The organism is Mesorhizobium tianshanense (assembly GCF_007830515.1).
GTDB lineage: Bacteria > Pseudomonadota > Alphaproteobacteria > Rhizobiales > Rhizobiaceae > Mesorhizobium > Mesorhizobium tianshanense.
Map to the genome: position 1 here is coordinate 1 of NZ_VLKT01000046.1, position 57,671 is coordinate 57,671.

At 57.6% G+C, this 57,671-nt stretch carries 40 protein-coding genes and 10 pseudogenes (1 of these 50 running past the window's edge); 42 read left to right on the forward strand and 8 right to left on the reverse strand.

Annotated elements, in window-relative coordinates:
• Positions 1-280: 280 nt before the first annotated feature.
• The 6 genes from IQ26_RS28800 to IQ26_RS28825 all read left to right on the forward strand — a co-directional run bounded on the left by IQ26_RS28800 (position 281) and on the right by IQ26_RS28825 (position 8,175).
• The gene (locus tag IQ26_RS28800; RefSeq protein WP_240547280.1) at positions 281-1,864 is read left to right on the forward strand and encodes an ABC transporter substrate-binding protein; all 1,584 of its coding nucleotides are present in this window, start codon (positions 281-283) and stop codon (positions 1,862-1,864) included.
• A gap of 319 nt (positions 1,865-2,183) precedes the next feature.
• Positions 2,184-2,816, forward strand: a complete 633-nt coding sequence (locus IQ26_RS28805; protein ID WP_145721744.1) for an NUDIX hydrolase — start codon at positions 2,184-2,186, stop codon at positions 2,814-2,816.
• A 630-nt stretch (positions 2,817-3,446) separates the two neighbouring features.
• Entirely contained in the window at positions 3,447-4,613 is a 1,167-nt protein-coding gene (locus tag IQ26_RS28810; RefSeq protein ID WP_145721745.1) for a mandelate racemase/muconate lactonizing enzyme family protein, read from the forward strand.
• 570 nt (positions 4,614-5,183) lie between these two features.
• On the forward strand, positions 5,184-6,107 hold the full coding sequence (locus IQ26_RS28815) for a beta-keto acid cleavage family enzyme (RefSeq protein ID WP_145721746.1): 924 nt from the start codon (positions 5,184-5,186) through the stop codon (positions 6,105-6,107).
• Between the two features lie 214 nt (positions 6,108-6,321).
• On the forward strand, positions 6,322-7,092 hold the full coding sequence (locus tag IQ26_RS28820) for an SDR family oxidoreductase (RefSeq protein WP_240547281.1): 771 nt from the start codon (positions 6,322-6,324) through the stop codon (positions 7,090-7,092).
• Between the two features lie 87 nt (positions 7,093-7,179).
• Positions 7,180-8,175 carry a 3-hydroxyacyl-CoA dehydrogenase NAD-binding domain-containing protein gene (locus IQ26_RS28825; protein ID WP_145721747.1) on the forward strand — a complete coding sequence of 332 codons (996 nt, stop codon included), beginning with the start codon at positions 7,180-7,182 and terminating at the stop codon, positions 8,173-8,175.
• 90 nt (positions 8,176-8,265) lie between these two features.
• Here IQ26_RS28825 and IQ26_RS28830 read toward each other — a convergent pair whose 3' ends face one another.
• On the reverse strand, positions 8,266-9,225 hold the full coding sequence (locus tag IQ26_RS28830) for a LysR substrate-binding domain-containing protein (RefSeq protein ID WP_145721748.1): 960 nt from the start codon (positions 9,223-9,225) through the stop codon (positions 8,266-8,268).
• A gap of 156 nt (positions 9,226-9,381) precedes the next feature.
• Here IQ26_RS28830 and IQ26_RS28835 point away from each other — a divergent pair, with 156 nt between their 5' ends.
• The 9 genes and pseudogenes from IQ26_RS28835 to panB all read left to right on the forward strand — a co-directional run bounded on the left by IQ26_RS28835 (position 9,382) and on the right by panB (position 20,967).
• Complete coding sequence (locus IQ26_RS28835) at positions 9,382-10,941, forward strand: ABC transporter substrate-binding protein (RefSeq protein ID WP_145721749.1); 1,560 nt, start codon at positions 9,382-9,384, stop codon at positions 10,939-10,941.
• A 50-nt stretch (positions 10,942-10,991) separates the two neighbouring features.
• Positions 10,992-13,091: an acetate--CoA ligase family protein gene (locus IQ26_RS28840; protein WP_162458101.1), complete on the forward strand. Its 2,100-nt coding sequence runs from the start codon at positions 10,992-10,994 to the stop codon at positions 13,089-13,091.
• On the forward strand, positions 13,084-13,896 hold the full coding sequence (locus tag IQ26_RS28845) for an enoyl-CoA hydratase-related protein (protein WP_145721751.1): 813 nt from the start codon (positions 13,084-13,086) through the stop codon (positions 13,894-13,896). Before IQ26_RS28840 ends, IQ26_RS28845 begins: the two co-directional genes overlap by 8 nt.
• 592 nt (positions 13,897-14,488) lie before the next feature.
• A complete protein-coding gene (locus IQ26_RS28850) occupies positions 14,489-15,172 on the forward strand; it encodes a CoA transferase subunit A (RefSeq protein WP_208760236.1) in 684 nt (227 codons plus the stop codon).
• Positions 15,173-15,186: 14 nt separating this feature from the next.
• Positions 15,187-15,816, forward strand: a complete 630-nt coding sequence (locus tag IQ26_RS28855) for a 3-oxoacid CoA-transferase subunit B (RefSeq protein WP_145721753.1) — start codon at positions 15,187-15,189, stop codon at positions 15,814-15,816.
• A 49-nt stretch (positions 15,817-15,865) separates the two neighbouring features.
• Positions 15,866-17,053, forward strand: coding sequence for an acetyl-CoA C-acetyltransferase (locus IQ26_RS28860; protein WP_145721754.1), 1,188 nt, complete (start codon positions 15,866-15,868; stop codon positions 17,051-17,053).
• Positions 17,054-17,243: 190 nt separating this feature from the next.
• A pseudogene (locus IQ26_RS28865) lies at positions 17,244-18,028 on the forward strand (IS5 family transposase).
• A 147-nt stretch (positions 18,029-18,175) separates the two neighbouring features.
• Positions 18,176-19,447 (forward strand): IS256 family transposase, encoded by a 1,272-nt coding sequence (locus IQ26_RS28870; RefSeq protein WP_145721756.1) that lies wholly within the window; start codon positions 18,176-18,178, stop codon positions 19,445-19,447.
• A gap of 674 nt (positions 19,448-20,121) precedes the next feature.
• Positions 20,122-20,967 (forward strand): 3-methyl-2-oxobutanoate hydroxymethyltransferase, encoded by an 846-nt coding sequence (gene panB / locus IQ26_RS28875; protein WP_145721757.1) that lies wholly within the window; start codon positions 20,122-20,124, stop codon positions 20,965-20,967.
• A gap of 66 nt (positions 20,968-21,033) precedes the next feature.
• On the opposite strand, the pseudogene IQ26_RS28880 reads toward panB, so the two are convergent.
• Together IQ26_RS28880 and IQ26_RS40635 are read right to left on the reverse strand one after the other, a co-directional pair.
• A pseudogene (locus IQ26_RS28880) lies at positions 21,034-21,475 on the reverse strand (phasin family protein).
• 36 nt (positions 21,476-21,511) lie between these two features.
• Positions 21,512-21,760: pseudogene (locus IQ26_RS40635) on the reverse strand (Mu transposase domain-containing protein); the annotation flags it as partial.
• On the opposite strand from IQ26_RS40635, the pseudogene scpB reads away from it, so the two are divergent.
• The 6 genes and pseudogenes from scpB to IQ26_RS28910 all read left to right on the forward strand — a co-directional run bounded on the left by scpB (position 21,707) and on the right by IQ26_RS28910 (position 28,196).
• Positions 21,707-22,328, forward strand: a pseudogene (gene scpB / locus IQ26_RS41630) (SMC-Scp complex subunit ScpB). The pseudogenes IQ26_RS40635 and scpB sit on opposite strands and share 54 nt — an antisense overlap.
• 305 nt (positions 22,329-22,633) lie before the next feature.
• Complete coding sequence (locus IQ26_RS40645) at positions 22,634-22,768, forward strand: trimethylamine methyltransferase family protein (RefSeq protein ID WP_240547283.1); 135 nt, start codon at positions 22,634-22,636, stop codon at positions 22,766-22,768.
• 47 nt (positions 22,769-22,815) lie between these two features.
• Positions 22,816-23,721, forward strand: a complete 906-nt coding sequence (locus IQ26_RS28895) for a beta-keto acid cleavage family enzyme (RefSeq protein WP_145721758.1) — start codon at positions 22,816-22,818, stop codon at positions 23,719-23,721.
• 448 nt (positions 23,722-24,169) lie between these two features.
• Positions 24,170-26,608, forward strand: coding sequence for a GcvT family protein (locus tag IQ26_RS28900; RefSeq protein WP_145721759.1), 2,439 nt, complete (start codon positions 24,170-24,172; stop codon positions 26,606-26,608).
• Between the two features lie 123 nt (positions 26,609-26,731).
• Positions 26,732-27,312: pseudogene (locus tag IQ26_RS41635) on the forward strand (dimethylsulfonioproprionate lyase family protein).
• Between the two features lie 67 nt (positions 27,313-27,379).
• Positions 27,380-28,196: pseudogene (locus IQ26_RS28910) on the forward strand (GlxA family transcriptional regulator).
• A 342-nt stretch (positions 28,197-28,538) separates the two neighbouring features.
• Here the strand turns inward: IQ26_RS28910 and IQ26_RS28920 are convergent.
• Positions 28,539-28,697, reverse strand: a pseudogene (locus tag IQ26_RS28920) (IS66 family transposase zinc-finger binding domain-containing protein); the annotation flags it as partial.
• A 161-nt stretch (positions 28,698-28,858) separates the two neighbouring features.
• Complete coding sequence (locus IQ26_RS28925; RefSeq protein ID WP_208760233.1) at positions 28,859-29,929, reverse strand: GlxA family transcriptional regulator; 1,071 nt, start codon at positions 29,927-29,929, stop codon at positions 28,859-28,861.
• A 98-nt stretch (positions 29,930-30,027) separates the two neighbouring features.
• Between IQ26_RS28925 and IQ26_RS28930 the strand changes: the two genes are divergently transcribed.
• The gene (locus tag IQ26_RS28930) at positions 30,028-31,050 is read left to right on the forward strand and encodes a GlxA family transcriptional regulator (RefSeq protein WP_162458102.1); all 1,023 of its coding nucleotides are present in this window, start codon (positions 30,028-30,030) and stop codon (positions 31,048-31,050) included.
• Positions 31,051-31,421: 371 nt separating this feature from the next.
• On the opposite strand, the gene IQ26_RS40650 is transcribed toward IQ26_RS28930, so the two are convergent.
• Complete coding sequence (locus IQ26_RS40650) at positions 31,422-31,541, reverse strand: ABC transporter substrate-binding protein (RefSeq protein WP_240547284.1); 120 nt, start codon at positions 31,539-31,541, stop codon at positions 31,422-31,424.
• 194 nt (positions 31,542-31,735) lie between these two features.
• Between IQ26_RS40650 and IQ26_RS28940 the strand changes: the two genes are divergently transcribed.
• The 7 genes and pseudogenes from IQ26_RS28940 to IQ26_RS41640 form a co-directional block, all read left to right on the forward strand.
• Positions 31,736-32,452: a GntR family transcriptional regulator gene (locus IQ26_RS28940; RefSeq protein ID WP_145721761.1), complete on the forward strand. Its 717-nt coding sequence runs from the start codon at positions 31,736-31,738 to the stop codon at positions 32,450-32,452.
• A 1,082-nt stretch (positions 32,453-33,534) separates the two neighbouring features.
• Positions 33,535-35,586, forward strand: a complete 2,052-nt coding sequence (locus tag IQ26_RS28950; RefSeq protein ID WP_145721762.1) for an acetate--CoA ligase family protein — start codon at positions 33,535-33,537, stop codon at positions 35,584-35,586.
• 2 nt (positions 35,587-35,588) lie between these two features.
• Positions 35,589-36,365, forward strand: coding sequence for an enoyl-CoA hydratase-related protein (locus tag IQ26_RS28955; RefSeq protein ID WP_145721763.1), 777 nt, complete (start codon positions 35,589-35,591; stop codon positions 36,363-36,365).
• 304 nt (positions 36,366-36,669) lie between these two features.
• Complete coding sequence (locus IQ26_RS28960; protein WP_145721764.1) at positions 36,670-37,833, forward strand: acyl-CoA dehydrogenase family protein; 1,164 nt, start codon at positions 36,670-36,672, stop codon at positions 37,831-37,833.
• Positions 37,834-38,338: 505 nt separating this feature from the next.
• A complete protein-coding gene (locus tag IQ26_RS28965; protein ID WP_145721765.1) occupies positions 38,339-39,331 on the forward strand; it encodes a 3-hydroxyacyl-CoA dehydrogenase NAD-binding domain-containing protein in 993 nt (330 codons plus the stop codon).
• A 601-nt stretch (positions 39,332-39,932) separates the two neighbouring features.
• A pseudogene (locus IQ26_RS40015) lies at positions 39,933-40,771 on the forward strand (tyrosine-type recombinase/integrase); the annotation flags it as partial.
• A pseudogene (locus tag IQ26_RS41640) lies at positions 40,759-41,045 on the forward strand (transposase); the annotation flags it as partial. The pseudogenes IQ26_RS40015 and IQ26_RS41640, both read left to right, overlap by 13 nt.
• 645 nt (positions 41,046-41,690) lie before the next feature.
• Here IQ26_RS41640 and IQ26_RS40020 read toward each other — a convergent pair.
• Positions 41,691-41,849 carry a hypothetical protein gene (locus IQ26_RS40020; RefSeq protein WP_208760234.1) on the reverse strand — a complete coding sequence of 53 codons (159 nt, stop codon included), beginning with the start codon at positions 41,847-41,849 and terminating at the stop codon, positions 41,691-41,693.
• A 23-nt stretch (positions 41,850-41,872) separates the two neighbouring features.
• Here IQ26_RS40020 and IQ26_RS41645 point away from each other — a divergent pair, with 23 nt between their 5' ends.
• The 5 genes from IQ26_RS41645 (at position 41,873) to IQ26_RS41650 (ending at position 45,243) form a co-directional block, all read left to right on the forward strand.
• Complete coding sequence (locus IQ26_RS41645) at positions 41,873-42,259, forward strand: hypothetical protein (RefSeq protein ID WP_208760235.1); 387 nt, start codon at positions 41,873-41,875, stop codon at positions 42,257-42,259.
• Positions 42,260-42,506: 247 nt separating this feature from the next.
• Positions 42,507-43,133 carry a TetR/AcrR family transcriptional regulator gene (locus tag IQ26_RS28995; protein ID WP_145721767.1) on the forward strand — a complete coding sequence of 209 codons (627 nt, stop codon included), beginning with the start codon at positions 42,507-42,509 and terminating at the stop codon, positions 43,131-43,133.
• Positions 43,134-43,372: 239 nt separating this feature from the next.
• Positions 43,373-44,044, forward strand: a complete 672-nt coding sequence (locus tag IQ26_RS29000) for a TetR family transcriptional regulator (protein WP_145721768.1) — start codon at positions 43,373-43,375, stop codon at positions 44,042-44,044.
• A 206-nt stretch (positions 44,045-44,250) separates the two neighbouring features.
• A protein-coding gene (locus tag IQ26_RS29005) for an IS5 family transposase (protein ID WP_240547285.1) occupies positions 44,251-45,076 on the forward strand; the annotation gives its coding sequence in 2 pieces (ribosomal slippage) (positions 44,251-44,718 and positions 44,720-45,076; 825 coding nt in all).
• Positions 45,077-45,129: 53 nt separating this feature from the next.
• Positions 45,130-45,243: a transposase gene (locus IQ26_RS41650; RefSeq protein ID WP_322791167.1), complete on the forward strand. Its 114-nt coding sequence runs from the start codon at positions 45,130-45,132 to the stop codon at positions 45,241-45,243.
• Here IQ26_RS41650 and IQ26_RS40670 read toward each other — a convergent pair.
• On the reverse strand, positions 45,233-45,625 hold the full coding sequence (locus IQ26_RS40670; RefSeq protein ID WP_240547286.1) for a hypothetical protein: 393 nt from the start codon (positions 45,623-45,625) through the stop codon (positions 45,233-45,235). The two genes, IQ26_RS41650 and IQ26_RS40670, sit on opposite strands and share 11 nt — an antisense overlap.
• A gap of 1,810 nt (positions 45,626-47,435) precedes the next feature.
• Between IQ26_RS40670 and IQ26_RS29015 the strand changes: the two genes are divergently transcribed.
• The 8 genes and pseudogenes from IQ26_RS29015 to IQ26_RS29050 form a co-directional block, all read left to right on the forward strand.
• On the forward strand, positions 47,436-48,200 hold the full coding sequence (locus IQ26_RS29015; RefSeq protein ID WP_145721769.1) for a class II aldolase/adducin family protein: 765 nt from the start codon (positions 47,436-47,438) through the stop codon (positions 48,198-48,200).
• Positions 48,201-48,483: 283 nt separating this feature from the next.
• Positions 48,484-49,455 carry a D-2-hydroxyacid dehydrogenase gene (locus IQ26_RS29020; RefSeq protein ID WP_240547287.1) on the forward strand — a complete coding sequence of 324 codons (972 nt, stop codon included), beginning with the start codon at positions 48,484-48,486 and terminating at the stop codon, positions 49,453-49,455.
• A 106-nt stretch (positions 49,456-49,561) separates the two neighbouring features.
• Positions 49,562-51,145 carry an ABC transporter substrate-binding protein gene (locus IQ26_RS29025; RefSeq protein ID WP_145721771.1) on the forward strand — a complete coding sequence of 528 codons (1,584 nt, stop codon included), beginning with the start codon at positions 49,562-49,564 and terminating at the stop codon, positions 51,143-51,145.
• 11 nt (positions 51,146-51,156) lie between these two features.
• Entirely contained in the window at positions 51,157-52,116 is a 960-nt protein-coding gene (locus IQ26_RS29030) for an ABC transporter permease (protein WP_145721772.1), read from the forward strand.
• 10 nt (positions 52,117-52,126) lie between these two features.
• A complete protein-coding gene (locus IQ26_RS29035) occupies positions 52,127-52,957 on the forward strand; it encodes an ABC transporter permease (RefSeq protein WP_145721773.1) in 831 nt (276 codons plus the stop codon).
• A pseudogene (locus tag IQ26_RS29040) lies at positions 52,950-54,586 on the forward strand (ABC transporter ATP-binding protein). Before IQ26_RS29035 ends, IQ26_RS29040 begins: the two are co-directional and overlap by 8 nt.
• A gap of 872 nt (positions 54,587-55,458) precedes the next feature.
• Positions 55,459-56,358: a 3-dehydrocarnitine:acetyl-CoA trimethylamine transferase BcoG gene (gene bcoG / locus IQ26_RS29045; protein ID WP_145721774.1), complete on the forward strand. Its 900-nt coding sequence runs from the start codon at positions 55,459-55,461 to the stop codon at positions 56,356-56,358.
• An 80-nt stretch (positions 56,359-56,438) separates the two neighbouring features.
• Positions 56,439-57,671 carry the 5' portion of a carnitine 3-dehydrogenase gene (locus IQ26_RS29050; protein WP_145721775.1) on the forward strand. Its footprint extends 255 nt past the window's final position, so the window shows 1,233 of its 1,488 coding nt (coding positions 1-1,233); the start codon lies at positions 56,439-56,441; its stop codon lies beyond the right edge, outside the window.

A 57,671-nucleotide genomic window follows, 5' to 3' on the forward strand; every position in this document is an offset into this window, starting at 1 on the left:
AGGGTTGGCTTAGACAACCGAATCCTACGCCAAATCAATCGCTTAGGCTACATCCGCCGCCTCTCAGACGGGTCGTCGTGCATAAGACGGGCTAGCGCCTGCGGTTCTCTAAGTTTCAGTTGGCATCGCGGCACAATGACGTGCGCCGCCGTCCTGGATCTCACATTGCAGACGTTTACTTCATTGACAAGGCCGACGGTATATTGTGATCTGAGATCACGACTGTGCTGGGCGGCATCGGAGTGGGAGCTGGAAAAATGGCACGACTGGGAGGTTCGCTTTGAAGGACAATCGTCACCATTCTGGCATTGCCGCAGGTTCTGAGGTCAACCGACGCGACTTCATGGTCCGCGCGGTAGCACTCGGCGCCGTTGCGTCAACGTCATTGCTTGCGGCAACCGGGCAGGCATCTGCGGTGCAGACGCCTCAGAGAGGCGGCATTTTGAAAGCCGGCCTGCAAGGCGGCTCTGCAACCGACAGCCTTGATCCAGCTACATTCGCGAGCCAGGTCGACAATTTCTTCGGGCGGCAATGGGGTGAACAACTCGTGCAACTGACGGGGTCGGGCGAACTACAACCCGCCCTTGCGGAAGAATGGGGGGCATCCAAGGACGCCAAGGTCTGGACTTTCAAGATTCGAAAAGGGGTGGAGTTTCACAACGGGAAGACACTCACGCCGGCAGATGTAGTGGCTACATACGAACGTCACTCTGACAAGAATTCGAAATCAGGCGCTCTCGGACTTTTGAAGGGGCTCGGGTCCGTCAAGCAGGACGGCGATACTGTCGTACTGACAATGACGGAGCCGAATGCAGATCTTCCGTTCCTTCTCGACGACTTTCACCTGATGATCCAGCCGAATGGAGGAAAGGATCGTCCTACCGAAGGAATCGGTACCGGCCCCTACCGCGTGACTATCAACGAGCCTGGCATTCGTCATGGAGGCGAACGCTTCCCCAATTATTGGCGGAACGATCGCGGCTTTGCCGATCAAATCGAGATTATCGTGATCAACGATGCGTCTGCGAGAACTGCGGCCCTTCAGTCCGGGCAGGTTGATATGATAAACCGTGTCGAGCCCAAAGTTGTCGAGCTTCTCAAGAAAGTTCCCGGCGTGACGGTTCAGAATGCGCCGGGAAAAGGACATTACGTCTTTACGATGCAATGCATCACATCACCGTTCGACAGCAAAGACGTTCGGCTTGCACTGAAATACGCTATTGATCGGGAGGAGATGGTCAAGACGATATTGGCCGGCTACGGGTCTGTTGGAAACGATACACCTATCAACTCGGTATACGCCAACTTTACTGATTCGCCTCAACGCGCCTACGATCCTGATAAAGCGGCCTTTCATTACAGGAAGTCGGGACATTCCGGTCCGATCCTGCTGCGCACGTCAGACGTGGCGTTTCCTGGGGCTGTTGACGCCGCCCAGTTGTATCAGCAGAGCGCCGCAAAAGTCGGCATTTCGCTAAATATCAAGCGTGAACCAGGAGATGGTTATTGGTCGAGCGTTTGGAACGTGGCCCCATTCTTTGCGGGCTATTGGAATGGACGCGCGACGCAAGATCAGATGTTCTCAACCGCCTACTACTCGAAGGCGGACTGGAACGATTCTCGTTTCTTCAACGCGCGGTTTGATCAGCTTTTGCTCCAGGCCCGTGGCGAAACTGATCCCGCCAAGCGTAAGAATCTTTACGCTGACATGAATGCCATCTTGCGAGAGGAGGGTGGCATGATCGTGCCCATGTTCAATGACTTCATCGACGCTCATTCCGCCAAAGTGCTTGGGTGGGCAAAGAATGGAAATCAAGAGCTGATGGGAGGATACGCTTTATCCAAGTGCTGGGTCCAAGCGTAGTCCTTTCTGAGGTCGGCAACGAGCGGCCGATCAGACTCTCTGTCGAGCCGCTCGTTCACTCATCCACCGCCTGACCGAGAAGCTGCGGTTCCTCCGGACTAAGCCGTTCAAATCAACCGGTAGCTTGCCTTTCTCGGGCGCGGCTGTCGAAGCTTCAAACGCGATCGCGTGTAGGAGAGGGGCAGTTTGCTAAGCCGCGTTGGGCCCTGAAAACCTGGCGTACCGGGAACGACAGAAGCTGTAATCCTAACGTGGCGAGAACTCAGTGGCAGGTCAGACCCAATTTTGAGAAAAATCCAATTAGTGAGGCCTGGAGACTATGCCGGCATATCCATTCTCGTCGTCTCTCATTGAACATATCCGGTCCATGTTCTTGGGGTTTGCGCCGCGTAAGAATCCGCCGCAAGAGAACTTGAAGAGAGCAGCGGTTGGAATCATTCTAGTTGCGGCGGACGATGGCTCGGGCGAGACTGCTTTTTTGCTCACCTTGCGCAGCGCTAAGATGCGTTCACATGCAGGCCAATACGCATTGCCGGGAGGACGAGCCGATCAGGGCGAAGACGCAATCGATACAGTCATTAGGGAATGCTTGGAAGAACTCTCTCTAGACCTTTCGGCTGGTGGGGTCTTGGGTACTTTGGACATCTATGCTACCCAATCTGGCTATGCGATCACACCCGTCGTTTTCACAACTACAACAGAGCCCGATCTCTGTCTCAATCCAAATGAAGTAGATCAAGTTTTCCGGATCAAGCTCTCTGACCTCTCTGGTGAGCGGTCAGCACAGTTTTTCAGTCAAGAAGAAGGCGGCCGGCGTCTTATCCGCTTTCCAATCTTTGATCATCACCTATATGCTCCGACGGCGGCGATTATCTACCAATTCATCGAAATGGTAGGAGGTCGATACCACCGTGTTGACAACCTCGCAGCTCCGGACTTTGCAACACGATAATACGCGCCATTCCAATTAAAAAGGTGGCTGCGGAGGGTTAGTCAAGAAGTTCGGTTGGCTGGTTCATAAATGTTCTCGACTGCGCATGGCTTCTATTGGTTATCCCTGCGGCGATCTCCGCCAGGTGATTTGGAGAGAATTTGCGCCCTACAACGTGTGAGGCGATACTTCCGTTGACAACTGCTACATTTCACATCGTGGTTCACCGAGGCTTCGTCATGCTCCGAGCAATATTTCGAGTATGGTGCGATTTGGGTATCGAGATTGCCGCATCCCAGGCACATTCGTCTTCATGTGGTTTCGTACTTGTAAGCAATCATCGACTTGATCGAGACAGCACGGAGATGATCCTGGAGGTTGAGGCTGAACAGCCTTCAAGCCGCCAAGGCCGGAGCTAAGCAAGAATTTGAGTGATGTGGCTCATCATGCGGCGCTCTGCGGCTTCGCGCTCATGTTGCAGACGGCATCCGAGGAAGAACAAGCTTATCTTATGCGTTCATTACAAAAATCGCGATTTACCCAAAGCGAAAGCCGTTTGAGTGTGTGGCCTGTCGCCAACGGGCCCGGCTTCAGCGGGCTTTTGACCGCCGGAGGGCCCCTCTTGGAAGCAACTGAAATCGGGAGACTGGTGTGAAAATCACGCGGATTAGGGCGACTCCAGTAAACATACCTCTTGAAGCACCCATATGGTGGAGTGGAGGGCACTATCCAGGGACGTCGAAGATTGTCGTCGAGGTCGAAACTGATCAAGGAATTGTCGGTCTAGGTGAGGCGCCGTCCGTTGAAGTTCTGCCGACGATAATGGCCATGGGAGATCGCCTGCGCGGATTCGATCCACTCGACATCGCTGGATGCGAAGTAGCCTGTGTTCCACCATGGCAGATAGTGCAGAACACAGATGACTCTTCTACAGTTAAGGCATTTGGTGCTATCGAAATTGCCCTTTGGGATATTCGGGGAAAAGTCTGGAATGTCCCGCTATACACGCTGCTCGGTGGAAAAGTACGAGACGAAATCCAGTTCACGGAGTACTTCGGCTTCAGACCAGGGCGCGAAATGTCTCCTTCCGCCATCGTCGACTATTGCCTCTCGATGCGAGAAAAGCATGGCAGCACCGCATTTGAAGGCAAGCTGATACTAGGTCGTCCGAGCTTGGAAGTCGAAACAGTCAAGCTGCTACGGGACGCGCTTGGACCCGACGCAACGATCCGACTTGATTCTAATATGCAATGGTCCCTCGCTACTGCGAGGCGCATTCTCGATCAGTTGCGTGAGTACAATGTACGCAACTATGAAGATCCTGTCGGCACATTCGAGGAGATGGCCGCACTCCGGCGGCACTCCACAATTCCCTTCTCGACCCACGTGCCTGATCTACGCCGTGCGGTGGCTTTGGGCACACCGGACAGCTTCGTCACGAATTTCGCAGTTCTAGGTGGGATTGGTCGGTCGATCAGATTCATCGGAGCATGCGAAGCGATGGGCGTTGGCTTTTGGTGTTACTCGGGGGACGCCGGAATCTGCACGGCCGCCTATTTGCACGTGTCAGCGGCGACCCAGTGGATTCAAGAACCGAGCCAATCGCTGTTCCGCTGGCAAGTAGGAGACGTAATTGAAGGGGGCCCGTTTCGGCAGATCAACAATGTGGTTCCTGTCCCCCAGGGACCTGGTCTCGGAGTGACACTCGATCGTAAGGCTCTAGATCATTGGCACAAGCACTTCACGGACAATGGCCCGCTTGACCACTTCCACGATCCTTTAAGGCCCGGAAAATACCGGAGGCTACCTTTGCATTGAAATGGTCGATCGCCGTCTTCAACAATGATTGATGATCAGGTCTATCAGGCGCCCACGTCGAACTGGGGGCCAGTCGTAGCCACCCTCGCGGGCCATTTCTGGGGGTTAAGCCCGTTAGGTCGGCAGAGGGCAGTTGAGCCTCTTGGCGTCCGGGACCAGGCTTGCGTCTAGATGATGTTAAGCGCTCGTGGGCATCAACTCGCCAGTGCACTTCTTGGACTCCACGCCGTTTGGGCCCGGGAGGTGTGATCGAGCTCACGGCTACGTCCGCAGGGTACCCCGAGCGCCACCTGTTCTCATTTATAAGAGCAGGCGGAAAGGCAAAAGGTCTGGCCGCAATAAACTCTCTCGGTCATACCGCATGGACCGCGAGCAGCCGCTCACGCCAAGCTACTTGTCGCATTACCGGAAGTTATCACAGTCCTAGTATTTTGAATCTTCACGTAGGTCGATCCAACATGCAAACCTTACAGGCGTGGTGGGCACTTGCAGCTTTGTAGGCAACAACCGCTGCGGCAAATCGCAGCGTAAATGTTCTAAACGTGTTTTCAATTTTGGGAGTTCTCAAGCATGCCTCTTCAGGTCAATCGTGAGGTGTTTATCACCTGTGCAGTTACGGGCTCGGGTGGAACCCAGGACCGTAGCCCACATGTTCCTCGCTCGCCCAAGCAGATCGCGGAGTCTGCCATCGAAGCAGCCAGGGCCGGCGCGGCTATTGTCCACTGTCATGTTCGGGACCCCGAGACCGGTAAGCCCTGTCGCGACCTGCTTTTGTATCGGGAGGTGACGGAACGTATCCGCGATTCAGAAACGGACGTTGCTATCAATCTGACCGCCGGAATGGGTGGAGATCTGGTTTTCGGTGATGTTGAGCATCCCTTGCCTCTAAACCAGGAGCGTACGGACATGGGTGGCGCTTCAAATCGCATGGAACATATACGCCAATGTCTGCCAGAACTCTGCACGCTCGACTGTGGAACCATGAACTTCGCCGAGGCGGACTACGTGGCGACCAACACGCCCGGCATGCTCCGCGCCATGGGTTCGATGATGACTGCGTTGGGCGTCAAGCCCGAGATCGAGGTATTTGAAGCTGGGCATCTCTGGTTCGCCAAGCAATTGGTGACGGAAGGTGTCTTGAGTCCGCAGGCGCTTGTGCAGCTGTGCATGGGTGTTCCGTGGGGTGCGCCCAACGATATGACTACGTTCATGGCACTGGTGAACAATATTCCGTCTGACTGGACTTGGTCCGCCTTTTCGCTCGGGCGCGATGAGATGCCGTATGTCGCTGCGGCGGTTGTTGCCGGAGGTAATGTTCGGGTTGGTTTGGAGGACAACCTCTGGCTCGACAAGGGTGTGCTTGCAACGAATGCTGCGCTGGTGGAGCGTGCGGTCACAATCATTGAGAAATTAGGTTGCCGTGTAGTTGGTCCAGCCGAAGCTCGCGAAAAGCTCAAACTAACAAAGCAAGCGCCGCTCTCAATCCAAGGATGACCCCGCGTGGACTTGTCTGAAAGGAAGTGCTTTCGGTTAAGTAATGTATGATCAGGTTTGTTTAGCGGCTACACGCGAGTCCGATGGTGTCGGTATTTGGCACCATCGTTAACTTGCGGATCTACATCTTAGGCACCACGTTCGACACATAGGCAAGCTCCGAGTCGGCATAGGCGAAACGAGAAGAAAAGAACAATAGTCTGCGGAGTACAACATGAATCAGCGTGTCATGATCACCGCCGGTGGGTCTGGGATAGGCTTGGTTATCGCCAAGTCCTTCATTGGTAATGGAGCCAAGGTGCATATCTGCGATGTGAGCGAGCGGGCGCTCGCTGACGTCGCGGCGAATTATCCCCAGATTGCCGCCACGCATTTGAACGTCACCGATGAAAAAGCAGTCCGCCGCTGGTTTGATGACGCCATGAGTGATCTCAATGGTCTCGATGTTTTGATCAACAATGCCGGTACCAAAGGCCCGACTGGCTATGTCGAAGATCTTAAACTCGATGAGTGGAATGCATGCCTGAGTGTCTGTCTCGATGCGCAGTTTCTTTGTGCCAGAAGTGCTGCGCCGATTATGAAGAGTCAGCGGTCAGGCAGCATTATTAACATGTCGTCGAATGCTGGCCTGTACGGTTATGGTCTCCGCACACCTTATGCAGCAGCAAAATGGGCGGTAATTGGATTCACAAAATCGCTCGCCGTAGAACTCGGCCCCTATGACGTGCGTGCGAATGCGATTTGCCCGGGCTCCGTCGAAGGCGCGCGCGTGGAAGAAGTGGCAAGGGCAGAGGCCGCGAGTAGAGGTATCTCGATCGAAGCCGTTCACCACGAGTATCTCCAAGGGCAATCGATTAAGCGCTTCGTGCAACCACAAGAAGTTGCTGACATGTGCCTCTTTCTCGCTTCGCCGGCATCCAAAATGGTGACTGGTCAAGCTATCGCCGTCGATGGCCACACCGAAACTTTCCACATAGGAAACTGAACTTTGATAGCAACCTACTCCGAACTGTGGGGACGGAGGAGGGGTAATCGCAGAACAGTTTTCGTTTAATGGGAGATTAGCTGAATCATGCGGCAGGTACTTACGTTAGGGCTTCTTGGGACCGGAGTAATCGGGGGCGGATGGGCCGCGCGAGCCTTGCATTGCGGCGTGGATGTTATTGCAGCAGACATACAGCCAGAAATGGAGAACTCGATTCACGAGGCAGTTGCTCGCGCAATCCCGTCACTCGAGGCGCTGACCGCCGGGATACCAATGCCGCCCCGCGGAAAGCTCACCTTCACCACAGAACCGGAAGTGATGGCGGCTGCGGCGGATTTCATCCAAGAGAACGTACCGGAAAACATTGAGACCAAGAGGAAAGCGTTAGGTGCGATTGCTAGGGCCACTGGGCCGGACGTGATCATCTCGTCTAGTACCTCAGGGTTCATGCCGAGTGAAATCCAAGAAGGTCTTTGGCACCCGGAACGTTTCGTCGTGGGGCATCCCTTCAACCCGGTCTACCTGTGTCCACTCGTTGAGGTGGTTGGTGGGGAGCGAACAAGCCAAGCCGCGAAAGATTCGGCAGCTGAATTTTATCGCTCAATCGGTATGCATGCACTTCTCGTCAGACGCGAGGTGCCGGGTCATATCGCGGACCGACTACAGGAAGCGATGTGGCGCGAAATACTACATGCGTTGAACGACGATATCGCGACCACAAGCGAATTAGACGAGAGCATTGTGTATGGTTTCGGTTTGCGTCTGCCGATTATGGGAATGAATCAGATATGCATGATGGCGGGAGGAGAGGGGGGCGCTCGCCACTATCTAAAGCAGTTTGCCCCCTCTCTTGATTGGCCGTGGTCACACCTTAAGGCGCCAGCTTTAACAGATGAGATAATTGACAGATTCGTCCAAGGCACGGCTGACCAGGCTGCCGGAAGGTCTATCAGAGAACTGGAAAACATCAGGGACGAATGTCTCGTTGCAATTCAACGCGTACTCGCCAAGCATGACGTCGGCGCAGGCCGAACGCTGAATGCCTTTGAGAAGCGCGCCAAGAAGCGCGTCGAACGGGCATAGCTGGAAGGCGAGGCTGCATCAGCGTCTGTTGCAGAAGCGCTTGGGGCCTGCACCATTCTTTGAGCATGGACAAGGAAATAAAGTCCGAGTTTAAGGTTCGTGCAAGAGTGAGGAGAATTTTGGCGACATCTCTAGACGCATACGAGATGTAATCCAGTCACAGAATTGTGTTGCCTCTGATCTGCTCTTCATGCCCTCCGGAGTCACGATGTAATAGCTCCCCGGAACCCTGTATGTGATCGCTTCGAGGGGGGCATCTATTGCTGGCACGAGCATTCGATTCGCGAGAAGCTCATCTGCCAACGGGGCTCCGGTCAGCGCCACTCCTTGGCCACTCAGTGCAGCTTGCATCATGAGATGAAAATTGTTGACGGTAATCCCACGTCGTTCCGCAGCGAATTCGATCCCCATAGCGGTGAACCAGTCGCTCCACTTACCGCCGGCGGAGGAGGGACCCTCCAAATGTAAGAGGTGCTCGCTGATCAGATCGGCTGGCTGTGTGGGTCTATTTCTTGATTGCCAGTACTGTGGATGACATACTGGGATCAACTCACTCCCAGCCAGGAACCGCTTGCTGACGCGTTGCCAGTTGCCGCTTCCCCATCGAATCGACACGTCGATCTGCTCGGCACCAAGGTCGACCACTTCGTCGCTGACCGCAAACCTTAGATTTATGTTTGGATAAAGCCCTCTGAACTCTGGGATACGGGGAAACAGCCAATTGCTGGCGAACGCTGTGGTGCAGCCAACAACTAATGCTGATGCTCTCGCGCCAAGTCGGGTAGCTTCCATTAGTATCGCAAGCGCCCGGAGATGCGCAGCAGTCCCAGAACTCAGTGTCACTCCCGCCGATGTCAACGAAATTGCCCGATAATCGCGGTTGAACAGCCGAACTCCGAGAAACTGCTCCAACTCGCGAATTTGGCGGCTAATTGCTGCTTGGGTGACATTCAATTCTGCCGCAGCCCCCGTGAAGCTAAGCAATCGAGATGCTGCCTCGAATGCGATCAGAGCATGCAGGGACGGAACGGTTCCACGGAGACTTGCCATAACCAAATGTAATTCTACAGCAAACTTTTTGCAAGTTTACGTATCGCCGCGGAAGCGATCAATTGCGTCAGCCCCGATAAAAAAGATGTAGGGGAGCCCTTGGGAGGAAGGGGGCTTCCTAAGAGGCCCATCTTAATCGGTCAACGGAGGTACAAAATGGTTATCCGAAGCAACAAGTCGTTTCTGAATCGCAGGCAAGTGCTCGCTGGAATGTCGGCCCTTGCCGCTATTCCATTTGCAAGCCGTGGGATGGCGGCGTCGGTCAAACCGACTGGCATCTGCCGTTTTGGCGTATCCGGCGCCGCCACGACTGATACCTTGGACGCCAGCAATGCGCGAGACGCGTTCCCCTACCTTTTGAATACCGGTCTCCGAAACTGCCTGACTGAAGTCGGCCGCAGCGGAAAGCTCATCCCCGAACTCGCGGAATCGTGGGACACAAATCACGATGCTACGCAGTGGACCTTTAAGATTCGGCAGGGGGTTCAATTCCATTCCGGTAAGACACTCACTTCCGAGGACGTGGTCGAAACGTTCAAAGACCAGATGCGAGCAGAATCGAGCGCTACCCAGCGTTCTACGTTGGCCGATGTGGTGGAACTAAAAACCGACGGCCCGCAGAGTGTTGTTATCACGCTGAAGTCCGCCAATGTGGGGCTTCCGGATATCTTCTCGCACATAAACTTTGCGATCGCGCCGTTCAAAGACGGGAAAGTCGACTGGACGTCGGGTGATGGCACCGGTGGTTACCAGCTAGAATCCTTCTCGCCAGGCATTTTAGCCAAGCTGAAGCGAAACCAAAACTACTGGAAATCTGACAGGGCGCACTTTGAGGCAGTAGAAATCGTCGGCATCAATGACCCAACTGCGCGGCTGAGTGCACTAAGGGGCGGACAGGTAGACGTAATCAGCCGGGTTCCCCCCAAACTCGCAAAAATGATTAGCGCCCTGAAGGACGTCCAGGTCGTCACGGTGAACGGGACGCTCCACTACAACTTCAGTATGAACACAACGCTGACCCCTTTTAGCGACGTCAATGTTCGGCTCGCAATGAAGCACCTGATCAACCGGCAGAATTTCGTGCAAAAGATCCTTGGAGGGTATGGAGCGGTGTCGGATGACAATCCCATCGCGCCCAGCTATCGGTTCTATAACCCTAATCTCAAAAATCCACATACCTACGACCCCGACAAGGCCAAGTTTTACCTGAACAAAGCTGGTGTGTCTGGGCTGCACGTTCAGCTCTTTGCATCGGAAGCGGCGTTTGACGGAGCCACTGACGCTGCCGCGCTGTTTTCCAACGATGCCAAAGCGGGAGGAGTGCAGCTTGATCCGGTGCGCACACCCAGCGATGGTTATTGGGCGGAAATATTTGGGAAGAAGGCGTTCTTCGCCGAGTACTGGTCTGGCCGATCAACCGAGGACAGTTTGCTGACACAGGCCTATTCCAAGTCGTCGTCGGAAAACGGAAGCCATTGGGCCAACGAACGATTCAATGAACTCCTTGTTCAGGCTAGAGGTGAGCTAAACGAGGACCGTCGGCGGGACCAATATGCCGAACTTCAGCAGATCCTGCACGATGACTCTGGCGCGATCGTCATGGCGTTTGTGGACCACGTCATGGCAGTCACGCCTAAGGTGGAGACCGGCCAATTAACACCCACCGGATACGAGCTTGAAAACTTCCGTGCGATCGAACGTTGGTCTTTTAAATGAGAGCAGGGTTAGGATTATCGGATAGCGATCGAGCCGCATCGCCCAGTGGCATGTTTGATCTTTCAAAGTTGCTGGCCCCCCGGAGCGTCGCGCTGGTGGGCGCGTCACCTCGGGAAGGAAGTATAGGTCAAACTGTTCTGCGTATTCTGCTTTCTGCTGGTTATGAAGGAAAAATCTTCCCTATCAACCCTAAGTACAATGAGATCGGGACGCTCAAATGCTATGGCGCGCTGGATGAAATCGAAGACCCTGTTGACCTTGTCGCCATTGCCGTGGCCAGCCACAATGTGCAACCGGTATTCGATTCCATCTATCGCACAGGTGCGGGAAGCGCTTTGTTATTCGATAGAATTGACGATCAAGATGGCGATCTTCAAAGGTTGCGCAGCCAGGCCATTGAACGTTCCCTGCCGATACTCGGTGGTAACTGCATGGGGTATCACAACTTTGAGGCGAGAACTTCGATAACCTTCAGTGCATCTCGCCCCCGCCAGCTAGGCAGCATTGCTGCAATTGCGCATTCTGGTTCGGTCTTTACCCAATTTGGCGCCAGCGATCCCCGCTTCAGGTTCAACCTTTTGGCTTCGACAGGCCAGGAGATCGCCGGCTCCGTGGGCGATTACATGAACTATGCTCTGGATCTGCCGTCTACAAAAGCTCTCATCCTGTTCCTAGAATCGGTGCGCGATCCAGAAGCATTTCGAAATGCGCTCGAGAAAGCACGCGCGCTTCGAATTCCCGTTATCGTTTCGAGAGTCGGCCGAACGAACGAGAGCGCCGCGTTAGCAGCAAGCCATACCGGCGCGATCGCCGGGAGCAATGCTGGCTATGAGGCAGTCTTCGAGCATTATGGGGTTCTCGAGGTAGATACGCCGGACGACTTGCTGACGTCTGGGTTGCTTCTTGCGCAATGCGACCAATTCCGTCCGGGAAGCTTGGCTGCAGTCACTGACTCCGGTGGTTTGCGCGAACTGCTGATAGATATGGCAGCTCAACTCAAGGTGCCGTTTGCCAAGTTGGCGCAACCTACAACGTCAACCTTACAGCGGATACTTCCCGCAGGTCTTCCGGCCGTCAATCCGTTGGATGCGGCCGGACCGAACAACGAAGCGTACGTAACTGTGTTCAGGCGCGCCCTCGAAGTATTCGTACGAGAGCCTGACGCGGCGATCTGTATGTTTGAGTTTGATGCCACCGATTTTCTTTCATTTTATCCAGAGCTATCGCAGATCGCCAAAGACATAAGGAATATTAGCCCAATCCCATTCTTCGTTCTCAACAGTCTTTCAGGTGCATTGAATGAAAAGGTCGCGGAGGATCTTACAGACGCTGGAGTTGTTGTAATCAACGGAATGCGAAGTGCGTTGGTCGCGGTACGCAACTTTGTTCGGTACAGAGACTATGTGCTAAAGGAGAAACAGTCGCGGCGGGAAGACGCGGTACAGATTTGTAAAATCACGGACCTTGTCGCAAAATGGCGGAGCCGATTGACGTCCTCCCCAGTGCTCTCCGAGTTTGAGAGCCTTGAGCTCTTAGATGACTTTGGTATCCCAACGGTGAGATCGGAATTGGCCTCTAATGCTGGCGACGCGGCGTCAGCAGGTGATCGCCTTGGCTATCCCGTCGTTCTCAAGACTGCTGAGAAGGGCATTCATCACAAAACAGACGTGGGCGGTGTCAAGCTCGGGATCAGTTGCCGAGCGGATCTTGAGCAGAGTTACGACGACCTTAAAAATCGTCTAGGGCCGAACGTTATCTTACAGCCGATGAGCAAGGGCAGAGTGGAACTCGCGTTTGGTATGATCCGGGATTCCACTTTCGGACCGCTCGTCATGTTGAGCGCTGGCGGCGAGAACATCGAAATCCTGAACGATCGGACATTTGCGCTCCCGACGGTCGATCACGCGGACGTTGTTCGCATGATCGACCGGCTAGCCATACGGCCAAAGTTCGATGCACATCGAGGCAAGCCAGGAATCGACGTCGGCGCAGTAGCGGAGATCTTCTGGCGCTTCTGCACACTTTGCCGAGAGTTGGGCGATCTTCTCGATGAGGTCGACATTAACCCCATCATTGTCGACGCATCGGACTGTCGCGCAGTTGACGCGCTTGTGTTTAGCAATACCAGAAATAGGAGCAGTCATGAATAGGGACGTGCGAGTAAAGACGGATGGCGCCATTATGGAAATTACGTTCGCCCGCCCGCCGGTCAACGCAATTAGCCGCGCGGCCAGTGGCGAGCTGTTCGAAGCTTTTAGAGAGTTCAACAACGATGATAAGCTTTTAGTGGCGATCATTACAGGAGATGGGAGTCGCGTTTTTTCCGCCGGATGGGATCTGAAGGAATATGCTGCGAGCAGCGACAAACCCTTTACGGGTGATTTCGACCTCGGCCCCGGTGGTCTAGGGGGGTTTACCGAATTCTGGGATCTTAAAAAGCCAGTCATCGCAGCTGTGAACGGTAGTGCCGTGGGCGGCGGTTTTGAGATGGCTATGGCGGCCGACATTGTGATAGCAGCTGAGCATGTTGAATTCTGGTTGCCTGAAATGGAGCTAGGCTTTGTGCCGGATGCCGGCGCGGTGCAGCGCCTGCCGAAACTGCTTCCGACCAACGTCGCGGCCGATTTGTTGTTCACCGGGCGACGCATGTCTGCGACGGAAGCCAAGCGGTGGGGCTTTGTTCGAGATGTTACCTCGACAGCCCAACTTATGCCGAAGGCCTATGAGATCGCCAACGCTATATCAAGTGGTGCACCGCTTGCGTTGCAGGCCCTCAAGGAATGCTTGGCAGAAATGTCTGCACTTAGTGTGCGCGACTCATTTGCGAAGACACACGCCGGCTGGAAGGGCGAGGCTGGCATGCCAATTTTCGAGAAGACGATCAGATCTGAGGACTTCAAGGAGGGCCCGAGAGCCTTCGCCGAAAAGAGGCGCCCAGTCTGGCAAGGAAGGTAAGGGCGCGACGGCGCACGCTGCCAACGGCGTCGTGCGTAGTGATCTGGACCCGGAGGAGCTGCTCGAAAAGCGTGGAGGTTAACGCGTCATGTGCGACAGGTGGGCGGCATGATCGCACATGTTCAATGATTTTATCCAAATGCCCATACGGTGCGGCTGGGCGAAGAACGGATCAGGAGCTTATGGGAGGTTATGGCCACACGGTCGGCAAGAGCCTCGCCATGGCTATGTTCCGGTAGCCCTCGCCGCTGACGGGACCAAGCTCCAGGTAGAGCTGCTCGGCGATTTTTATGACGCTGCCGTTTCCGCACGCCCTCTATCCGACCCGGAGGGCGCGCGCATGCGGAACTGAGCGCAGTTCTACGGGGGTGTTGCTACATTGCCAACTAGGCGAGATTGATGAGCGGATTTCCAAGACGGTTATCGGAAGCGATCTTGTTGCTTGCACAATGCCGCGAGGGACATTCCTAGCTTGACTCGCGCCGCCCGTAGCAACTGAGGCCGAGGTCGAGGAGGGATCGGCCGCATTCGCAAGGGACTATCGCGGAAACAACTTCAACCGCTATCGGAGAGCTTCGTGACTAAGATCTATATGGAAGCCGGTTCTGCGCTGGAAGGTCTATTGTTTGACGGAATGGTGATTGCTGCGGGCGGGTTTGGGCTTTGCGGGATCCCGGAGCTTTTGATCGGCGCGATCCGGGAGGCCGGCACGACGGGGCTGACGATTGCATCGAACAATTGCGGCGTTGACGATTTCGGGCTCGGCGTGCTCCTCAAGACGAAGCAGATCAAGAAGATGATCTCGTCCTATGTCGGCGAGAACGCCGAGTTCATGCGCCAGTACCTGAGCGGTGAACTGGAACTCGAATTCAATCCTCAGGGGACTTTGGCCGAGCGCATGCGAGCTGGCGGGGCCGGCATCGCAGGCTTCTACACGAAGACGGGCGTGGGCACCGTGGTCGCCGACTATAAAGAGCACAAGACCTTCAACGGCGAGACCTATGTGCTCGAGACCGGGATTGTCGCGGACCTGTCGATTGTGAAGGCTTGGAAGGCAGATAGTTCGGGCAACCTTGTCTTTCGCAAGACAGCGCGCAACTTCAACCCGCCGGCTGCAACCTGCGGCAGGATCTGCGTCGCCGAGGTCGAAGAGATCATACCTGCCGGAAGCCTCGATCCCGATCAGATCCACCTGCCGGGGATCTATGTGCATCGCCTTGTCCAGGGCGAGCACGAGAAGCGCATCGAACAGCGCACGACACGCGCGGCGGCCTGAGCGAGGAGAAATCAATGGCCTGGGATCGGAACCAGATGGCGGCACGGGCCGCCCGCGAACTTCAGGACGGCATGTATGTCAATCTTGGCATTGGCATTCCGACCCTGGTTGCCAATCACATTCCCGAGGGAGTTCGGGTGACGCTGCAATCGGAGAACGGACTGTTGGGTATCGGGCCGTTTCCGACTGACGATGAAGTCGATGCCGATCTCATCAATGCCGGCAAGCAGACGGTGACGGCACTACCGCATTCGGCCTTCTTTGACTCGGCTCAGAGCTTCGCAATGATCCGCGGCGGCAAGATCGCCATGGCGATCCTCGGCGCGATGGAGGTTGCCGAAAATGGCGACCTGGCAAATTGGATGGTGCCGGGCAAGCTCGTCAAAGGCATGGGCGGGGCGATGGACCTGGTCGCCGGTGTGAAGCGCGTGGTCGTGGTCATGGATCACACCAACAAGGCCGGGGAATCGAAGGTGCTGAAGGCCTGCACCCTGCCGCTGACCGGTCAGCGCGTAGTCAATCGGATCATCACCAACCTTGGCGTCCTCGATGTCGTTGAGGGCGGGCTGAAGCTGGTGGAGCTAGCCGACGGCGTCACCGACGGCGAGCTCCGCAGAGCAACCGAGGCAACGATCGTCAACTGAGCTTAATGCGCCCACACCGGGCGCCAGGGCTTCTAAAAAAGAGGATGCCATCGTGAGCAAGACTTCAATCGTTATCGCCAGCGCGGCGCGCACGCCCGTCGGCTCCTTCAACGGCGCCTTTGCCGCCACCCCGGCGCATGAACTCGGTGCCATCGTCATCAGGGAACTTCTGTTGCGTGCCGGTGTCGACGCAGCCGAGGTCGACGAGGTCATCCTCGGCCAGGTGCTGACCGCCGCTCAGGGTCAAAACCCGGCCCGCCAAGCATCGATCAATGCCGGCCTGCCCAAGGAAACCACCGCCTGGGGTCTCAATCAGGTTTGCGGCTCAGGTCTGCGCGCCATCGCGCTCGGCATGCAGCAGATCGCCACTGGCGATGCCAAGGTGATCGTTGCCGGCGGGCAGGAATCGATGTCGCTTTCGGCGCATGCTCAGCACCTGCGCGCCGGCGTGAAGATGGGCGACTATAAGATGATCGACACCATGATCAAGGACGGGCTGTGGGATGCCTTCAATGGCTATCACATGGGCAACACGGCCGAGAATGTCGCTCGCCAGTTCCAGATCACCCGCGACGACCAGGACCAATTTGCCGTTGCCTCGCAGAACAAGGCAGAGGCTGCGCAGAAAGCCGGCAAGTTCAAGGACGAGATCGTCGCCGTCACCATCAAGGGCAAGAAGGGCGACACCATTGTCGACCAGGATGAGTACATCCGCCACGGCGCCACGATCGACGCCATGACCAAGCTGAAACCGGCTTTCGACAAGGACGGCACGGTGACCGCCGCCAACGCCTCCGGCATCAACGACGGCGCTGCCGGCGCGCTGTTGATGAGCGAAGCGGAAGCCGCCAGGCGCGGCATCACCCCACTGGCGCGCATCGTCTCCTGGGCTACCGCCGGCGTCGACCCGCAGATCATGGGCACCGGGCCCATTCCGGCTTCGCGCAAGGCACTGGCCAAGGCCGGCTGGTCGATCGGCGACCTCGATCTTGTCGAGGCCAACGAGGCCTTTGCTGCCCAGGCCTGTGCCGTCAACAAGGACATGGGCTGGGATCCCTCGATCGTCAACGTCAATGGCGGCGCCATCGCCATCGGGCACCCGATCGGTGCTTCCGGTGCCCGCGTCTTCAACACGCTGGTCTTCGAGATGCGACGCCGTGGCGCCAAGAAGGGCCTTGCCACATTGTGCATCGGCGGTGGCATGGGCGTCGCCATGTGCTTGGAAGCGATGAACTGAGGCAATAGCGAATGGGAGCGGCGCATAGGGAAGAATTGGCGTCGGCGCGGCGGGACATCAAAGGCAACGTTTCGCACGCCGAATGGCGCTCACGCGCCGCACATTGCGGCAAGAGACGCCGCTAGGCTTCGTGGACAAAGCTTGACGCAGGACTCGGTCACTGATTCAAGGCTGTCTTTTGGAGGCAGCGTTGGGCGAGCGGATTGGCGTATCGGACGAGGAATGGGCACTGATCGGGCCGCTGCTGCCGGCAGAGCGGGGTCGAGGGTGCCGTCCGGCGCAGGATAATCGGCGCTATTTCGAAGGCATGATGTGGATGGCCCGAACCGGGGCGCAATGGCGTCATCTGCCTGATGAATATGGCAAGTGGAACAGCGTCTTCCGCCGATACCGGCGATGGGTCGCGACAGGGGTGTTCGATGCGCTGCTCGAAACACTCGCCGAGATGGTGGAACGCGATGCCACCGCCGACATGATCGATAGCACCGTTGTCCGGGCACATCATTGTGCAGTCGGCATAAAAAGTGGACTCAGGAAACTGAGGCGCTTGGCCGATCGCGCGGCGGCTTCACCACCAAACTCCATGCGCGGTGCGACGGAAAAGGCCGACCTCTCGGCTTCGTCCTGACACCTGGCCAGGCGCATGATATTCAAGGCTTCGGCCCGCTGTTTCGAATGATCGCCGACCGTATCGAGGCGCTCCTGGCGGACAAGGGCTATGACTCCGACGCCATCCGCGAAGAGATCGCCAAAGCCGGCGTCGAGGCAGTCATCCCCGCCAAAAGCAACCGCCGCGCCCCCACCCCGCATGATCGCGAGAAATACCGTTGGCGCAACCTCGTCGAGCGCCTGTTTAACAAGCTGAAGAACTGGCGCCGTATTGCCACACGCTACGACAAGACCAAGGAATCCTATCTTGGCTTCGTGGCGCTCGCCTCAATCAAACTATGGCTGCCCTTTGTCCACGAAGCCTAGTCTGCCTTAGCTAGAGCGGAAACCGCCTAGCAATCTGGCGCACGAGGCAGGAGCTATGGCGGAAACTGGGTGATGACGGTTTGAGGAAGGCGGCGTATCGAGGCGGGTGACAAAGCCTGCCAGAACCTCACGAAGGAGCGATACGCCATGAAGACAGATACCACCGTTGTTTCCTTTCCGCATCCCGACACACTCGATGATCCCCTGACATCGGTTCTGCGCGAGGGCGCCCGGCGGCTTCTGGCGCAGGCCGTCGAGGCGGAAGCCGAGGCATTCCTGGCCGCCATGGCCGACGAGCGCCTGGCCGATGGGCGGGCCCGCTTGGTACGCCACGGGCATGGTCCTGAGAGAACGATCCAGACGGGGATCGGCCCGGTTGCGGTGAGCCGTGTCAAGCTGCGCGACCGGGCCGCGGAGGCCTCCGGCCACGACCGCATCACCTTCACTTCGGCGATCCTGCCGAAATGGGCGCGGCGGACGAAGAGCCTCGACGCGCTGCTGCCGGTCCTTTACCTGCGTGGCATCTCGACCGGCGACTTCCAGGAGGCGCTTGCCGCGCTTGTCGGCAAGGACGCACCGAACCTGTCGCCGTCGGTGATCGGGCGGCTGAAGGAGGAGTGGCAGGCCGACTATGATCGCTGGCAGCGCCGCGACCTCTCGGCCCGCCATTATGTCTACATCTGGGCCGACGGGGTCTATCTTCAGGCGCGCATGGAGGATGATGCCGCCTGCATGCTGGTTGTCATCGGCGCGACGCCGGAAGGCAGGAAGGAACTGGTCGGCTTTCAGGTCGGCGTGCGAGAAAGCGCGCAGAGTTGGCGCGAGTTGCTCGTTGATCTGAAGGCCCGCGGGCTTTCGGTCGCACCGCAGATCGCCGTCGGCGACGGCGCGCTCGGCTTCTGGAAGGCGCTTGAGGAGATTTTTCCGTCGACCCGGCATCAACGGTGTTGGCAGCACAAGGTCCTCAACGTGCTCAACAAGGTGCCGAAATCGGTGCAGCCGAACATGAAGGCCGATCTCAGGGAGATCCGCGACGCGCCCGATCGGGCGACCGCCGAGGTTGCGATGGCCATTTTCGTCGACAAATACGAGGCCAAATATCCCAAGGCTGTCGACTGCCTGACGAAGGACCGCGAGGCGCTGCTGACCTTCTTCGACTTCCCGGCCGAGCACTGGGACCATCTGCGCACCTCGAATCCGATCGAAAGCGTCTTCGCCACCGTCCGGCACCGCACGGTGCGCACCAAGGGAAGCCTGTCGCACAGGACGGCCCGGCTCATGGTCTTCAAGCTCGTCATGAGCGCTGCCAAAACCTGGCGTCGGCTGAAGGGCGAAAATCAGTTGCCAAGGGTCATCGCCGGCGTCAAATTCACCGACGGTGTCGCTGACTCGCTGACGTCGGACCACCGCGCCGCCTGATCGGCCTCGTCACCCAATTCCGACCATAGCTCACGAGGCAGCGCTTTGCTTGCATGAGTTTTCAAAGGCACGACGCAGAGCAATATGGTAGGCGTACCCCTTCGTTACGATTTACTGAATCTGTCGTGGCGTTTACAATGGGGCACGCAAATCGAAATCGATTGTCCTGCTAAAAGGAGTGGATATGCGATTGAATGCGGCATCGTACCCTTTTGGGCAAACCCATAAGAGCCGGTTTCCCGCGATATCGTTGCTGGCAATGATCAGGAGCGTCTTAGTCCCGCAGAAATTGTTGGATACGCTTGCTCGTGAAAACCTCGGGCTGCCGCAGACAAAATTTAATGAAGGCGGACGAAAGGATCCTTGGCCTTGGCCAACGAGGGGATTCGACAGAATCATTTAACCTAATTGCATTCCGCCCATGGCAGGCATCAAACTTTCTGTCTCAAGTCTCCAGCCGAATTGCACACGCTTATGAAGGGAATTGATCGATATCGCCCGGTGCGCGTTCTCCTCCGATGCCCGTCTCCTGTTTCGCGATTTGATTGATCCTCCTACGATGACTGTCGGCGCGTTACCACCGCGCGTGATCGTGATTTTAACTCTTCGCACCTGCACAAAAATGTGCCAAACGCGGCACCCATGGTTGGTAACGTTGGGGGAAGGAACCCTTGTTGAGTGCGGTTGCTCACACTAAGGCGATCACACCGCCGGATATTCGTTCCCGGAAGGGTGGAACGCCGCTCGTCTGCCTGACGGCCTATACCACGCCGATCGCAAAGCTCGTTGATCGGCATTGTGACATTGTTCTCGTCGGCGACAGCGTCGGCATGGTGCTCCACGGCTTGCCGTCGACGCTGGGCGTGACGCTTGAGATGATGGTCATGCACGGTCAGGCCGTGCGCCGTGGCCTGGAGCAGGCGCTGATGATCGTCGACATGCCGTTCGGCTCCTACGAGGAAAGCCTCGAGCAGGCCTTCCGCAATGCTGCACGTGTCATGGCGGAAACCGGCTGCGCGGCGGTCAAGCTCGAAGGTGGCCAGGCAATGGCGGAGACGATCCGCTTCCTGACCTCACGGGGCGTGCCGGTAATGGGCCATGTCGGCTTGACGCCACAGGCGGTCAATACCTTCGGCGGCTACCGCGTGCAGGGCAGAGGCGGTGATGCGGAGCGCGTCGGGGCCGACGCGCTTGCGGTGAGGGAAGCAGGGGCCTTCGCGGTGGTGCTGGAGAAGGTCCCCGAGGCGCTCGCCCGGCGGATCACCGCAGAGGTAGCGATCCCGACCATCGGTATCGGCGCCTCGGCGGCCTGCGACGGGCAGATTCTCGTCGTCGACGACATGTTGGGCATCTTCGGCGACTTCCGGCCCAAATTCGTCAAGCGCTATGCCGAACTCGGTGAGATCGCCGAGGCGGCGATCGCCGTCTATGCGCAGGAAGTGCGCGACCGCCGCTTTCCAGCGGCCGAGCATCTATTCGGCGATGCGCCAAGGACGGTCAATGGTGGAGAAGTGGCATGAGCATTCCGATCGCACGAACCGTCGCCGAGTTGCGCACGGCTGTCGCGGCTTGGCGACCTGAAGCAGTCAGGCGGCCTTGCGGTCCTTCAAAGCCTTCTTAAAGGCATCCTTGATCGGCTTGGACACGTCCTCGCTAGCTCTCATCATCACGACCTGGAAGCCCGCGGCCTGCTCGGCGGCCTCTTCGATCTGTTTGCGCAGGAAAGCGGGCTGCAGTTCGAAGAACTCGGACACCGACTTCACGGCAACCAGTGCTTCGAGGTGCGTGACGCCGGCTTCGGCGTTGGCTCGCAGAGCGGCAATCGTCTTCAGGGACACCTCGTTGCCGGTGGTCTTGGCCACTTCAAAGGTCGACTCAAAAGCCTTTTGAGCCGTTTCGGCGTCCGAACCCAATTTGGTAAACGCCCCGTTCGGCGACAGCGCGAACCTGCTCTGTAGCCTTGGACGGGTCGAAGGTAGGGAATTCGACGTTCTCGATCGTTTCGGTCTTGCCGGTGATCTTGGACATTTTTCCATCCTTTTCCAGGGGGGCGGTCTCAAAACAAAAAACGGCGGTGGAAGAACCAATCTTCTCGCCAGCGGCGATCAGTCCTCCCGACGTCCACTTGCCGTAGCGGCGGTGCGCTCTTGGCATATGGTCGGCGATGGTGGTGTGGCCACGCCGGTTGGGTGCACGGGCGTGGATGGCGATCCTCTGGTCTTTGTGGAAGATCTCAACGGTGTTCTCGGCGATGCGCGCATTGACGAGCTCGCGGATCAGGCGGTAGGGGGTGGAATACCAGTGCCCGTCGATCGCGTCGAGGCGACCATTTTTGCCGCCAGCGAGCCCGTCTCGCGTGAGACGCTGGCGCGCATCGTCGGCAAGAGCTGCAATCTCGATCTGATCACCGATTCCGCGAGGAACTGCATGGCCGCCCCTATGACCTGGTGGCCGTCGCCGGCGGCTGGAAGCACCTGACACGGCCGGCCTATGCCGACGCCATCCGCATCGCCGGCGGTTCCAGTGAGCGCTCGATCGACCTCGCAGGCGGAGGTACTCGTGCTATTGACGATCCCCTACTTCCAGCCGATCACCCGTGCCGAGCTATCCTCTTCCTTTGGCAAAGAAATCAGCCGCGACCTGATCGGCAATTTGCGCGGCTTCGGCCTGATCGCCTCCGGCCCCCGCAGCCCGACACCTGGCGCTCCCTACACCTATGTTACGACGAAAGCGTTTCCTGCTGGAGTCCAGTCTCGACACCCTGCGAGACTTGCCGGATTTCGAGGCGCTCGAGGACGCCGGACTGCTAAGCGAAGAGAAGCTGCTGGCTGGTGAAATCATGCCGGGTTTTCCAATGACGAAAATGAGGATGCCGGCATGAATGGTCATGTGTAGGACGACGCTTGGCCGGCCACGAACTGCCAGCAGGGAAACCGTCCAAGTGCCAAATCGAGCGACCGTGCGGTAGGCCCCCGAGAAGGTGGCGATCTCATCGTTTCTCAATTCGCCAGGAATCGGTCCGTTGAACCCACCCGGTGCGACCACGTCAGTCGACCCTCCGGGACATCGATCCCGCAGGCCATGTACGCAGTCAGGGGGCGGCCGCGCGGCGATAAGCTTGGTGACGATTGGGGGATACGATCTGCCTTCCGATGAAGGCCTGCTAGCATCGAAGACGCCGCCGAGGTGATCCTGGAGGAGATCGGCATCGAGTTTCGCGACGATCCTGAATCGGTCGAACTGTTGCGGGGCGCAGGCGCTGAGCGTTGGCTTGGCGAAACCTCCTTGCGATGCCTTGACCAGACGCGAAAGATACCCTAGCGTTACTGTGATCTGTGATCTCAACCAGACTGTGCAAGGGAAGTGCTATGAGAGAGGATGTCATCATCACCTGCGCTGTAACTGGTGATGATGCGAAAGTGACCAAGAGCCCTCACTGCCCCGTCACACCAGCCGAAATCGCGAATAGTGCAGTTGAAGCCGTTAAAGCCGGTGCCGCCGTCGTCCATATACATGTAAGAGATCCTGTAACGCGACAGATGAGCATGGATCCAGCCCTATATCGCGAAGTCGTCAAAAATATCAGGGAAAGTGGTGTTGAGGCGATAATTAATTTAACTGCGGGAGTAGGCGGTTTCGTATTTTTTTCCAATGACGGACAAGTGTTAGGTCAGGATCAGGGTACCGACTTTGCTAGCCAAGAAACTCGGATGCGGCATGTCATCGAGTTGGTAAATGAAGGGAAATACGTTCCGGACATATGTACCCTCAATTGTGGAACGCTGAATTTTGGCGAGGGCAACCGAACGTACGTTTCAACTCCCGACTATGTTCGTGAAGGAGCAAGAATTTGTCGTGAGTTGGGTGTGAAGCCTGAGCTGGAAGTTTTTGACTCCGGCAACTTATGGCTTTGCAACAAGCTTTTCGAAGAAGGAGTCTTCGATACACCCATGCTGGTTCAGCTGTGTACGTCCGTTCCCTACGGCATGCCGGCAAATGTCGGACTATTGGCGGCGCTGGTCAACACCCTTCCCCCTACGGCTCAGTGGGCATCTTTTGGGGTGGGCAGGATGCAGATGCCAATGGTAGCTCAATCGGTCATGCTCGGAGGCCACGTTCGAGTGGGACTCGAAGACAACCTGTATCTATCGCGCGGTGTATTTGCCACCAACGCCCAGCTCGTTGAGCGCGCTAGGACCATTGTGGAAGCGATGGGAGCCAGCGTCGCCACTGCTGGCCGAGCACGTGAGATTTTGGCCTTGAAGGTGAGTTAGCGGCGAGTACCGGAGGCCAGAGTATGAAAATCACCGGCGAGGGCTATGTGCTGGTAGCGGACGAGGCTCCAAGTGGATTTTGCGTAGAGATATTATCAAGCGAACGTCAATGCTATGCCGCTCCACGACCCTGAAGTGATGCATCGGCTGAGAGGTTCTGCCTCCGAGCTATTGGTGCAGACTGAACGATATTTCCAAAGGACATATGCGATCTTTTATCTACGAAGACGCAGTCGCAGGAGGCCAAATCGGTGGTGGACTGGATGGTCGCCGAGGGGGCTGCCTTGCGGGCCGGACCGGAGGACGAGCGGGTATAAGTTCAGTTTATGAGGATCATCATAATTATTGCGATTTACGCGGACCTCCAAAGTCTCTGAATACTCCGCGCACGAAAGAGCCGGTGAAGCGGCTTTTGCGAAACCACACCGTCAATACAGCAGGTAGACCTATGACAACCGAAAAGACGCTTCCATCACACGCCCGTGCCGTCGTCATCGGTGGCGGAGTCGTCGGATGCTCGATCTTGTTCCACCTCGCGAAGTTCGGCTGGAAGGAGAGCGTGCTTCTCGAGCGCGACGAGTTGACTAGTGGCTCCAGCTGGCACGCGGCCGGGCAGATACACACGATCAGTTCCGATCCGAATATCAGCCGTCTCCAAGGCTACACCATCAACCTCTACAAGGAGATCGAGGAGACCTCCGGCCAGTCGGTGGGCCTTCATTCCACGGGAGGCTTCTACCTGGCTTCCAACAAGACATGGTATGACTACCTCAAGCGCGAACGCTCGAAGGCCCGCTACATGGGTCTGGACCAGGAATTCATCAGCCTGAAAGAAGTCGCCGAACGGCATCCTCTCATCGACTCAAGCCATTACCTAGCGGCTCTTTGGGACCCGCTCGACGGCGACATCGATCCTTCAGGGGTCTGCTACGCCTATGCGAAGTCTGCCCGGGTCCACGGCGCTCAGTATTTCACGCACACGCCCGTCACCGAGACACGGCAGCGCAAAGACGGAACCTGGGACGTGGTGACGGCGAAGGGCACGATCAACGCGGAGCATGTTGTAAACGCGGCGGGTCTCTGGGCTCGGGAGGCAGGCAAGCTGGCGGGCATCACCGTTCCGGTTCAGCCGATGGAACACCACTACCTCATCACCGAAGACATTCCGCAGATCGAAGAGCGCATGGCATCGGGCCAGCGTCTGCCGGGCGGCATCGACTACGAGGCCAACATCTATTTCCGTCAGGAGCGCAACGGCATGCTTCTCGGCACTTACGAGCCCAAGTCCACCCCGTGGAAGGTCTCGGGAACGCCGATGGACTTCGGCCATGAATTGCTAAATCCCGATCTTGAGCGCATCACCGACCGCCTGGAGCTCGCGTTCGAACGCATTCCCGCCCTCGGCCGGGCGGGCATCAAGACAATCGTGAACGGACCCTTCACCTTCGGTCCGGACGGCAATCCAATGATCGGCCCGGTTCCCGGCCTCACGAACTACTGGGCGGCAGTCGGCGTCATGGCGGGTTTCTGCCAGGGCGGCGGCGTCGGGCGCTCAATTGCAGAGTGGATGATCGAAGGCGAACCCTCTATCGACGTCTGGGCAATGGACATCGCCCGCTTCGGAAACCACGCGACCGCCGATTGGGGAACAGTCAAATCCGCGGAGAACTACGAGCGTCGCTTCGTCATGACGTTCCCGAACGAAACGCTCCCCAAGGGCCGGAAGCAGAAGACCACCCCGCTCTACGACCGTTTGGTGGCCAAGGGAGCTGTGATGGGCGTCAGCTTCGGTCTCGAGCACGTCCTATGGTTCGCGAACGATCCGTCGGACGCTCACGAGGAGTCTTCCTTCGACCGCAACAGAAGCCACGAATACGTGGCGCGCGAGATCGAGAGCGTGCGCACGGGCGTGGGCGCGGTCGAAATCGCCAACTACTCCAAGCACGAATTCGTCGGCCCCGGCGCGAGGCAATACCTCGACCGCGTGCTGGCGGCGAAGCTGCCTAAACCGGGCCGCATCGCCCTCACGCCGATGTTGTCGCCTAAGGGCAAGCTGTACGGCGATCTGACGGTGGCTTGCCTGTCGGACGAACACTTCATGCTCTTCGGTTCCGGTGCCGCGCAGGAGATGCATAGTCGCTGGTTCGAAAAGCACCTGCCCGAGGAGGGAGTGCGCTATGCCAACCGTTCGGACGACTTCCACGGGATCGCGATCTCGGGACCCAAGTCGCGCGAGCTTCTGTCCCGGATCACTCGCGAGGATGTCGGCGCGGACGCGTTCGAGTTCCGCGACATCCGGCAATGCGTGGTCGGCGACGTTCCGGTCATCCTGTCGCGCCTGTCGTTCTCCGGGGAGCTTGGCTACGAAATCTACTGCCGTCCCCAGTTCCTGCTCCGCTTGTTCGAGGCCATCGAAGGCGCGGGCAGTGACCTTGGACTTCGGCTGTACGGTGCGCGGGCGTTGATGTCGATGCGGCTGGAGAAGAACTGGGGCGTGTGGACTCTGGATTACCGCCCTGACTTCAATGCGTCGGAAGCCGGCATGGAAGGATTCATCAACTGGCAGAAAGACTTCGTCGGCAAGGAGGCCGCGCTGGCGATCCGCTCGACTGGTGCCCGCCGCAAGCTGGTCGGGTTGACGATCGACGTCGACGGCCGCGACGTCGTGGGAGACGAAGCGCTTCTGAAGGACGGCTGTGCCGTTGGATACGTCTCTTCGGGTGGCTACGGCCACAGGGTGAACAAGTCCCTGGCCATGGGATATGTACCGTCCGAGTTAGCGACAGAAGGTGCAGTCCTCGAGGTCGAAATAGGCGGCCAGAAGTATCCGGCAGTAGTTGCCATCCAGCCGCTCTACGACCCAACTGGGGCCCTCATGCGCTCCTGAACCTGTTCAGTTCCCGCTCGTCCGGGTTCCTCCCAGCTACCGGCGGGCATTCTTGCTGGCATTGTTCGCAATGCCAGCTTTTTTTTAACCATCCAATGAGGTGCCCGTGAGCCGTAGCCAAAGCTGAAAGACTTCCTCGACGCCGCACTCCTCGCGTCCAAAAAGGCGATATCCGATATGCGATCACAAGAGTCCGTGGCGCGGATTTCGGCTCGGCTGGAGGTGCCGGGCGTCGAGCACGATTCACCTGGACGCCGAGTACCTGTCTGCGATGAATATCTCGACGAAACTCCAAGAATCGCCACCGCCGAGGTTTCGCTGATCGGCTTGGCCGCCCGATCCCGAGACATCGAGCTACGTCTCCAGTGGCAAACGCGAACTTCCTACGATGATTCCACTAGCAGCAATTTCGTCCGTCGGCCACGCGAACGCGACGATCGTCGGAAAGGGCGGCTTGGAAGTGCGCTACGATGAGTGGCTAGGCGTCTCCCTAATGCCCCCTCATGTACGTTACACCACCTAGTCATCCACCGGAAGAGGAGTACCTCGTCCTCTCAGAGGGCGGGTTCATGCAGGAGGGCAGATGGTTCGCGCCCGGTGGCGGCTCCTTCTACAACCCTCCCGGAACCAGGCATGCTATGCGATCTAATAATGCCCCGCTCCTGGCATTCTGGGCGCTGCTTCCCGAAGCGCATCTCGACTGAGAAGACAATCTTGCCGCGCCAGTTTCTACCAGGTTTCAACGCATCGCCAACCGCAGCGGCGGGCGTAGTGCTACTTCCCACTAGCGCAGCTATTCTCAAAATAGGGCTTGTGGTTGCGAAGTCCTTCACTCTCTCCCCGTTCGCACTTTTTGTCGACACGTTGAGACTTGCGAGCGATTAAGGCGACCGTTCCGGTAGAGCATTCGCGGACTGGCAGGTTCTCGCCAGCTCGAGGAACTCGATCAAGTCGAGCTGCGGCATTCAGGTCTCGCCGACGCCCGAGCTGGGCGATCCCGAACTCTTCGACTACATCGTCGTAGTCGGCGGGCTGCTGGGCGACGGTGACCTGATCGACGATAAGACAATCGCATTCCTTCCAAGTCGGTCGCAAGATCGTGCTATCGGGCTGTGCACGGGAACATTCATCCTAGCGGAGCTTGGCCTGATGAAGGGCCATGAGACCTGTGTCAGTTGGCTGCACCATGACGAATTGGTCCTGCAGATCGAAAAGCCCGGTCGCCTTTGGATATTCAGCCGAGCGGCCGTTAGAAATCGAGTCCACCGATCCCAAGGTCAAAGCTGCTCTGATATTGATGGAAACCCATACCGAGAACACGCTCGACATTCCGAGTCTCGCCGCGTCGGTCGGCATCTCCCGCAGACAACTGGAGCGGCTGTTCACCAACCACGCGAAAGCCTCCCCCGCGACGATTTACAAGAGGGTGAGGCTTGAACGCGCCAAGCTCTTGCTGAAGCGGACGAACGCCCCTCCCATCGACATCGGGGTCGAAGTGGGCTTCGAGAACTCGTCTCATTTTAGCCGGTCGTTCAAACAGGCTTTCGGCAAGACGCCGACGGAATGGCGAACAGCGGCGGAGGCGTAGGAGTCAGGCGACCACCCGCGCCCTATCTCAACATCAAAAGCTGGAGACGGCTACTCGACCTCGACAACCCCAACCACGGCCTGCTGCTGCCGATCCTGATCTACTGCGTCGACAAGAAGGGCAGGCCAGTCCTCGGCAAGCCCAGGCCGGGGCCCGAGACCGCGCATTTCATCGAGCACGAGGCGTACAAAGATATCGCCTCGTCATTCCCGCCCTCCGCGAACTCCATTACGTCACCCGTTATGACGACCCGGAGTGATCGGCGGCGGCGCGCCGACCAACGGCTGATGTACTATAGGCGCACCAGACGATTTCGGGAAAGGTGCCTCGGCGCATCTTATTGAACTTCTCGCGCACGGTCTGGATCACCTTCCACTGGAGCGGGATAACTTCCAGCGTCTCGGTGACGTCCTCGCCAAGCTTGGCCAGCTTAACCGAAGCGCAGCACGGGCAGTTGAACGGTGCGGCGATGACGTTCTGCTAACGCGGCAGATTCTCGGAACCTGGTGTGTGGACCGGCTTGGCTTCGGCCAATGTCTAGGGGCCGATGAAGAGGTGGAAGCGCGCGAAAATCCATCGGGGCTCGCGGCGAAGACGTTGTCCAGCCGCCGGTAGAGCAAGGCACCCAAAACTGGTTCCTGCCAGCCATCGCCGGTTCCTAGCTATTCTCGCCCCGTGCGCCTGCGATGCAGGGACAGCGATTCTGGGTCCTGAGACGACCTGAACTCTTGAGGTGCCCGCGAGTAATAAAGGCGAAGGACGCGGCTGAGGTGCGAGCCGTCGCAGAAGCCGCATTCCAAAGCGATGGAAGAAATTGGCCTGTCGGTTTTCAGCAAAAGATGCCGAGCGTGATCGAGGCGTATCTGGGTGTAGACCGCCTGCGGCGAAGTATTAAGTTCGGCCCGGAAGCGGCGCTCGATCAGCCGCTTGCTCATATTGAGCTTGTCAGCCAACCGGGCAATTGTCAGCGGGACATCAAGGTGGTTTTGCATGAGTATCACGGCCCGCTTCAGGACTTCATCACGAACTACAAACTCGAGGCGTCCGGAAGGCTGGGCCGTCTCACCCTTGGCCGCCTCGTTGAACATCATGATCCGCAAGCTTTTGGCGGCCAAGGCTTTACCGAGGTGACGGTCGACGAGAAAGGCTGCAAGATGGGCGGCGCTCGCGCCGCCTGAACAGGTCAGCCGGTCTCGATCGACAACGAAAATCTGGTCGGAAACGGGTTGGAGACCGTCGAATAGCCGCAGGAAATCAGAGTTGTGGAACCAGCTGACGCAACACTTGTAGCCGTGCATGAGGCCGGCACGATGCAAGATGAATGAGCCGGTGCACAGCCCCACGAGTGGTACGCCCGCTTCGGCAGCGTGCCGCAGATGGTCGTCGTACCGAGTGTCGGCGAGGAGGCTTTCCTCTTCGAGGACTCCGCCAACGACCACCAGGTAGTCAAAACGGCTCAGATCTCCGATCCGTTCATGGGGAGAGATGGCAACGCCGCAGCTGGACAAGATTGGTGACATGTCGGGCGAGATGATCCGCCACTGGCAGTGGATGGGGCGGCTACGGTCCCCGTCGTCGGCAGCTAGGCGAAGCACATCCACAAAATTGGCAAACGCCCCAAGCGTAAACCGGTGGAGCAGCAGGAACCCCACCGAGAGTGGGGCAGGGGCCCGTCCAAGCCTCAGCGTCGGACGCTTGGATGAACCGGGACCGTGTCGCAAATCTACTGTCATGCCGGCGCATTCGTCCTTTCGATAATTTCCCTCGTCGCTCACATGAGGCGCGGGTTGGTTATCCCGCGTCGCTAAGAGAACAAAGCGGAGAGTCTGACATGGTTCACCACTGGTCCAAGGACGCGTGGGCGTCCGTTCCTTCTACTGAGCCGATCATGGTTGCGCTTTACTTGGCACCCGGCTTTGAACTTCTCGCCTTGTCGTCGGTCCTGGACGTCTTCCGCCTTGCCAACCAAGCGGCGAGGCGGGAAGCCTTCCGCTGGCGCACCGTGTCTCACCTGGGTGAAGCGGTGCGAGCCAGCTGCGGCATTGTAGTGGCGGCTGACGCCGACCTCGCCCAGGAACGGAGATACGTTATGCAACCCGAACGCCCTGTCTTGGCTCTGGTGTGCGGCGATGAGCCTGATGAAGGCCGCGAGACCAAAGTGCTCAGCGCATGGTTGCGCGAATGCCGGCAACGCAGGATCGGGACAGGCGGTTTTGGAAGCGGGGTTGCCGCTTTGGCCAAGGCTGGCTTGCTCAACGACCGCAGGTGCGCCGTTCATTGGGAGGCGATGCCGGCGTTCAAGGAAAGGTTCATGCGCACTGATGCGGCCGCCACCGTCTACGAAGTCGACAATGACATCTGGAGCTGCGCCGGCGGCACGGCTTCCTTCGATATGATGATCGAGCTTGTGAAACAATATTGCGGAGAGCCTATCGCGGTGAGTGTCGGTGAATTGGCCGTGGCGGGCCGTGTTCGTATGGGCGATGAGCGCCAGCGGCTGCCGCTTTTACGCCAGCATGGCAGGCTCAACCCGACGGTCGTCAAACTCATTGAGTTGATGGAGAGGAATCTGGATGCCTCGCTTACGATGGCGGATCTGGCAGCGGCGGCGGGGCTGTCGAGACGGCAGGTCGAACGTCTGTTCCGCGCTGACCTGGGACGCTCGCCGTGCCGTTATTTCCGCGAATTGCGATTGGAGCATGCGAAGCTCCTCCTTGCCCAGTCTGCGCTGCCGGTCCTGGAAATTGCAATTGCTTGCGGCTTCATATCTGCATCGCACTTTTCGAAGTGTTTCCGAGAGACGCACCAGATAGCGCCTCGTGAGGCCCGGACTCTTCCCGCCGAACGGCTTTGAACGTGTCAACGCAACGGCCTGCGGGTAAGTGAGATCACATCTGACACGCCAGCGCGCCTTCTCGTCGGCGACACGATCGCCCTGAAGGAACCGCCGGCATTAAGACGTATCAGTCGAAACGGTGAGGCGCGCCGACGCCATTATTCTGTATTCGCTATTGGCTCAGTTCGTCGCTTCGACGCCCATGCCGCCGCCGATGCAGAGCATGGCAAGGCCTTTCTTGGCGCCACCGCTCCGGGAAAAGCGCCGTCAGCGGTTAGCAACACGATGGGCGTAACCGTCATGACCTGATTCTTTTTTGTATGCCGTTGCTTGTTCTGGATCATACCGACGCTGCGGAATGGAAGGATCAAAGAGCGGATAACTCGCGTTCACCGCATATCATTGCCGACGCTGCCAAAGCCACGAAGTACCTTATCCACGATCCCATCCCGGTCGATCGCGAGCTTGACTGCAATACGAAGGTCCTCATTGTCGAAGGGAGTATCCATATTGCATGACAATGATGCGTGATCTCAGATCACATAAAAGCGTCGTGCTTGTCAACGGTGAAAAGGTCTGCAATGAGAGATCGGTCCTCCGGGACGGCGGCGCACTCTTTGTGCGCGACGCCAACTGACAAGTCAGAGAGCCGCAGTCGCTCGAAAGAGTGCATTGCGAAAAGCTGCAGCCGACGGAGGATTAGATGCCAAGCCGCGCACTTGAGGGACTGACGCTTCTCAGCATCAGTTCGCTGGATCGGTCCACACTCAACGATCGTGTGTATGATGATCTTCGGCAAATGATCATAGCGGGTCGGCTGCGACCAGGGCAGGTGATCTCAATACGCTCCCTTGCAGAAGTCCTAGGGGTCAGCTCGATGCCTGTGCGTGGCGCCCTACAGCGGCTGGTCGCTGAGGGTGCAATAGAGAGTAGAGCTAATCGAACGTTTGCGCTTCCGGTTCTGAACCCGCAGTCATTGATGGAGATAGCGCACATTCGGAGTGAGCTCGAAGGTATGGCTGTTGAAGCCGCTGTCGGAAATCTCGATGAAACAGATTTCAAATATCTCACAGATATCAACCATCAGATGTTTGATGGTACACCTGATTGGACAAATTACTTGGAATTGAACAGAATATTCCATTTTCATATATATAGGAAGGCGGGCATGCCGAGACTGCTTCGGCTGATCGAAGGTATGTGGCTTCAGATTGGACCACTTTTAAATTTTGTGGCGACTAGTTCGGCCTTGGCGGGTGGAAGTGAGACTCATCGGGATCTTGTAAGGGCGCTGGCTGAGAAGGACGCTCGAGGGGCTCGTGTCACTATCCAGCGAGATATCTTGGTGGCTGCGCGCCAGATCGTCGTCACGCTGACAGAGCAACGAGATGGAAGTGATCGCGCCGTCGCGGAAAGATAGCTGAGCCACGCAGTAGGTGGCACGCCCGCCTCAGGGTTATACTCCGCGGAGGTCTGGAAGGCGCAGGCTAGGTGCCTTAAAAGAAATGGCCCGTTCTCCTTCGGCACCGTTGCGTGGCAATAGCTCGCGCCAGTGATCGTGGCCAAGCTGCCGACGACAATTCATTTGTCCAAAAGACATAATGCCAGTTCTAAACATTGTGAGCCAGAATTCACTGCTTGACCAATAACACGAGAGCCCCTAACGTGATCTGGGATCACAGCGCTTCGCGCTAGCGTCGTATATCTTGGACAGGGTGATCCCGCGCTGCTTCTAGACAATCTAAACGGTGCGCGAGAGGTTCAGTTGCCGGGATTGCGAGGCGATGAGCCATGCGCATTTGAAGCGACTGCTCCGGCGATCCAGTCGAGCATCACAGCCGCCAGCAACTTGGGGCCGAGGAAGCCGCGCGGCGTCACACGGAAGGGTGCGGGCGGAGAGACGATCGATTTGTCGAGACAGACGCTGGTCGATCAGGTCGGCCACGTCAGCACCGCCGTCAAACTTTTCGAGGTCCAACGGCTTCATGGTACGCCCTGTCGTAGATTGCCCCTTCGCCAGGACCGGGATCGTCGTGTCGTACGCACTGGACCCAAGTACAGGTCGACAAGCCGTTGGTGAACCCGAACCACCGCCCGCGGTCTTTTATGCACGAAGCGCTCCACGGCCGCCGTCGTCGCCTCGATCTCGCCGAAATACCGGACCTCTCCATCCCGTCCGCCTTCGGCGGCCGCTATCGCGTGCTTGGCTTTCGACACATCGACACCGACGTAAAAAACGTTATCTTCTGTCACGGCCCGTCCTTCCTTTGCTTGGGGCTCGGCTCGGGCACTCCCGAGCAACCCCCGTTTGCTTACAGCTGCAAAGACTAAGGGCGGGCCACCGCTCACACCACGGTCATAACGTCTAAACCGGACATATCCGGTGCTACCGACATCCACGTCGACGCCGGCTGTCGACGCCGGCTTGACTCGGCCCAACGCCTTGATATAATAATGACGATAATAAAAAGAACTAGGCGGCTTGGATATAGGGGCAGCTGAATGAGAACAGATCTGGGCCGCCTGATCTCACCGAAGTCCGTCGCCATCCTGGGTGGGCGATGGGCGGATCTGGTCGCAGACCGCTGTGAAGAATTCGGATTTCAAGGTCCGGTGTACAGGGTGCATCCAAAAAGAGCCGCAGGAGGCCAAGAGGGCTACTGGCCCTCGCTAAAGGCACTTCCAACGGTACCCGATTGTACTTTTTTGGGCATAAACCGCGACGCGACTCTCGAGGCAGTGCAGGAACTTCGGGAACTTGGTGCCGGCGGGGCAATTTGCTTGGCCTCCGGATTTTCGGAGCGCCCGGGCTTTGATGGCGTTGACTACAATAGCAGGTTGCTGAAGGCTGCTGGAGGTCTTCCGGTTCTCGGTCCCAACTGCTTAGGAATGGTGAACTTCTTCGATCGCGTATCACTATTTCCAGAGCCTGTTGTTGCGCGGTCGGTGGAGCGTGGCGTTTGTGTCATTGCCCAGTCGGGTACCGTCGCCTGCGATGTGCTCTTTGCCAAGCGGCATCTGCCGATTGGATACGTTTTCTCAACTGGAAACCAATCGTCCGTAACCTCAATTGATATCGGCTATGCCGCACTGAACGATCCGAGGGTAACTGCCATAGGCATGTACCTTGAATCAGTTGGAGATTCGGCGGCATTTCGAGATTTCGCATGCGCCGCCCGGGACAAAAAGGTTCCCATTGTGATGATCAAGGCCGGCCGCTCGGAGGTCGCCCGCAGCATTACTCTCAGCCATACCGGCGCTATGGCGGGCAGCGAGAAGTATTTTGATGCATTTCTGCAGCGGCTCGGTGTCGGGCGATGTGACACCCTCGCCGAGTTCGTTGAGACTTTGAAGCTGCTCCATGTGCACGGCCCATTCAGCGAAAACCGCCTGGCAATTTCCGCAGGATCGGGAGGCGACATGGCGATCGCCTCTGACCTGCTTCAGGGGCTTGATGTGCAGCTTCCGAAGGTCCGGGCCGAGACTAGGGATGAGCTCGGGAAAATTCTAGGGGGCCACGTTGCGGTCGGTAATCCTTTCGATTTCCAGACGGGCATTTGGCACGACGAGCCTACACTTTGCCAGATGTTCTCCGCGGTCCAGGACGGCGAGGCGGATCTTTACGGATTCTTTGTAGATCACCCAACCGGGGAATCTGAGGCACATATCGATAAGGTTCCCGTAAGAGCGTTTATCGCCGCCACACGGGCAACCGGAAGCAAGGGTTTTATCGCCAGCACGCTGTCAGAATCGACACCCGCGTCGATTGCTGAGTTGGCGATAGATTCCGGGGTGGCTCCAATGCAGGGGATGTTGGAGACGTTTCGGGCGTTCGAGGTCGCCGCTCAAATCGGTTCATCGTGGGCCAACTTCCAGCCACCACGCCTTGCGCAACGTGCGTACGCGACCGCATTTCGCAACGTCAGCGAATTCGATGCGAAGAAGATGCTGTCATCGGCCGGGATAAAGACACCCAAATCCATTCGGGTCATTGGCAAGGATGCACCCGGGGCGGCAGAGGTGATTGGCTATCCGGTCGTGATGAAAATATCGTCTGAGCTGTGCCAGCACAAGACGGAGGTTAGTGGTGTTTCACTGAACATCGACACGCGCGAGAAGGCGATCAAGGAAGCGACACGACTTGGACGAATTACAGATGAAATTTTAGTCGAAGAAATGATTGTAGATGGCGTCGCGGAGTTTATTATAGGCGCCAATGTTGACACAGAATTCGGCCCGGTCGTTTTGATTGGAGCTGGCGGCGTACTTGCCGAACTTATCGAAGATTCGGTTGTTCTCCTACCTCCGTTCTCCAGGGACGACGTCCTGAGCGCGTTGAAAACGTTGCGGTCCTTCCGTCTCTTATTGGGATACCGGCAGCGACCAATTGGAGACGTAGAGGCTTTGATCTCAGCCGTCATGTCGCTCGCAGAACTGGCGCAGGACCCGACACTTGGCATTGTTGAGCTTGAAATCAATCCAATTATTGTCCGCGCGCAAGGTCTTGGGGCAGTCGCTGTGGACTGCCTCATTCGAAAAAATGGGGAGGAGTAAAGATGGAAGGACCTCTGAGGATTGAGCGGCGTGGCGCCGTTCTTGAAATCGTATTGGACCGGCCGAAAGCAAATGCTATCGATGCCGCTACTTCGCGATTAATGGGAGAGACTTTCCGAGATTTCCGCGACGACAACACTTTGAAGGTCGCGATACTCACTGGAGCCGGGGATAAATTCTTTTGCGCTGGCTGGGATCTGAAAGCTGCCGCAGCTGGCGAGCCGGCCGATTCCGATGTTGGGGTGGGAGGTTGGGCAGGGGCTATCGAGCTACCCAATCTCAACAAACCCGTCATCTGCGCAATTAATGGCATTTGCGTCGGTGGTGGGCTTGAGGCAGCTTTAGCTGCTGACATCATATTGGCAGCGGAGCACACATACTTCTCGCTCCCGGAAATCAACATTGGCGTTGTGCCAAACATCGCAGTCGTTGCTTTGCCGCGTCGGATCCCGCGCCAAGTTGCTCTGGAGTTCATGTTAACGGGTCGCAGGATGGAAGCGCTGGAGGCACTGCGCTGGGGCTTGGTCAATGAAGTTTTACCTCTCGAAGACTTGATGCCGAGAGCGCGCGAGCTGGCAGCTCTGCTGGCAGACGGGCCACCACTGGTGTTTGCGGCAATCAAGGACATGATGCGTCGTACTGAGGGATTGCCAGAGCAGGCGGCACTGGAGCATGGCCGGGCTTTGGCGTCGGCTCAGAAGTGCTTTAATTCAGAGGATCAACTAGAAGGGGCTCGCGCGTTTGTCGAACGGCGGAAGCCTGTCTGGAAGGGCGTATAGCTTGCTATCCCTTCGGCATTTGAGGGTTATGAGGGAGACCCTGCCACCCTCTATGAATCGGAAAGTTTTCTTCACTGTGCTGACAAGCGGGGGTGGACACTGCATCGTTGTTCGGGAGCCTTCCGAGTTCGCCGAGCGGTTTTGCGGAGGCCTCCATCGAGGCCGCCGGGGCAGCCGCGATTGCTCACGTCTACGATAGATATAACAAAAATTGACGAAACGATCGCGATGCTAAGCTGGCGCGGTCCAGGCAGATCTCGTCATCGTTGTCCCCGACCAACGCATACAACCAGGAAGACAAGTTATGAATTTCAACCTGACCGAAGAACAGAAAATGCTCGCCGATACTGCAAGGGAGTTTTGCGAGAAGGAATTGATCCCGCACGAGGCGCTGTTGGAGCGTACCAGTGAACTTCCACGCGAGCTTGAACTGGATATTCGCCATAAAGCGATCGAAGCAGGGCTCCACGCCTGCAACATGCCCGAAGAGGTGGGTGGCATCGGGCTTGACTGCGTCTCGTACACGCTGGTTGAGAAAGGGCTGGCCCGAGCTTCCCAGGCATTGGCGTCGTGCGTGCTTCGGCCGAGCAATATTCTGGCGGCTTGCCGGGATCAGCAAATCCCTCACTTTCTCGAACCCGTGATGCGTGGCGAGAAACGTGATTGCATCGCGATGACGGAACCTGACGCAGGATCCGATCTTAAGGGAATGAAGACCCGGGCTGTCAAGGACGGCTCAGACTGGATGATCAACGGCACAAAGCACTTTATCACCAACGCCCAGATCTCCGATTTTGTGGTTCTGTTCGCGGCAACGGGGGAGACGGCGACTGCGGCAGGTCCGCGTAAGAGGATTTCTTGTTTTCTTGTCGATCTAGACACCCCTGGTTTGGAGGTCCTTAAGGGCTACGAACATATGGGCCATCGGGGTTCCTACAACAACATCCTACATTTCAATGACGTGCGAGTCGGGGACTGGCAGATGTTGGGCGCGGAAGGCGAGGGCTTTGCTGTCGTCAACGAATGGCTCGGCCCGGGGCGTCTCAGCGTCGCGGCTGTCTGTCAGGCGCGGGCAGAGCGCGCCTTTGAGGTTGCGGTCGACTATGCGGCACAGCGCAAGCAGTTCGGCCAACCCATCTGGAAATTTCAGGGCATCGGCTTCCCCTTGGCTGACATGGCAATCGACATCCGACTCGGTGAGCTCTTGCTCATGAATACAGCTTGGAGGGTCGACCAGAAGCTGCCCTCTGCGGCAGAGGATTGCGCCATGGCCAAAGTCTGGTGTTCTGAGATGTTGGCTCGCGTAGCCGACCAGGCAATCCAGACCTGCGGCGGGATGGGTTTGATGGCCGATCTACCGCTGGAGCGCATCTATCGCGATGCGCGGGTGGAGCGCATTTGGGAGGGTACATCTGAAATCCAACGTCTGATCATCAGTCGCCAGTTGATGCGCCACAGCGGCGCCTAATTGTTCCCGAGATGAATTTACCGACATTTGTGCTACAAGTAAGGTGGCGCAAATCTTGATCCGCCTGCCACGGCTAAGCGGTTGGGATCGCCTGTCCGAAGTGGCCCGGATTTGAGTTGTTGTATTGGCCTCATCGAGAGCCCCTCCGTCCGGGCCTACACCGGTTGGAACCAAGAAGGGGAGCCTGAGCAGCGATGACATGATCGAGACGCGTGGGCATTCTCCTGGGGCTTCAACAGAGAGGCGGTTTGATGGCCTCGCCGACCGGCGGGGCGGCACCCATGTGTTTGAGCCTGCCCGCAAGTCGGAGTGATAGATCGCCATTTTTTGCTTAGCCTATTTACGCAAGGACGGTTATATATCTTCTGTTACAAAAAATTTGCAAAGGAAACGGACTAATCGAGATGTGGTCATCACCTGCGCGGAGTATTGTAGAGAAAAAAGAGGGCCGCCCCCTGCTGCCCCGTTTTGTATCGCTTACCGTCAAATGGTCATAGGAGAAGATATGCGTAAGGTACGTACCCTTGGGTTGCTTGGTACTGGCGTAATCGGTGGCGGATGGGCTGCGCGTGCATTGCACTGTGGTGTCGACGTGATCGCCGCTGACGTTGATCCGAAAATGGAGAAGCGGATTCGAGAGACCGTCGAAATTGCGATGCCACAATTGCAGGCGCTGACTGCTGGAATGCCTATGCCGGCGCGGGGCAAACTCACATTCACCCTGGACCCAGCAGAGATGGCGGCCAAGGCCGATTTCATCCAGGAGAATGTGCCCGAGTCTCTCGAACTCAAACTACGGGTATTGGAGCCCATCTCCAAAGTGGCTGACCCTGACGTAGTTATATCCTCCAGCACTTCGGGATTCATGCCAAGCGAATTGCACACTGGCCTATCGAATCCGGAGCGAATAATTGTCGGTCACCCATTCAATCCCGTTTACCTGTGTCCTTTGGTTGAGGTCGTTGGAAACAGCCAAACGAGTCCGGACGCGAAGGAGGCAGCCGCTGAATTTTACCGATCGATTGGAATGCACGTCCTGATGCTAAGGCGTGAGGTCTCTGGTCATCTCACGGATAGACTTCAGGAGGCCATGTGGCGTGAGATTCTTCACGCCCTCAACGATGATATCGCGACTACCGGTGAACTGGACGAAAGCATCGTATACGGCCCTGGCTTGCGCTGGGCGATCATGGGCATGAGCCAGCTCTACATGCTTTCGGGCGGAGAAGGGGGCGCCGAACATTTCTGGAAACAATTCGGACCGTCTGTTGATTGGCCTTGGTCACACAACACGGCCCCGACTTTGACACAAGAGATCATGGATCGGTTCACGAAAGGTACCGCGGACCAGGCGGCGGGAAGATCTGTTAGGGAACAGGAGATGGCCCGAGACGAGTGTCTCGTGGCCATTCAGAGAGTATTGGCAAAATACAACATGGGAGCTGGGAAAACTTTAAACGAGTTTGAAGCGCGAATGCGCGTAGTGACTGCAGGTTAGTTCCCGTATTACGCTTTCGCCGCCAATAATTTCGTCTGTATCATTCAAGCCTACGCAGTTTACTTTTTGTAGTCATGAGTTCAGGCTGTGTCGGAACAGATAAACCCCTTTAGACAGAGTCCGATCCTTTGGAGCCCAAGATAATCTGTATGCGGAGGAGTCAGGGTCGTAGGACGTGCTGATCTGCTCTTGTAGATCCATGATGCAACAATAATAGCGCATAATAACGCCGCCACGGGAATCTGGCGGGGCGGGCTCGATCATGTGTAACTTGCACTGGAGCGCGACCGTGGACGCACCACTCTCGCGCTCCAGCTCACTGTTGAACGTTTCTTGCTACATACTTGTCTTACCAAGAAAGCAAATTGACCGCTATCAGCCTCCAGCTATACGCGGGGATCCCGTCGGATGCTACGTAGCAAGTCTACCTGAGCGGCGGCTCCGATTTGCGTTGAATGCACGCGCGAGCTTAGAGCGTGTCGCGTTTTAAGCGATTGAACGAAGCCGCTGACGCGCATTTGGCGGGTCTGTTTGCGGTTGAAGCTTCTGTTTCGAAGGATCGCGGCTGTTGAAGCGCAATCTTTGCAACAGGAACAATGAGATGGCCGAGTTGAGCCCGCTTCGCCGGCGCATGATCGAGGACATGACGATCCGCAATCTGTCGCCGGCCACGCAACGATCCTATGTGCACGCGGCGGTGAAGTTCTCCCGCTATTTCGGCCGATCCCCTGACCGGCTTGGCCTTGAGGATGTCCGCGCTTTCCAGGTGCATCGGTCTCGACTGGGATCTCGTGGCCGGCGCTGAACCAGACGGTGTGTGCACTGCGGCCTTCTACGGCGTGACGCTCGGCCATGCCGAGATTCCAGAACGGATCGTCTATGCCCGCGCGCCGCGCACGCCGCCGGGGGTTCTTGGCACCGACGAGGTTGTCCGCTTTCTTGAGGCGGTGCCGAGCCTGAAGACACGCACGGCGCTGACGACGGCCTTATGCCGCAGGCCTTCGCGCTTCGGAGACCGTCGGGCTGAAGGTCGGCGATATCGACAGCGAACGCGGCGTCATCCGGGTCGAACACGGCAAGGGCGGCAGGGGCGGCAAGGACCGCACCGTGATGCTGTCGGAGCAGCTTCTGCGCATCCTGCGGGTCTAGTGGCGGCTAGCCAAACCGAAGGAATGGCTGTTTCGCGGCCGGGAGGCAAATCGCCCCATCGACGTGCAGGTACTGTATTCGGCCTGCCGCTCGGCGCGGGCTGCCGCCGGCATCGACAAGCGTGTGACGGTCCACACGCTCAGGCACAGCTTCGCCACGCATTTGCTGGAGAACGGCACCGACATTCGCATTATCCAGGTGCTGCTCGGCCACAACAATCTGTCCTCGACGGCACGCTATACCAAGGTCTCGAACAGCCTCATCCGGCGCACGACAAGCCCGCTCGACCGCTGTCGCTCCTGTTTCGCCGGCTCTTTCTGGAGGAGCTGCGAGCGGCCCATGGTGGCGGGCGGCTGGGCTTCTTTGGCGATCTCGCCCACCTGGCAAAGCCTGATGCCTTCGCCCGCTTGCTCGCCGACCCCGCAGCCGGGAATGGGTCGTCTACGCCAAGCCGCCTTTCGGTGTTCCAAAGCAGGTATTGGCCTATCTCGGCCGCTACACCCACCGCCTCGCCATCGCCAATTCCCGGTTGATCGGCATGGAGGACGATCGCATCGCATCGCGCTGCCAAGCTCGACTTGTGCCGGAGGCTGTTGGCCAAACCGCGGGAACACGACCTCCAAGCGGTTGCCGAACGCGCCCGCGCCGAGCCCCTTGCGGCAGCGCACCGCTGCCAGATGGCGAGCGTGATCATCCGGAATACGGAGCATGGTAGTGAGGGCATGCGCCGCGCGTTCATGGGGCTCGGCGGCGCTGGGGCCGGACCGGCAACTCTTGGTCCATCCTAGAGAGGGATGCAGCCAGGCCGCCAATGGGACGCATGGCAATCCGACTGACGACATCCGCCACCAAGATCCCTGCCTCCACAATGGCATCCTCCGCCGCCGCCATTGCGTACCCAGAACCCTTCATCGCCCCGGCGAAGACGATCCCGATCACTGCTGCGGGCCACAATCCCCATAGAGCCTGACCAACCCTCGCTTCCGTTCAATCCGGCTTGCAATGAGGTCCGACGATGCGCTTGACCGCCCGGTCGTGATGCGGACCTCACAGAAGCCTCCAGATTCCTATTGATTTGAGTTCATGATTCATAGCGGCTGAGGGGCGACCGCGATGGGCAAACCGCTTACCACTTGAGTTGCCTAGGCGTGTTGCCGCGTATGTCGATGAGGGACATGGTCACCGCGAAGCCGCGCGCCATTTGAGCGTCTCACCTCGCTTTGTACACAATCTGATCAAACTGCGCAGGCAGACCGGTTCGCTTGAAGCGCGCCGCCAGGGCCATGCGGGTGGCGGCAGGCTTGAGCAGCATGCTGACGTTGTGCGCTTGCGATTGGCCGAGGTCGGTGAACTGACCCTGGATGAGCATTGTGTCGGACTGGAGGGAGCGGGGTGAACGCGCACCGCTCCAATGCCGAGCGTCTGCTCAACCGCTTGGGGCGGCTGTGGATGGGCCCCGCGAAAACGGGCGATGAAGGTCTGCGCCTGGCACTTGCCGAATGGCGCATGCGTCCTGAATTGCTCACCCTTCGGCGCCCAGCCGGTGCGCTTGGTCAGCTTCGTATTGGTCGACGATCGATGAAGATCAGCCGCGTCAATGCCTTGTTGAAGAAGCGATGCCATGGCCTTGTCGCACCGTGGATCGTCAACGCGCCGATAAATGCAGCCATCTTCCAACGCTATGTCGAAACGCAACTTGCTCCCGAACTAGCGCCAGGCGATGTCGTTTTTTCTGCAGAAGCGGACGGAGGCGCCATCTTTCAACTCTTTTCGAGATAAGTTCACGCACTGTCCAAGAATTACGGGATTTCTGTAGGTTTGATCGGGATCTCGACCGCTTTCGCTTTGTAGAATTGGGTCGACCGCGCCAAAATAATCATCAGAAGTTGTAGATAACTTCTTCACGGAGATCGTTGATCAGCACGACCTTGCTGTTTCATAACTTCGGAACAGGGTTCTCCTGTGGCAGGGACATCGTTCCCATGGGCGGTTGTGGGACCTGCCACTACCATGTAGATCAAGAATCATGCCGAAGGTAGTCGACCATGATCTACGACGTGAACAACTTGCCGCGAGCGCTTGCGAGGCTATCGCGGAGTGGGGTCTGGACAAAGTCAAGCTCGTGAAAGTGGCACGGTCGGCCGGTTTCACTACCGGTGCTTTGACCCATTATTTTCCTGACAAAGCTTCTCTGCTACTCGCTGCACAGCGCTTTGCAATGAAGAGCATGAGCGTGAGGATTGTCCAGCGGCTGGCGACCAACCCCAAAGACTACTTCTCCGCTTTGTGCGAGGCTCTTCCAATCCACCCAGCCGCGGCCCGCGAGAGCTTGGTTTGGTACTATTTCTGGATGCGCTCCTTAAGTGATCCGATGATTCGCGAAGCGCAGGCGGCCGAGCATGCCGCTTGGCTAGAACAGGTAAAGACCTGTATTGCGGGCCTGAGCCGACGATCTGCCTATCTGAGCCAGCAGGAAATGGAAGATGAGGCGGAAGAACTAATTGCGTTCATTAATGGCATCGCCATCCGCGCGGTCCTGGAACCCAAGGCTTGGCCCGCTCGCCGGCAAATCACTAGCCTCAAGCGCTACTTGACACGAGCCGGGTTGGATCAAAAACCAAGCTCGCGGCCCCTTTCGTCAGGGAGGAATTGACGAGAACCACGGTGACATGGCTCTGCGTCCGACTGGCGCAGTCGAGTGGCAATTCAGTCAAATCGGATTATATATTGACCATTTCGCAATTGCTCGTAAGAGCAGATGGTACAGTGATCCTAGGCACGACTCTAATGGTGCCAAGAACTACCGTTTCGCGGACATCTGGCGCCTCGTGGCGGCAGATGGTCGCGGATGCGAAATCGAGATTTTGCAACTGAGAGGTGAACCGTAAGGCCATGCCAAAGATTATTGATGTTGAGCAGACTCGACTCCGCATCGCCAAGGCAGCATGTAAGGCGATAGCGGGGAAGGGCATTTCCGCAGTCACGATGATTGATATCGCCAATGCCGCTGGCGTAACGACGGGAATGATCACCCATTACTTCGAAAGCAAGGCTGACATTATCGCAGCTGCCCTGCGCATCCCATTTCTTAACTTGGAACGCAAGGTCGCTCATCGGCTCGCAAAAGGTGAGACGGATCTTGCTACCCTGCTTGACGTTGCGCTTCCAGCATCCAGGTCTAACTTTGAGGACAGCCTGATCTGGGTGAATTTCTGGGGGGTAATTGCAGCCGATCCTGAATTTCGTAAGCTCAATACTACGCTGAATCGTGAAGGTGCGAGCATTTTCGCCCACGTCATCCGGTCTGGCTGGCCAGAAAGTACAGAGTGGCCGCAGGAAATATTCGGGACCGCACTACGTTCGATTGTGACATTCCTTTTCGGGCTGAGCGCTGGCGGCGTGACAAATCGCGGCGTTTGGACGGCTGGTGTTCAGCGCTCACAGTTGAAACTACATCTGGGCTTGGTTCGCCATTGGGCGCGACAGCAGGCTCTTCAGGTTAGCGCTGACGAGCATAGCATCGTGACTGAAAACGGCTGGATGACTATGGACCTGCAGAATTGAGAGATAGTGGACCAGGACAACCCAGTACGAATTCAATCATATTCGGCGTTTGGACCCCACCTTCCGGATCAACGCCTGATCATTGATGTTAATCCTCGGTAAAGAGGCTTGGACATATTTCAATGTCAGAGTTGCGCTTAGAGACCGTTTTGAAAATCGCCTGGCTATGGGTTCCGTCTGAGGCTGGGTTATGATTCAAGCTGTGGATGTGGACAGAACAGAGCCGTGGCCGGATGGCCCAGATCGCCAAGAAGACCAAGCGCTACCCGTCTGATTTGACGGACGAGGAGTGGGAGCGGTTCGCACCGCTGATGCCCAAACCTGGGCGTCGCGGCCGTCCGCGCGAGGTTGATTTCCGGGAGGTGGTCAACGCCCTGCGCTACCTGGTCCGCTCCGGTTGCGGTTGGCGGATGCTACCGATCCATTTCGGACCCTGGCAGACCGTCTACGGCTGGTTCCGCGAGTTGGCGCGGCGCTTTCTGTTCCAGACTATCCACGACGTGGCGCTGATGCTGGATCGCGAGCGGGCCGGGCGCGAGGCCAGTCCCACGGCTGGCGTGATCGACAGCCAGTCGATCAAGGCTCCGCAAGCTGAAACAAGGGGTTACGACGCCGGCAAGAAGATTGTCGGCCGCAAGCGACACATCGTCGTCGATACGGATGGGCGGCTGTTGATGGGTCAACCTGACGCCGGCCGATATCTCCGACAGTGCCGGCGCTCAGGCGATCCTGGATGGTATCCGCAAGCGCTGGCCCTGGGTGAAGCATCTGTTCGCCGACGGCGCCTATGACCGGCTGAAGCTCATGGACAAAGCCACCTATCTCGACTTCGTGGTCGAGATCATCCGTCGATCCGACAACCAGAAGGGCTTCCAGATCCTGCCCCGCCGCTGGGTCGTCGAGCGGACCTTCGGCTGGATGACCAGATGGCGACGCCTCGTGCGCGACTACGAGCAGCGCATCGACGTCTCTCACGCCATGATCCTTGTCGCAATGGGCGGCAATCTCATCCGCCGAAACGCTCATCCTTGAATTTCAAAACGGACTCTTATTCCCAAGGATGAGCCGGCAGGCCGCTTGGAGGTATTTCTTGCAATGGCCGTCGTCGCGAATGGAGCGACGATCAGAAGGCGCAGATCTTCGCGGAGAGCTACGAGCCTGGCGTAACTGTTTGCTCCGTCGCGCGCGTCACGGGCTAACGTCGCAGCAATGGTCTACATGGCGACGACTTTCGCGGAAACCGCTTGGTGCTTGCCGTTGCCTGTTCGCGCTAGCGGTTGTCGTGTCGCCTGAGAAGTCAGTCCCGAGGAAGGCGCGACGGGCACGTTCGCCGAGGAAGGCTGCCGTAGATGCTGGCATCGAATTGGAGATTGACGGAGCCAGGTTGCGCATCGCCTCCAGCACTGATGCCGCTACCATTGCCGCCGTCATCCAGGCCTTGAAGGCGCAGTCGTGATCGGCCCGTCCGGTGCTGTAAAGAGTGATGATCGCCATCAAGCCGGTGCACCTCCGTAAAAGCGCGGAAGAGTGCGAGATCGCCGGGGCCGATGAGAGCTTGGCGCTGAGGTCGATCCAGCGCATTGTACGTCTCTGGGGAGCCGCGGTGTGGCGCGACATGCGTTCCGACAAACGGTGCAACCTATGCAAGGCCGTGTCATGGAGACATAGGCCCGTCGCCTGCCCAAGCGTATTGGGACCAGTGGTGGACCATACCAGACTCTCCGTGGTATTCTCTAGCGACGCGGGATAACCAGCCCGCGCCTCATTTGAGCGACGGGGAAAACCGACGAAAGGACGTTTGCGTCGGCATGCCAGTAGATTTGCGAGATGGAGCTTCCTCGACCAAGAACCCCACACAAAGGCTTGAGGTGACCGCGCCCCGCTGTCCGTCGGGTCCCTCTTACGCCATCGGTTTACCCTTGGGGCTTTTGCAAATTTCTTCGATGTGCTGCGCCTTGCTGCAGACGACGGGGACCGGAGCCGCTCGATCCACTTCCAGTGCGTATCGTTTCGTTCGATATGTCGCCGATCCTGTCCAGCTGCGGCGTTGCGATCTCTCCCCATGAAAGAATTGGAGATCTCCGCCGCTTTGACTACGTGGTGTTCTTAAGGAGGAGAGTCTCCTGATGGACACGCGTTTCGACGAACATCTTCGGAACGCTGCCAGTTTCCCGATTTCAGATGCTTCCAAGAGGGGCCGGTCACGGAAGGCCCGCCGGAGGTCTCAACGAATGCCCCCTGAAGCCGTGGGCTGTTGGCGACAGGCCGCATACTCAAATGGCTTTCCCCTTGGGGTAAATCGCGATTTTCAACGTAAGCTGGTTCCTGGGATGCCGTCCGCAACATCGGCGCGCGCTTTTTCCCCGACTGGGGCCGTCCGTTCCTTCTACCGAGCCGATTACGGTCGCACTTTATTTAGCGCCCGGCTTCGAACTCCTCGCCTTGTCGTCGGCCCTGGACGTCTTGCGCCTTGCTAACAAGGTAGCCGGGCGGGAAGCCTTTCGCGTTATTCCCTCAAGTGCGAGGCTTGGCATCTAATCCTCCGTTGGCTGCGCAGCAGATTTTCGGAATGCATTCTTTCGAGCTACTGCGGCTCTGAGTTTTCAGTTGGCGTCGCGGCACAGAGACGTGCGGCGCCGTCCCGGAGGACCAATCTCTCATTGCAGATCTTTTCACCATTGACAGGGACGATGGCTTGGTGTGATCTGAGATCACGCCTGAGTTTGCCCGGACAGCAGTATCGGGTGCCGGTAGTCTGGAAAATGGCACGACTGGGAGGATCGCAAAAGGTTAGTTCGCCACTAACGGCCAGTTAGTCAGAAGGCTGTCGGACTGTACTTAAATGTAAGGCGACGGTACCCTCCCGACGTACGCTTACGTTGACCCGCTGTTGTCCGGTTTGTTGCGTCCGCGACAGGGTGATGTTCGGCCGGATGCCGCCGCGCTCTCAGTGAAGCCATTGAATAATATGCAGAACAGTTTTTCTGAGGCGCTTCCTGCGCAGTTGGCACGACTCTTGATGTTCTCGTTGTGCGGCGGCACACGCCGCCGACCGGCATCACTCATTCATCCTCTTATTTGAGCTCTAGGAAAGGAGACAACAATGAAGGCGGATATGTCAGCTTATGGTGTGACCGAATTAGAGCGCGTTTGGAAATTCTGCTCCGACGGGACCATCTGATAGCGTTTTCTGCGCTTCCGGTGCTCACGGACCCAAATGTCCGCTGCGCTCCGGTTCTCGAAACCACCACCATATGACTCGCCGGAGCGACTTTCGAAACAGGCTTTAAGAATGCGCTGGTTTGTCCGCGCGGCTGTATCTTCGGTCGATGTATTGCGCTTCACCCAACGATAAAAATGTAAGGCTCCAAGAGAAACGAGAGGCACAAAAATGTTGAATAGGACGCAAGAACCCTCAAACGTAGACAATCAACGTCGGCTGGATGCTCGAATTGACCTGGCCGCGGCGCACCGCCAAGCCGTTAAGGACGGGTTCGTCGAAGGTATCGACAATCATTTTACGCTCATGGTGCCCGGCTGCACTGATCGTTTCTACCTGAATGCGTTTGGCCTACACTGGTCAGAGGTGAAAGCGTCCAATCTGATCGAGGTGTCGCTGGACGGTGAGGTCGTGAATGGCCAAGGTGATGCGAACCTCTCAGCAGTCTGCATCCATGCACCGATGCATCGGCGCGGGATTGCCTGCGTCCTCCACACGCACATGCCATTTACGACCGCGCTGACCCAGCTAGATGATATGAGGCTGGAACCGTCCAGCCAGAACGGTGTGTTTGTGCAGGACCTGATCGCTTACGACGTCGACTATAATGGTTTTGCCACAGCACAGGACGAAGGCGAAAGAATGGCGGATGTGCTTGGCGAAAAGAAAATCCTTTTGCTGGCCAATCACGGCGCTGTCACCACCGGCGCCACCGTAGCGGAAGCATACCATCGGCTTTATTTTCTGGAGCGGGCTTCAATGACCCAGATGATCGCGATGGCTGCAGGAAAACGTCGCATGATTTCGGACGCGGTGCAAAGCAAGATACGGTTCTCGCTAGGGGCTTCGAGTGACGAGGTCAATCGAGAGATTCTTTTGTACTTCAACGCCATGAAGCGCGTGCTCAATGCCGAAGGCTCTGATTACGCGACCTAAGGATGTGGTCGAAACACCTAAACAAGGGCGAGTCCTACCACAGGCTATAAAATTCGCTATCGAGCAAGGCGCCGGGAAGCGGTTTCCCAGTTCAAATTGGAAAGAGACGGCCTTGGCGCTCATTTGACCAACTCCAAGCCCCTAATCTCGCGGGCGATGCCGGCTCGGCAGGTAACACCCGGAGGTCACATGCGATCGCGAACCGCCGGTCCTCCAGTAGTGCGATCTCAGCCGACGAAGACTAACGCCACGGCTCGTGACTAATGAAAGGGATAAGCTAATCGTGACATCCTCCACGCCTGCAGTTGGCAATGCCGTCACCGTTCTGCTCTATGAGTTCCCCGAGGAGTATGCGCAGCTGGTCCACAAGCGCTTTCCTAGCGTTCGAGTGTTGACGGCGAAAGACGCGGCATCTCTCGATGAGCAGGTGTCGCAGGCAGACGTTCTCCTCGCGCACCGCTTTCCCGTCGAGATTTTCGACAAGGCCCTGCGATTGCGCTGGTTTCAATGCGCGAGCGCGGGCATAGACACGATTTTGCCAATCCGGGACCGCATTGGCGCACTCATCGTCACCAACGTGCGGGGGATGCATGGTGAAGTCATCGCCGACTACGTGATGACGGGCATCGCCATGATGCATTGGAACTTGCCGCAGTTCCTTCACGATCAGTCCCGCAAGGCGTGGCATCCGAGAGCATTGGCGCCACTGGCTGGGCAGACGCTCGGCGTGGTCGGGCTCGGGTCTATCGGTACGGCCATCGCCCGCCGGGGCAAAGCCTTCGGGATGACGGTAATTGGCTCAAAACGCGATATAAACGAGCCGGTCGACGGCGTCGACAAGCTCTTCCCGCCGGAGAGCGTTGCCGAGCTGCTGCGGCTTTCTGATTTCGTTGTGCTTGCCGTTCCCCACGTTCCAGAAACAGTCAGGCTAATCGGTCGCGAGCAGCTTCGGCTGATGCGCCGTTCCGCCGTCCTGGTCAACATAGCCCGGGGCTCGGCGGTTGCGGAAAGCGAGCTCATCGAAGCGTTGAAGGCAGGCACAATCGCCGGGGCCGTGCTCGATGTGTTTGAACGAGAACCGCTCGCAGCGGACAGCCCTCTCTGGACCATGTCGAACGTCATCGTCACCCCCCATATCGCGGGCTGGATGAGCGACTACGACAATCGCGTTTTAGAGATTTTCAACGACAACTTGGAGCGTTACCTCGACAAAACACCGCTGCGGAATGTAGTCGACCTGAACCGAGGCTATTGACCGGCGGAGCTTGGGTTGACGGGTTATTATCTTATGTGCATTATGTAACAGCGTCTCGAAAAAGATGCGTATTCCCCTGCATGATGGTTTACTGGGAGGGACTCACATGACTACGGAATTTGAACGCCTGAAATTTAGGCTTGACGCCGGCCATATGTCGCGGCGTGAATTTCTCGGTCGTGCCTCGGCACTTGGCCTCAGCGCCGCCGCGGCCTCGGTCTTGCCTAAATCTGCCATGGCAGGTGAGCCGATCAAGGGCGGTCACCTCAAGATTGCTACTGGCAATGGGGCAAGTACGGACACGCTTGATCCGGCGTATAACGCCAACGATGCCACCTTTCTAGCGCATCGCCATTGCGGTGAAACCCTTCTGAATGTAACGCCCTCAAGCGACCTTGAGCATAGGCTGGCGGAAGAATTTGCGTCCAAGGACAATGTCACCTGGCAGTTCAAAATTCGCAAGGGCGTCGAATTTCACAACGGCAAGCCTGTGACGGCAGAAGACGTACTCAAGACGATCGAGCGACACTCGGATGAAAAGTCTAAGTCCGGCGCGCGCGGACTTTTGACCGACATTGACCGCTTATCCGCTGACGGCGACACCTTCAAGGTTACACTCAAGTCACCGAATGCGGACTTCGCATACTACATGGCCGATTTTCATCTCGTGATACAGCCCAACGGAGGCAAGGACGATCCGGCCACAGGCATTGCTGCCGGCCCATACATTGTGGAGGCCAATCAGCCTGGGGTGCGCTACGCCTTCAAGAAATTTCCGAACTACTGGGATTCTAATATCGGCCATGTCGCCGAAAGCGAGGTTCTTGTCATAAATGATGCAACGGCTCGAAACGGTGCTTTGCAGTCCGGCCGAGTACATATGATAAACCTTGTTGATCCAAAGGTCGCTGATCTACTGAAGGGGAAGCCCGGCATCTCAATTAAAAACGTTTCGGGGCGCGGCCATTACACCTTTCCCATGCATGTGGATACCTCACCCTTCGACAATGAAGATCTTCGCATGGCACTCAAGCTCGCGATCGACCGGGATGAGATGGTGGATAAAATACTTCGTGGCTTTGGGAGCGTCGGCAATGACATGCCGGTGAACGCGAGCTATCCGCTCTTTGATACTTCAATCCCGCAGCGTAGATATGATCCAGAACAAGCAGCAGCATTCTACAAAAAATCAGGTCATGACGGTACGCCAATCGTGTTGCGCACCGCTGACAGCGCTTTTCCCGGAGCGGTTGAGGCCGCGCAGCTTTTTCAACAGAGTGCGGCGAAGGCAGGAATTCCGATCGAGGTCCGTCGTGAGCCGAGCGACGGCTACGATACTCAGGTTTGGAACAAGCAGCCGTTCTGCGCTTCTTACTGGGGTGGGCGACCGACGCAGGATCAAATGTATTCGACCGTGTATCTCTCGACCGCAGCGTGGAATGATACCCGCTTCAAGAATGCCGACTTCGATCGATTCCTGATGGCAGCGCGTTCCGAGCTTGATCCCGCTAAACGCAAGAAGAATTACAGCGAAATGGGTCTTATTTTGCGCGACAAGGGAGGCGTTATCGTCCCGGTCTTCAACGATTGGATTGACGCAGTATCCGACAAGGTTGGCGGGTTCGTTCCTGATCCAAATTGGGGCTTAATGAATAATATGGCTGGGTTGAAGTGCTGGCTAGTAGCGTGAGCCCCAGGTAGTTGATGTCTTTTATTGTAAAACTGGTGGCCCAGCGCATGGCGCTGGGCATTCTACTGTTGTTTGCGGTTTCGGTCCTGATCTTCGCCGGCACACAGATCCTGCCCGGCGACATTGCCCAAGCCATCCTCGGACAATCGGCGACACCGGAGTCGCTCGCCAATCTGCGCGAGCAGCTCGGGCTGAACGACCCGGCCTATATCAGGTATTTCCATTGGCTCGGTGGCGTGCTCACCGGCGACCTCGGCACCGCCATGTCGAGCGGCCAGGATATCGCGACCTCGATCAAGGGGCGGCTGTGGAACACGCTGTTCCTCGCCTTCTGGGCGGCGGTCGTCGCCGTGCCGCTGGCGATCATCCTCGGCCTGATCGCGGTGCGCTACCGCAATGGCTGGGTCGACAAGCTGATCTCCGGACTGGCGCTCGCCTCGACCTCGTTTCCCGAATTCTTCATCGGCTATGTGCTGGTCTATTTCTTCGCCGTGAAATGGCAGATCTTCCCCGGCATCTCGACCGTCTATGACGGCATGCCGTTCGGCGAGCGCATCCAGGCAATCGCGCTGCCAGCCACCGCGCTGACGCTGGTGGTGCTCGCCCACATGATGCGCATGACGCGTGCCGCCATCCTCAACGTCATGCAGTCGGCCTATGTCGAGACGGCGGAGTTAAAGGGCCTGTCGGCCTTCAATGTCATTCGCAAACATGCCTTCCCCAATGCGATCGCGCCGATCATCAACGTCGTCATGCTCAACCTCGCCTACCTGATCGTCGGTGTCGTCGTGGTCGAAGTGATCTTCGTCTACCCCGGCATGGGGCAGTATCTGGTCGACCACGTCACCAAGCGCGACGTGCCTGTCGTGCAGGCGGTCGGCCTGATCTTCGCCGCCGTCTACATCAGCCTGAACATCATCGCGGACATAGCGGCGATCGTCGCTAATCCGCGTCTCAGACATCCGAAGTAAGGGGGCGGGTATGCTCGATATCAAACGCATCCCCATCCCGGCACTGATCGGCATTGTGCTGACGACGCTGTTCGTGCTGGCGGCGATCTTCGCGCCCTTGATCGCGCCGCACGGCAATGGCGAGATCGTCGGCGACGTCTGGGAGCCGATGTCGGCCGCGCATTGGCTGGGCACCGACAATCTCGGCCGCGATCTGTTGTCGCGCATGATCTATGGCGCCCGCATCACGCTGTTCATCGCGGTGCTGGCCACCGCGCTGTCCTTCTCGCTCGGCGCCATCCTCGGCTTCTCCGCGGCGGTTTTCGGCGGCTGGTTCGACACGCTTTTGTCGCGCCTCGTCGACCTGCTGATGTCGATTCCGACGCTGATCATGGCTCTGGTCGTGCTCTCCGTGCTGCCGACCAATCTGGTGACGCTGATCCTGGTCATGGGCATTCTCGATTCAACCCGCGTCTACCGCCTGTCGCGCGCCGTCGCTGTCGACATCAACGTAATGGACTATGTCGAAGCGGCGAAGCTGCGCGGCGAAGGTGAGGCCTGGATCATTTTCCGCGAGATCCTGCCCAACGCGCTGTCGCCGTTGGTCTCCGAACTCGGCCTGCGCTTCATCTATGCGGTGCTGTTCCTGTCGACGCTCTCCTTCCTCGGCCTTGGCGTGCAGCCGCCGGATGCCGACTGGGGTGGCATGGTGAAGGAAAACAAGGACGGCATCGTCTTCGGCATTGCGGCGGCGCTTATTCCCGCCGCGGCGATCGCGGCACTGGCGATCTCGGTCAACCTCGTCGCCGACTGGGTATTAAACCGCACCACCGATATCAAGGGAGGGCGAGGCAATGGCTGATACGCTGCTCGACGTCCGCGACCTCAAGATCGAGGCGACCGTCTATCCGCCCGGCGAACACCCCCGAAAGATCACCATTGTCGATGGCGTGTCGCTGACGCTGGAGAAGGGCAGGGTGCTCGGCCTGATCGGCGAGTCCGGTGCGGGAAAATCAACTATCGGGCTCTCTTCCATGGCCTTCGGCCGCGGCGGCGTTCGCATCACCGGCGGCAGGGTCATCCTCAATGGCCGCGATATCCTGAAAGCCGGCCGCAACGGCATCCGCAAACTGCGCGGCCGCGAGGTCTGCTACGTCGCGCAGTCGGCGGCCGCCGCCTTCAACCCGGCCCAAAGGCTGATGGACCAGGTGGTGGAAGCGGCGCTCAAGCACGGCGTCGCCAACCGCGCGGAGGCCGAGAAGCGCGCCAAGGCGCTGTTCCGGAAACTCAGCCTGCCGGACCCCGACAATATCGGCAAGCGCTATCCGCACCAGGTCTCGGGCGGCCAGCTCCAGCGCGTGATGACGGCGATGGCGTTGTGCTCGGAGCCCGACCTGATCGTCTTTGACGAGCCGACCACGGCGCTCGACGTGACGACGCAGATTGACGTGCTGGCGGCAATCAAGGACGCCATCCGCGATACTGGCGTGGCGGCCCTTTACATCACGCACGACCTCGCTGTCGTCGCGCAGGTCGCCGACGACATCGTGGTGCTGCGCCACGGCAAGATGGTCGAGAAGGGCACGACCTATGAGATCATCAAGGAGCCGAAGCAGGCCTATACCCAGGCGCTGGTTTCGGTTCATCATATCGGGCATGAGGAAAAGCAACCGACGACCAAGCCTGTGCTCTCCGTGAAGAATGTGACAGCGGGCTACGGCCACGGCATCGTCAAGGTGTTGAAGAACGTCTCGGTGGATATCCATCCCGGCCAGACATTGGCGGTGGTGGGTGAATCCGGCTCGGGCAAATCGACGCTCGCCCGCGCCATCACCGGCCTTCTGCCGCCGCTGCAGGGTGAGGTCATCTTCGAGGGCCGCAAGCTTTCGAACAGGCTCTCCGAACGCACTAAGGACGATCTGCGCCAGCTGCAGATGATCTACCAGATGGCCGATGTGGCAATGAACCCGCGCCAGACCGTCGGCACCATCATCGGCCGGCCGCTGGAGTTCTATTTCGGCATGCGCGGCAAGCAGCGCGATGCCCGCGTCGCCGAACTGCTCGACAAGATCGAGATGGGCAAGGGCTTCATCGACCGCTATCCGGCCGAGCTTTCCGGCGGACAGAAGCAGCGCGTCTGCATCGCCCGTTCGCTTGCCGCCAAGCCAAAGCTGATCGTCTGCGACGAGGTGACATCGGCGCTCGATCCGCTGGTGGCGCACGGCATCCTCGAGCTCCTGCTCGAGCTGCAGAAGGAGGAGAACGTCGCCTATCTGTTCATCACCCACGACCTCGCGACGGTGAAGTCGATCGCCGACTCCATCGCCGTCATGTATCGCGGTGAGGTTGTTCGATACGGGGCGAGGACCAAGGTCCTGACGCCGCCCTTCGACGACTACACCGACCTTTTGCTCTCATCGGTTCCCGAAATGGAGATCGGCTGGCTGGAAAAGGCGATCGCCAGCGCAAGATGGCGAGTGCGGGAAACTAACGCGGTGGGTTGGACGCGGACACGGAATTCCAGGTTCAGGCCCCATTGATTATGCTACCCGTTCGACGGAGTTATGGTTAACTCAAGCATTTGCTATAATTAATTGGTTTTGGTCACTCCGTCGCAGCTCGCGCGGATCCGGCCCTATTTCCCTGGTCCATGGTGTTGATGTGTCGACGACGCAGGCTGTAAAAGAGATGAACTACATGTTCATTCACGGTCATCAGACCGCCAGGTGACTCCTCGATCGAGGTGGATTGTGGGCGAGACGTGAACCGCCCTGCGCATTGTGAATGTGGGGCCGCCTCGACCCACGCAAAGCATCGGCGTTGCCGGTGGCCATCTCTGCTGGTCTATGAGCTGACATGAGCGGTCCCAATTTCGTCGACCATTGAAATTAACGCATGCGGCGCTACCAGCGTTGTCCGTTAAATCGAAGAAACAATAACGTAGCTTGGCACAGATAGCGACGCACGCATTGGCCCGCGATTGCTCCCGATGTTGACAGGCGTCGCTTTTATATATAATGGTCATTCTATCTAAGGCGATCGCCCGCGACCACCGTGATGGCGGCCTGGCAATGTAACTGCGTTTTGTCGCAACTGACGCTCAAAGAAGAACAGGTTCGCGAACAGTATTTTTTTCGAAGAAGGGATCAGCGGCGATGCCGACGCTGGTGAGTGTCCATGCGATGCCGAGTATGATTGTGGCTACGCAATCCTCAATGCCAAGTTACCTCGGGGCATTCGATTGCAATCGACGGCCATATGTCAGCTACAAAATAATAAGAAACTAATAAGTTTCGCCCGCCTATGCGCGACGATGCCTAGCATCTTCCGGCATCACCCTGCGCCCACCTAAGGAGAAGATTGATGCCCCTGTCTATGAACCGTGAGGTCTTTATCACTTGTGCCGTGACTGGTGTGGGGGATACTGCGTCGACATCCCGTCACGTACCTCGTTCGCCGAAAGAAATCGCAGCTGCCGCCGTTGAGGCTGCCAAGGCGGGTGCTGCAGTCGCTCATATTCATGTTCGCGACCCTGACACCGGGGCACCGTCTCGCAGAAACGACTTATACAAAGAAGTCACTGACCGCGTACGGCAGGCGGATACTGATATTGTACTGAATATCACCGCGGGAATGGGTGGCGACCTAATATTTGGTAGCGTCGAGCAGCCGTTTCCGCTCGCTCCCACCAGTGACGTTGTCGGTGCCTCCGAACGGTTTAGTCACATTGTCGAATGCGCTCCAGAGATTTGTACACTTGATTGCGGCACGATGAATTTCAACCTCGGCGATTATGTAATGACGAACACGCCATCGACACTTCGCGCGCTCGCCAAGATGATGACCGATTTTGGCGTTCGCCCAGAGATCGAAGTTTTTGATACGGGACATTTGTGGTTTGCCAAAAAACTCGTGGAAGAGGGCCTGATCGAAGATCCAGTTTTGATTCAGTTGTGCATGGGAGTCCCGTGGGGCGCCCCGAATGACCTGATTACCTTCATGGCGATGGTAAACAGCATTCCCTCGAACTGGACGTTTTCCGCCTTTGGTATCGGACGCGATGCAATGGCGTACCCTGCAGCAGCCGTGCTGGCGGGCGGCAACGTCCGCGTCGGCCTCGAAGACAATCTGTACGTTGCCAAGGGTCAGTTCGCAACCAACGGTCAGTTAGTCGAGAAGGCCGTCAATGTCGTCGAAAACATGGGCGCCAGGGTCATCGGGCCCGAGGAAGTCCGTCGGAAACTTAAACTGACCAAGCGGTAAGCGCCGTACCACGGCAGAGCCGCAGGCCCGAGCGGCCTGCTTGTTTATTACATAGATACTTCAGAAGTAGGAAGGCACAGATGGCAAAGATTAATCAGGCGGCATGTATTGGAGGTGGGGTGATCGGCGCAGCTTGGGCTGCACGGTTTATTCTTGGGGGCATCGACACGAACATGTTCGATCCACACCCCGAAGCTCAGCGGCTCGTGTCCGAAGTTATGGCGAATGCCGAGCGCGCGTATGAGATGCTCACGCGAGCGCCCCTCCCCAACAAAGGCACTCTAAGCTTTAGCAATTCGATCGAGGAGGCCGTGCGGGGTGCCGATTGGATTCAGGAGAGTGTGCCGGAGAGGCTCGATTTTAAACACGGCGTGCTGGCCCAGATAGACGCTGCTGCCCATCCGAAGGCACTTATTGGCTCTTCTACCTCCGGGCTCATGCCATCCGATCTTCAGCGGGGGATGAAAAACCCGGAGCGCATGTTCGTCGCCCATCCCTTTAACCCTGTCTATTTGCTCCCGCTGGTCGAACTCGTCGGTGGCGAGAAAACAACGAGAGCGGTGCTTGAAGACGCCAAGGACAAGCTTGCGACGATCGGCATGACGGGGCTGATCATCAACAAGGAAATTGAAGGTTTCGTAGGTGACCGCCTTCAAGAGGCGTTTTGGCGCGAAGCACTTTGGCTTATCAAGGACGATATCTGCGATACTGAGACGCTTGATAATGTCATTCGGTATTCCTTCGGGCTCCGCTGGGCGCAGATGGGCCTGTTCGAGACGTATCGCATTGCTGGCGGTGAAGCAGGCATGCGCGACTTCCTCTCCAAGTATGGCCCCATCCTTGCTTGGCCATGGACCAAGCTGACCGATGTGGTCGACCTCGACGACAATCTTGTTGAAAAGATCGTCGGCCAATCAGACGCTCAGTCAGGACAGCGTGGTATCCGAGAACTCGAACGCATCCGCGACCAGAATTTGGTCGGAATCCTGCAGGCATTGAAAGCCGGTGATGAGGGGCGTGGCTGGGGTGCCGGCGAATTGGTCGCTGATTTTGAGGCACATCTTTGGAAGACCGCTCCCAAGCCTCAGCTGAACCCTACAAGCGAACCAATAAGGCTTCTCGAAGTAAAAGTTCATCCTGCATGGATCGACTATAATGGCCACATGACCGAATACCGGTACACCCAGTGTTTCGCGGATGCTTGCGATGTGCTCCTCCAACTGATTGGCGCCGACATAGACTATGTGAAGGCCGGCCACAGCTACTACACGGTGGAGAGCCATGTTCGGCTCCTTGCTGAGGCGAAACTCGGA

Coding starts and splice junctions, on each gene's coding strand:
- IQ26_RS28900 (WP_145721759.1), top strand. CDS start 24,170: ATGACAACCGAAAAGACGCTTCCATCACACGCCCGTGCCGTCGTCATC.
- IQ26_RS28805 (WP_145721744.1), top strand. CDS start 2,184: ATGCCGGCATATCCATTCTCGTCGTCTCTCATTGAACATATCCGGTCC.
- IQ26_RS28940 (WP_145721761.1), top strand. CDS start 31,736: ATGCCAAGCCGCGCACTTGAGGGACTGACGCTTCTCAGCATCAGTTCG.
- IQ26_RS29025 (WP_145721771.1), top strand. CDS start 49,562: ATGACTACGGAATTTGAACGCCTGAAATTTAGGCTTGACGCCGGCCAT.
- IQ26_RS40670 (WP_240547286.1), bottom strand. CDS start 45,625: ATGCGCTGGATCGACCTCAGCGCCAAGCTCTCATCGGCCCCGGCGATC.
- IQ26_RS29015 (WP_145721769.1), top strand. CDS start 47,436: ATGTTGAATAGGACGCAAGAACCCTCAAACGTAGACAATCAACGTCGG.
- IQ26_RS28850 (WP_208760236.1), top strand. CDS start 14,489: ATGGAAGCCGGTTCTGCGCTGGAAGGTCTATTGTTTGACGGAATGGTG.
- IQ26_RS40650 (WP_240547284.1), bottom strand. CDS start 31,541: ATGGATACTCCCTTCGACAATGAGGACCTTCGTATTGCAGTCAAGCTC.
- IQ26_RS29035 (WP_145721773.1), top strand. CDS start 52,127: ATGCTCGATATCAAACGCATCCCCATCCCGGCACTGATCGGCATTGTG.
- IQ26_RS28815 (WP_145721746.1), top strand. CDS start 5,184: ATGCCTCTTCAGGTCAATCGTGAGGTGTTTATCACCTGTGCAGTTACG.
- IQ26_RS28870 (WP_145721756.1), top strand. CDS start 18,176: ATGAAGACAGATACCACCGTTGTTTCCTTTCCGCATCCCGACACACTC.
- IQ26_RS28995 (WP_145721767.1), top strand. CDS start 42,507: ATGCCGAAGGTAGTCGACCATGATCTACGACGTGAACAACTTGCCGCG.
- bcoG (WP_145721774.1), top strand. CDS start 55,459: ATGCCCCTGTCTATGAACCGTGAGGTCTTTATCACTTGTGCCGTGACT.
- IQ26_RS28925 (WP_208760233.1), bottom strand. CDS start 29,929: ATGACAGTAGATTTGCGACACGGTCCCGGTTCATCCAAGCGTCCGACG.
- IQ26_RS28835 (WP_145721749.1), top strand. CDS start 9,382: ATGGTTATCCGAAGCAACAAGTCGTTTCTGAATCGCAGGCAAGTGCTC.
- IQ26_RS28855 (WP_145721753.1), top strand. CDS start 15,187: ATGGCCTGGGATCGGAACCAGATGGCGGCACGGGCCGCCCGCGAACTT.
- IQ26_RS40020 (WP_208760234.1), bottom strand. CDS start 41,849: ATGCTCATCCAGGGTCAGTTCACCGACCTCGGCCAATCGCAAGCGCAC.
- IQ26_RS28845 (WP_145721751.1), top strand. CDS start 13,084: ATGAATAGGGACGTGCGAGTAAAGACGGATGGCGCCATTATGGAAATT.
- IQ26_RS28830 (WP_145721748.1), bottom strand. CDS start 9,225: ATGGCAAGTCTCCGTGGAACCGTTCCGTCCCTGCATGCTCTGATCGCA.
- IQ26_RS28840 (WP_162458101.1), top strand. CDS start 10,992: ATGTTTGATCTTTCAAAGTTGCTGGCCCCCCGGAGCGTCGCGCTGGTG.
- IQ26_RS28955 (WP_145721763.1), top strand. CDS start 35,589: ATGGAAGGACCTCTGAGGATTGAGCGGCGTGGCGCCGTTCTTGAAATC.
- IQ26_RS28820 (WP_240547281.1), top strand. CDS start 6,322: ATGAATCAGCGTGTCATGATCACCGCCGGTGGGTCTGGGATAGGCTTG.
- IQ26_RS28930 (WP_162458102.1), top strand. CDS start 30,028: ATGGTTCACCACTGGTCCAAGGACGCGTGGGCGTCCGTTCCTTCTACT.
- IQ26_RS28895 (WP_145721758.1), top strand. CDS start 22,816: ATGAGAGAGGATGTCATCATCACCTGCGCTGTAACTGGTGATGATGCG.
- IQ26_RS28825 (WP_145721747.1), top strand. CDS start 7,180: ATGCGGCAGGTACTTACGTTAGGGCTTCTTGGGACCGGAGTAATCGGG.
- IQ26_RS28965 (WP_145721765.1), top strand. CDS start 38,339: ATGCGTAAGGTACGTACCCTTGGGTTGCTTGGTACTGGCGTAATCGGT.
- IQ26_RS29000 (WP_145721768.1), top strand. CDS start 43,373: ATGCCAAAGATTATTGATGTTGAGCAGACTCGACTCCGCATCGCCAAG.
- IQ26_RS28960 (WP_145721764.1), top strand. CDS start 36,670: ATGAATTTCAACCTGACCGAAGAACAGAAAATGCTCGCCGATACTGCA.
- IQ26_RS28950 (WP_145721762.1), top strand. CDS start 33,535: ATGAGAACAGATCTGGGCCGCCTGATCTCACCGAAGTCCGTCGCCATC.